This window comes from Asaia siamensis (genome assembly GCF_014635085.1).
GTDB lineage: Bacteria > Pseudomonadota > Alphaproteobacteria > Acetobacterales > Acetobacteraceae > Asaia > Asaia siamensis.
The window spans coordinates 401,717-459,387 of record NZ_BMCH01000003.1; the positions used below are offsets into that span (position 1 = coordinate 401,717).

Consider the following 57,671-nt stretch of genomic DNA (forward strand, 5'->3'; position numbering starts at 1 on the left):
GTCTGCTGTAAATCATAAGCGGGAATACGGCTCATGCGCACCAGCCAATGCCGGGCATCGGCCTCGCTGCGCAGAGGCGTGTTATCGGCTGCATAACCGATTTCCTGATAGAAACCCTCATCGCTCGTGAAGGGTATGCGCGACGGATCGAATTTCTGACCTTCAATTGCCAGATCATTTTCCCACATCATCAGACGCGCATTGAGCAGAGCCTCGCCTTTGAGTGTGGCAAGGTCGAGATGGGCCAAGCGGTCCCTGAAGGCCAGTCTCTGCTTCAGGCGCGCAGCTTCTGCGGCGGGGCTGTCGTCAGGCCAGCGTTCCGCCGCATCCTGATCTCCACGCGACGCTGCCGAAACCGGATCGAGCGTCGCCGTAAAGCGATCATAGTCGCTGACGAGTGAGCCGACATCATCGGCATGCGCCGAAAGCGGCGCCAGAACCAGACCAACCCCCATGAGCAGGGCACCCCTGCGACCGGATAAGGATTTCTTCCTGAACAATGCGCGCATCCTGCCTCCTGACAAAACAATTCGCAGGCATAACGACCTGTCAGGCGCAGGGCGTCAACGGGTGACGTCGCATCATTGAACCTGCAATAACGCACTTAACAAGGAAATCGCCCAACCTCTCTGCGCCTGGACACAGACAGCGTTGTTTCATGATCACCAGATCAGTGTATCATGAAGAAGAGGTCAGTCATATAGGGCGTGCATGACGATGGCACTTTACCTCCCCTCAACAAAGCATCTAGCCATAAGAATACATCGCGCGGCACTTCGTTTTCTATCCTGATATAAAACTCAGACGAGAACTCATTTTTACATTTCACAAGCTCCCGACCAATTTTCTCATAGTATTTCTCCACTTCTTTTCTCCACTCAGGAGACGCTCCCCTATAATATTCTTCTATTTCATATTTTGACATTTTGGAGGCACCTTTGTATTTTTATATTTATTCGCGAGGGAATGATAACAGACAACCGCCAGGATTCATATCAGCCAGCTTGACAAAACCCAGTCACGGACTCCAGTTTCGCACATACACCTCAAACATGTGGGGAACATCTCACCAACTAACTTTTGGAAAACACTCAGATACCCAGAAAACTCAAAAGCCGGTTTCCTCAAAATCAGACTTCGATCAGGCGCATAAATAAGAAAGCACTAAAGTAAGAGAGCATAAATATTTAGACAACAGCACTTAAAAATATTTAAAACTACTCGATAAATAAAAATACTCCTTCTCATTATTGTAAGTAATATTTAATAATTTATCTAGATCATGCATTAATTATACCACAAGGCACTTGAAAAATGTGGATACCATCTAAACAGACCAGAAGGCATGTCGAGCAGTTTCTTGATCTTCCCGCCACGGGTCGGGAGCAAGATTGGGAGATAGAATTATCCGACCATCGTCGTATTGGCGATTTCCTGGAAAAATACACTGAAGAATTTCTTGATGAAGAAACAAAAATTGCCATATGCGCGATACTAATTGCGTCATTTAATGACTCTTTGGTCAATCGATGCTTTTCTAAAAACGACTGGCTATTTTTCGTAGAACTTACAATCGATAAGTTATCTGTCATTGAAGAATCCGGCCTGCTGGATATCTGGAATTGCAGAAACACTGAGGACAATTATGAAATATGCAAATACTTGAATATATACTTACCAATTTAAGCATAAAACCAATCGGCAAAAAATATCATTCGCTAAATTCAAGTGAAAATAATTAAATTATTATTTGTAATATTATTTCCGTAAACTGATCGCACATGGATGCGTTGCTGTATTTCTATCCCCTCCTGCGCCATTGAACGAAAGAAATTACAGATGCGTGCTCAGGCCCACAGGGCTCTCAACCTCTCTTGTGCCTGGTCGCCATCCTTATCTTCCGACTGTGACGCCCTAGATTTTGTGGACAAAGGGTATCCGCTGGAGTGTCGACACGAGACTGACAAAGCCAAGATATGATCCCTTGGTTTTGTCATATCGGGTGGCGATGCGTCGCCAGTTCTTGAGTTTATTGAACAGGCGCTCGACGAGATTGCGCCAGCAGTATTTGGTTCTATCGTGAGGGATAGGAGTGCGGCGGTTGCTTTTGGCCAAGATGCCGGCCTCGATTTCGGCCTTGGCAAGCTCCTCACGCATGACGTCGGCATCGTAACCCTTGTCTGCCAGTAACGCCTCGATCTTGTTAGCGATCATGCAGAATAGCGGGCCGAAGCCTTGGATATCGTGGGTCTGTCCCGGCGTCAGGACAAAACCAAGCGGCCATCCTCTGGCGTCTCATCGGGCGTGGATTTTGCTCGTAAAGCCGCCGCGTAACTGACCAGAAGCTTCCGCATGAGCCCCCTTTTTACGGCTGTGGCTCGCGAATGGGCACGAACCACGGTGCTGTCGAGCATATGCTGCCAGTTATCGGTCAGCCCCGGACTGGATCTGCCAGCGTTTGCAGCAGGGCATCCCAGATACCCTGTGCAGCCCAACTCCGAAACCGGACACAAACGGAGCTCCACCTACCGTAGCATTCATGCATGTCCCGCAGGGACAGCCTGTGTGCAGAACATGCAGCACACCATTGAGAAACCGGCAGTTATCGCCAGCTGGACGGGCCCAACGTCCACGCTCAGGCGGCAGAAGCGGGCCAATCATCGCTCATTCATGATCCGTCAAATCGCCTCGTGCCATACCCGTTCTCCCTGCTCCTTATCCCACAGGCAGCAAGTGACTCAGATCTCAGACAGATCGTATAGATCTTTTGTCAATATGACCTGATAGGCAAAATTAGCGGAATATAATTTTACTCATAAAGTAAAATATATTTATAACAAATTGATTATATACATAAATAATTTATTTGACAATACTATATATGCATTAATATCTTCGTAAAATATTTTCAATATAATTGCACCGTGAGGTCTTCGTCATCAAACGCTCCGCGAACCCTCCACACTTTCAAGCCTCGCGATAAAAGCATTTCCATAGTGTCTTCAGAATCAATATTTAGCCATGTTTCCAAAGAGTCTTCACATATTTTGTCTATTGCATAAATCCAATTATCGCAATCATTACTGTCGAATATGATTAGACTCCTTTGATCTCTACAAATATCGATAGCTGCCCCTAGCAGATCGTCTGATGTAGAAATCACGGCCCAATAATATAATTTTCCTTCCTTAGAAAATATCTTTCTATGTAGGGTTACACACCCCTCCCTTAATTCGGGTGGCAAAAATCTTTTCTGCTTCTCTATGAAAAATCTATTTAATTTTGTATCTTTAACTCCACAAATATGCGGAATAAATAGTTTTATATTAGATATATCTAAATAATTCTTATCATAAAATTCCCTGATCCAATCGGCAGCTTGATCTGATACCCCTTTCCAGCGGTCCTTACGGATAAAGGATATTTCATTGGTTGCCTTAGACGAGTCAACGTATCTAATTCTCGTAGTCATAGTGATCCTTATTAGGCGTATCAAAGTGCCCACCTCGCTTTTGAGACGGATTGTCTATGACGTGCTCCCTTCTTGTAGCCCCTCAAAAGGACAGTTCTGTATTCATATGATGTGTTCCAGATGGGATGACAACGGTTTGTCCAGACGTCCTGCCTCCCAGCTGTGAGTATGGGCGAACGGTGTTGTAATCCGCTTCCCAGGCAGTGAAGATCTCTCTGGTCTGCGCCAGGAAGCTGAAAAGGGTCTCGTTGAGGCATTCATCGCGCAATCGCCTAAAGTGAACTCCGTTCCGTCGTCGCTGACGATCATGAAGGGCTTGCCGTGCTTCCTGACCAGCGCGGTCAATTCCCGCACGACCCGTCCACCGGACAAGGACGTATCGGCCACCAGACAGAGGCATTCCCGACTGAAATCGTCAATGACAGCCAGGATGCGGAACCGACGATCGCAGAGGAGCGCGTCAATGATCTCGGCTCTGAGCACTTGCTTGTACGCAAGCTCTCTTCAGGTGACAGATCCCGTCAAGTCAGCGCCTCGCAGATTACTTCCAAACCAGCGTGCCATGGCGTCATCCAGCCCAGACACGTCGTTCCCCTCTCCTGCCCAGGCAATGCAGCCATCGGGGCGGATCAGACAGGATATTTTGCCTTCGCTTTCGCCCTGCACGATGGAGGAGGGAAAGCGGTTTTTTCTGCCAGAAGCGACGCCCCGCGCCTGCAGGAATACGCCCCGTCCGGTCACCATCAGATCGTAGAGTTGTCGCCCGTCACAAAGTGGCTGATCGGCCACAAGCCGCCCGACAGCATCGTGACTGCCTCCCAGAGAATAGCGCAGCGTAAACCCCTTTATTCTACTGCTGAGCGTAGCACTTTCTCCTTCGTCAGAGAGACGCTGGGCCATGAGCGCACGCAGCGCCCGGGATTGCGGGTCGGGGCGCATGAGAGCGGTCTGGGCCAGCGTGTTGTCGAGAACCTCGCGCGCCACAGGGCGTCGTTCGGCTTCGTAGCTGTCGAGCTGGGTCTCGGGCATTCTGCCATGGACTACCGCCGCAAGCTTCCAGCCCAGATTGGCCGCATCAATGAGGCCCAGTCCGAGACCCTGCCCCCCGAAAGGGGGATGAATATGGGCAGCATCCCCCGCCAGAATGAGCCGTCCCTTTCGATAGGTATCAACGAGGCGCGTGTGATCCGTCCAGCAGCGCCCACCACGAAACGCCTTGAGCGGAACAGGGTACCCACAGACGCGGGCAAGCGCCTCCTCCACCTGGCTTTGTGCAGGCTCGCGCAACTCCTTGGGCGGAGGTCCTGAGAAATCGACCATGAACAACCTGCCCGGCACCGGGCCATAGGCCAGCACGCCTCCGGGCTGCATCAGCCACCCCGGAGGTGGCGTCTGATCCGGGTCGGCAAACTCGGCAAAGACCTGATAGAAGGCCAGGCTGGGCGCCGTACCGGGAAAGGCAAATTGCCCATGGCGGCGCATAAAGCTGCGCCCTCCGTCGCATCCAATGGCATAGTGACAGGCAAGAGCCTCTTTGCGACCATGAGCGTCCTGGAGGCTGAGTGTCACGCTCTCCTCATTCGACTGTACGTCCGTCACGGTGCAGGGGCGCCTGAGTGGAATGCCACGCTCCTTCACTTCGCTGAGCAGAAACTCCTGCAAAAAGCGCTGGTCGATCAGCCTGGTCGGGCGGGAGCGATCAATAGGTTGGGTCAGAAGCGGAATACCGCCAAAATGCCCGGAGAAACGCGGCTTGCTTTCCTCATTGGCGCCCCAGCCGCCACGCTGCATGAACGGCGCCATGACGGCCCGTGTGCGCGCCTCCAGCGCGTCGAGTTGACTGGAAAACCCGCGACGCATCAGAACCTCGGCGCCTAGCGGCCCAAGAGACAATGCCTTTTGCACCGTGTCAGGCTCGGCCAGCGTTTCGAGCACCACACAGTCAACACCCGCGATCGCCATTTCGATTGCCAGAAGCAGCCCCACAGGCCCTGCCCCGATAATGGCGACATCAACATGCTTCATAGACCGAATCCATATTTGTACTGAGTATATTTTTCTGATAGGGTCAGTTCATGTCAATTGGAAAAGACCGCCACAGCCGCCGACGCATGGCGACACGTCAGAAAATCTCGGACATCGCCACAGCACTTTTTGCCGAGCACGGCTTCGACAGGGTCACGATCGACACCATCGCCGAGGCTGCCGATGTCGGGCGCATGACCGTCTTCAACCATTTTGCCCGCAAGGAAGACCTGTTTTTCGATCGCGAGCCGGAGATACGCGCGCTTCTGCGCGAGACGCTCGCCCAATCGGCCCCTAAGCATCCGTTCGAGGCATTGAGGCTATGCGCGCATCGTCTCATTGCCGAGGACGCGCCGTTTCTGCGCTTTACACCCCAAAGTCAGAGTTTCATCGTCACATTGAGCCAGAGCGAGACGCTCAAATCGCGGGCACGCGCCCTGCGCGATGAAATCACGTCCGACGTGGGGCAGGGCACAGCCTCCGCCCTCGGCCTTCATTCGGGAACGCCACGCCTTCGCCTCGCAGCCACGCTGCTCGTTGCCGGATGGAGCCGCGCCTATAGCGAAGCCCAGAGCTGTTTTGCTGCAGAAGGCACAAGCGACAAGGCACAGAACCTGTTTCTGGATCTGATCGACATCACCACAAAAGCTGCCTTCATGGTTCTGGAAGCAGACTGAAGCAGCGACCGCACAAACCTCTGCATATCGTCCGTTGATGTCACTGAAGCTTCACCCAATTCGTTCAGGGACGCGTCTATTGCGAGGGGTCACACAACCTCTTCAGCAGACCAGGTGTCATCATGCTTCTCCCACGGCGCCGTTTTATTCGTTCAGCCGCGCTTGCCGGCCTCGCAACTGGCACGCTCGGCTTCAACAAAAGCGCCCTGGCTCTGGTGCCCCAGCGCCCCGCCCTGCTGCCTCATGACGACTTCACCTTCCTGTTTCTGACCGACACCCACATCCAGCCGGAACTCAACGCGTCAAAAGGCTGCCTCGACTGCTTCAACCAGGCGCGCACCCATAAGGCAGATTTTACCCTGCAGGGTGGCGATCATGTTTTCGATGCGCTCGGCGTGCCGAAATCACGCGCGATGAGCCTGATGGATCTGTACAAGCAGACAGCCGATACGCTGGGTCATCAGGTCTATAACACCATGGGCAATCATGATTGCCTTGGCATCTATACGAAGAGCGGTATCGAGCCCTCAGATCCGCTTTATGGCAAGAAATACTATATCGATAATTTCGGCTCGCCCTATTATTCCTTCGACCATAAAGGCGTGCATTTCATCGTGCTCGACTCAATCGGCATCACGCCCGATCGCGCCTATGAGGGCTATATCGACCCGACCCAGCTTGCCTGGCTGAGCCATGATCTGGCGTCCATACCTGTGGGCACGCCGGTCATCGTCTCGACCCATATTCCGCTCGTCACCGCAGTCGAGGAATACGCACCCCCGCCGAACAAGCCACCCGCTCATCTCGGTACACGCATAAAGAACGCCTATCAGGTGCTGGATCTTTTCGACCATTACAATGTGATCGGTGTCTTCCAGGGTCATACCCATGTGTACGAGACCGTCACCTGGCATGGTGTGCCCTATATCACTGGCGGCGCCGTATCGGGCAACTGGTGGCACGGCACGCGGCTTGGCACGCCAGAGGGCTATCTGAGCGTACGTGTCGAAAAAGGCCGCGTCCTGCCTGAATATATCCCCTATGGCTTCAGGACGATCGACCCGAAAAACACCTGATCCGGGGAGCAGGCGCGCCGGATCTCTGGACGACAGGGTAGCTGCGCGTTAAGGCCGATCCATGCGGCTTTTGCTCTCCCCCTCCCCGGTGACCATCGCAGCGCCACGCGCGTATTTCCACCATGACGGGCGCATCCGCTGATGCGCATCGAGGAATTGCCCTGGCGCTCGCCCGATGCCTTTATCGCGCATTATGGCGACGAGCCCTGGTCGGTGCTGCTCGATAGTGGCGGCCCGATCAATGAGCGCGCGAGATGGACGTTTTTCTGCTCTCGCCCCTCGGCAACCCTGACCGGTGATACGGTCAGCGACTGGGCGCGCCTGCCTGAGCTTCTGCCCCCGAAAAGCGCCGAGCATACGCTGCCATTCAGCGGAGGCCTGATCGGTCTGGCCAGCTATGAAGCCGGTCTTGCGTTCGAGGGGATTGCCTCGCGCCATGCACCGTTTATCCCCGGTCTGAGCGTGGCCCGCTATGATGGCGCCTATGTCTTCGACCGGCAGGAGAAGCGGCTTTTCTGGAGCAGCTATTGCGACGCCCCTCAGCCGCTTGCCTTGCCGCAATGCTCTGCCCCTTCTGCCATACTCCCCACTCTGGATTTCATTCCCGATTTCGACCGCCGGGATTTCTGCGCAGCTTTGCGCGCCATCGTCTCGCGTATCAATAACGGTGAGCTGTTTCAGGCCAATCTGACGACGCAGTTTCGTGCCAGCATCGCACCGGCTCTCGCAGCCAGTGCTGTCTATCGCCGTATGCGCCACGCCTCACCTTCTCCCTTTGGGGCCTTTTTCAATACGCCGGCTTTCGCCCTGCTCAGCGCCTCGGTCGAGCGATTTATCAGCATGGATGCTCAGGGGCGTATCGAGACGCGCCCGATCAAGGGCACAGCCCCCCTCGGCGCCACGCCTGCCGAAAATGCGCTGATCGCCAAAGCTCTGCGAGCGGATGAAAAGGAATATGCCGAAAACCTGATGATCACCGATCTCATGCGCAACGATATCGGTCGCGTCGCGCAGCTCGGATCGGTGAACGTACCGGCGCTTTGCACAGTCGAGCGCTTCACCCATGTGCATCATCTTGTCTCTGCCGTAACCGGATTGCTCGAAAACGGGCTCACAGCGCTCGATCTGCTGCGCGCCACTCTGCCGCCCGGCTCGGTGACCGGGGCGCCCAAACATCAGGCATTGAAAGTGATCGATGCGACCGAGCGAAGCGCCCGTGGCGCCTATTGCGGATCGCTGTTTCGCATTGGCGCCGATGGCGCCCTCGATAGCAGCGTGATCATCCGCAGCCTCGTGCTCAAACCCGGCAGCCTGACATTGGGGGCCGGGTGCGGCATCACTACGCTTTCGGACCCTGAGCGCGAATATGACGAGCTGTGCCTCAAGGCCGCTCCCCTGCTGGGCCTCTTTAAGCCATGAGATCTGTGTGGCTCAATGACCGATTGGCCCCATCGAAAAATGCCCCTCTCGATTATACCGATCGAGGATTTCTGCTGGGCGATGGCGTATTCGAAACCATGCGGCTGCATGACGGCGTTCTTGTCCGGCTGGACGCGCATCTCAGACGCCTGGCCGAGGGCGCCGCGCTGCTTCAGATCCCGCTCCCGGAGGGAGACCGGCTGCATCATGCGCTTAAGAGCCTTATCAAGGCCAACGGACATGCGTCCGGCTCGCTGAGGCTGACACTTACCCGCGGCGTGGGGCCGCGCGGCCTTCTGCCGCCACCCTCACCTCATCCGACTGTGCTCATCACCCAGGCCCTGCCCATGGCGGCCCCTGGCCCCTGCCGCCTGCATGTCAGCCGCTACCGGCGCGATGGCGCGTCGCCCCTGAGCCGGATAAAACATCTGAATTATCTGCCGCAAATCCTGTCGCGTCTCGAAGCCGACCAGGCAGGCTTTGACGATGCCCTGCTTCTCTCCGCTGACGGCGTGCATATTGCAGAGGCCAGCGCCTCTACCCTGATCGTGCTGAGTGGCGGAAACCTGCAGACGCCGCGGCTGGAAGATGGCGCTCTGGCTGGCACGGCGCGTGCGACACTTATCGCGGCAGGGATTTGCTCAGAGGCGCGCCTCAATCTGGATACATTGCGCCAGGCAGACGCCGCCTGGCTGATCAACAGCCTTTCCCTGAGAGAGGTTAGCGCCATCGGAGCAGATCAACTCAGGCAGGAGGCACGCTGGACAGCGCGTCTGAGAGACGCCCTGTTTCCCCGGACAACCGACAAAGCCCCCAACGGAATGTCATCTTGAAACACGTCTCGCCTGCCCGACGACGCACGAAGAGAACCGCGCTGGTCGGCTGAAGAAGCGTATGGATTTTATCAGAGCCCCGACGGGACTGCCTCGCGCAACAACCGCACCGGCTTTTGGCCTCTACCGAGGACAGTCCATCGCAAGCCTTACGTGGCGTCAGGGGAATCCGAAGCGCTCATAAGTGACTCCCCCCGTGAGACAGCTTGCGTGCCCCCCCCCCTTGACCAGACTGAACCACGCTATCCTTTGACTGTCAGGACAGGCTTCATCTCGGCCACACCTTACGCCATCCCGGAATTCTGCACAGTGTGAAAAGCTGGCAAAACGGGTTTGTAGGAAGCAGGAGCCTCCTCCATGAGATCCTTCTCCAGTTCACGCCTGATATCCTCCCGCAATCCCACCGGATTGACCCTTGAGACCACTCTCAGACGGTTTGCTGGATCGGCGCCTCTCATCCTGCCCCGGGACAAGAGCCGCCCGGCGCCATGGGGTGCGGAATTCAGGGCCTGTGCGAGACTGCCCCCTTTCATGATGAACGAACTGGTGCCCATGCTTCCTGGCACAATCACCGGATGACCTCCCCAGAAGCTGTTGGTTTCTCCTGCAGGCGAGGCCCCTTTTCTATGCAGATAGTCACCTGCGTTCTCAAAAAGCATATTATGGGAGAGATCATAGACCAGATGGCTTTCGAATTCCCGGCCCATCACCTCCCTGACTGCCTTCAAGGCCATGTGCTGCATGCACAGGCGGTTGATGACACCGAAATTGCTCGCGAGACCCAGAACATTGAGATAGGCGCGGGAGTGTTCGGCATGCCTGCCCCGAAGCGGAAGTGGGTAGAAATTATGAATGGGCCTTGCCAGACTGGATGGATAGATCCGGCGCGCAAGATCCATGTAGTGATCTCCGACCATCCCACCCGCAAAAAGCGATCCTGAATGGATCATGATGCCGATCGTTCCGGGCTTTATGCCCCATTGATAAGCGGTTCGCGCATCCATAATCGTCGAAACCTCCTGAAATTCGACGAAATGATTTCCACCACCGATAGAGCCCAGCGCACTGTCTCTCGTCTCGCCTCCGGCACCCCGGATGAAATCGTCAAACATCCAAGTGTCATACGTGTCCCAGGAACCCCCATTATGAGTCCGCTCGACTTCCTGCTCGAGGATATCGGGAGTGAGCCCTGCCAGCAGGCCTTTGAGCGGGCGCTTCGTATCAAGACCCAGAAGGCCATGACGCATGACGGCCTCTCGCTGATGCTCGTCAAAGACGATATCTCTGCCACCTTCGAAAAAGACATGCCGCAGCGTGTCGTCAAGTTCCCGGCCAAGTGCCCGGAAGCTTTCGGCAGGGATATCGGTCGCCACAAAACGCATTGCGCAATTGATGTCGCGACCAATGGCTTTGGGGATGATAAAGCCGCGCGCATCAATTACCGTTCCGACGGGTATGCCTGAGCCCTTATGGAAGTCTGGCGTCAGCACGACACGCTCTACCGAGCTCTCATGCTGAAGGAAACCGTCCTGCTTCAGAAGCTCGACAGTGTCATGAATGAGGCTGATACCAGCCGTTTCGCGCAGAGATGCCCTGTCTACAGGGACATCCCGATTGGCGAACAGGGTAATATCGAGACCGCTAGTGGTGGATACACGTATCCTGTTCTCATCGAGACGATGAGTTTCAACGTATTTGTTCATTTTTATCTCTTCACAAAACCGGGTAGCAGCCGCGGTAATGCGAGATAAGTGGCGCCGCTTTAGGACCTCGTCCGGATACTGTCAACGCCCGGCTGTACGTGCGACGCTCTAGAAAACCGTTGAGACGCCAGGACAGCGGCGCTTGTTTGACGGGGCAACTGTCAGGCAGGAACCCCAGTCAGAGCACGGGTCCAATCATCGCCAGGGTGTTGTGCCAGAGGCGACGAGACCACGGCCAGGCGCGAACCGCCTCGAGCGTGATTTCGTCGGAGACATCAGTGTAACTATGCTGCCGCGCCCGGATTTCGGCAGTGAAATCGCGGTCGCTGAACAGGATATTGTTTTCGAAGTTGAGGTCGAAGCTGCGCCGGTCGAGATTGGCAGAGCCGATCATGCCCATGCGCCCATCGAGCGTAAGTGCTTTCGTGTGAAGGAGGCCAAGCGGGTATTCGAAGATACGCACGCCAGCTTCCAGCAATTCCTCATAATAGCTGCGGCTCGCGCCCGCTACGATCCATGAATCATTGCGCGTGGGTACGGTCATCGTCACACGCACGCCGCGTCGGGCTGCCGCACAAAGCGCTGCCTGAATAGGCTCATCCGGCACATAATAGGGCGTGGTGATTGTCAGCTCTTCTGCCGAGGCATTCATGAGCGAAGTAAATACCTCAGGCATCGCAGCATAACGCAAGGCCGCGCTGGTCCCGATGACCTGCGCCACGAAGCCCTCGCGATCTTCAATGACCGGAGCGGATGCGAGAAGCGCACCGAGATCCTCATCGGTGTGTGCCATCCAGTCAGTCGCGAAAAGATGCTGGTTCTGCAGCACCACAGGCCCTTCGAAACGCGTCATGAGATCAACCCAGGGCGCAAAGCGCGCCTTGACGCGAAATTCCGGGTCGGCGCAGTTCTGACTGCCGCAATAGGTCAGGCGATTATCGATCACCACGATCTTGCGGTGATTACGCATATCCATGCGCCCATGAAGAGGCCAGGTGAGAATATTGCCCATAGGCATGGCCCGTACCAGATGGGCACCCGCCTCCTGCATTTTCTTCCATGACGGGTGAGCGATCAGGCGGCGCGAGCCAAGATCGTCAGCCATTACGCGGCAGGTCACGCCACGCGAGGCTGCCCGGCAGATGGCATCGATTATTTTTGTGCCGTTATGATCCGTCAGCCAGATGTAGAAGCAGATATGCACATGGTCCTGCGCCGCATCGATATCGCGCACCATGGAATCGATGGCTGTATTGGAATCGGGCAGAAGACGCGCCCGGTTGCCTGCCTCAGGCGGATAGCCGCTGGCAGACTGGCCGACACGAAACAAGGGCGCCAGACGCGGCGGCAGATGGTATTTACCCTCGGCATCAATCAGGTCTTCGCTGCTCTTGCCCGGCACATGCAGGGTTTTACGGGCTTCCGTGATGCGCGACACAAGGCGACGGCCCATATTGGTCTCGCCCAGCATGAGGTAGGCGAGCGTTCCCAGCACAGGCAAGGCTGCGATGATGGCCACCCAGGCCACACGGGAAGCCGGTTGCCGATGGGGGCGCAACAAAGCGCGCCCGATGAACACCACCTGAACGGCGAAGCTCAGCAAGGCGCCAGTCAGACGCCAGCCGGTCATTTCCATGAAAGCAGACCCTTATCCCAGCGTCTTGCGTCGCAGGACGGTTTATTGCGCTACGAGCTTTTCGGTTTTTTCGGGCAGAAGCCTGAAGCGCAGGCGCATTACCGAGGCCCCTACATGGGCACCGGAGATGTTCATCTTGAGATCAAGCTTCACGCCATACTGGTTTTCAAGCACAGCTGCACCGACACCCGAGCCGATGGCGGCATCTGCCTTGACGGTCCAGTAGGTGCCATCGAACTGATCGAGACGTGCCAGATCCTTGACGGTGCCCGTGCCCTTGACCGTGATGTAGCCAAGAGAAGCGATACCGCCCCCACCGATCTCGAAGGGAATATCCCTGCCGTTATGATGCAGGACGCCCTTGCCCCATTCATACCCCAGCCCGCCACCGACTTCCTTAAGCGTGAAGCTGATCGTCGATTGCGTGGCAGGTGTCGCCGCAGGGGCAGCAGAAGACGCTGACGTGCCCGGTACAGGCGGCTTGGCGGCCATGCCAGAGGCCGGGTTTGTCGCAGCCGAAGCCGTCAGGGGGACGAGGCAAAGGGACAGGGACGCGGCAAAAGCCGCAAAAGAACGTGGGAACATGACCTTCGCCTCCTTCTTGTTCGATCAGGCTTGCTGTTCAGACGTCACAGCGCTGCATGAGTTGCCTGTGCCTCACCTTACGCCTGAAACAGCCCCCTGCAAATCGGCCACTTCATCGCATCTCGCTGATCACACGGGCATGCTGCGGGCAAATGAAAAGACATTTTATGAAACAGAAGGGGAAACGCTGATCACGGTTTCGAGTTGTTAAACCCGACCCTTGCTCATGGAACAGACCGAACGTGACGAGAACCCGACCGATCGCTTCGGCCCTGCGCCATGGCCGATTTACGCTGCTTCTTCCTGCCTTGCTTCTTGGCGGGTGTCAGGCAGACCACATCTCCTTTCTCGATCCGGCCGGGCCGGTCGCGGCACTTCAGAAACACTGGTTCCTTCTGCTGTCAGGCGGGTTGCTTCTGGTGATCCTGCCCGTGCTGATCGGTGTTCCGCTTTGCCTCTGGCATTACCGCGCCTCCAATCGCAGGGCACGGTTTCTGCCGGACTGGGATTTCGCCCTGCCGCTCGAATTTCTGGTCTGGGGCTTTCCGGCAGTCGTCGTCATTGCCTTCTCGCTCCTGGTCTGGGGGCCCGAGCGACGCTTCAGCCCCGAGCGCGCCATTGGTGATGCTCCGCCGCTACAAGTCGAGGTTGTGGCCCTGAACTGGAAATGGCTTTTCATCTACCCCGAAGCGCATGTGGCAAGCCTCGATCACCTCGTGCTGCCGCAAGGGCGGGAGGTCGAATTCCATCTAACCTCGGACGGCACGATGCAGTCCTTCCTGATCCCCTCACTCGGCAGCCAGATCTACGCCATGGCGGGCATGGTGACGCATCTCCATCTTCAGGCGGACCGGACAGGTCGCCTGCTCGGCGAGAACACGCAGTTCAACGGCATGGGATTTCAGGATCAGAAATTCCCCGTCGATATCGTTTCGCCCGATCAGTTTGCGCAGTGGCTGGCAAAGGCCGGCTCGAGCCCCCTGCAGCTCGACACACAAAGCTATGACATCCTGCGAAGACAGGAAACCGGTCGCAAATCGGCTCAGACGCTTCTGCACGACGCCAAGGCCTCGGATGCGATTTTCTCTTCGGTTCCAGAGCGTTTCTTCCAGGGCATCGTGATGCATTACGACGCCTCGATGCTCCCTCATTCCGGCTGATCGAGCCTAACCCTGCTGTCGCCATTGCGACACCCAAAAGACCGGAGATCAGCCTTTGCGTCACTTCCTGCTCGGCTCGCTTGGCTATGATGCCCTGCCCTTCTACAGCCTCATCGCCACCTTTGCTGCCTCGATCGTGGTTCTGGGCGCCCTGGCCGTGCTGGTATTCGTCACCTGGCTGAAAGGATGGCGCGCGCTCTGGTCGGACTGGCTGACAAGCGTGGACCACAAGAAAATCGGCATCATGTATGTTGTGGTGTCTTTCGTGATGCTGGCCCGCGCTGTGGTCGAGGCGGTTGTCATGCGGTCGCAGCAGGCCGTGGCGTATCAGAACCCCGGCTTCATTCCGCCCGAACATTTTGCCCAGCTCTTCACGACCCACGGCACGATCATGATTTTCTTCATGGCCATGCCGTTCCTGATCGGCATCTATAATTTCGTTCTGCCGCTCCAGATTGGTGCCCGTGACGTCTCCTTTCCGGTCATGAACTCGATCAGCCTCGGTCTGACCAGCGCGGGTGCCGTGCTGCTGATGATCTCGCTTTGCATCGGCAAGTTCTCGACAGGGGGCTGGACCGGATATCCGCCCTATACGGAGTTGTCATTCAGCCCCGGCGTGGGGGTGGATTACTGGATATGGGCGCTGACATTGAGCTCGGTCGGCAACACCATGACCGGCATCAATTTTGCCGTGACAATCTACAAGAAGCGCGCGCCGGGCATGACGCTTTTCCGTATGCCCCTTTTCGCCTGGACCGCCCTGTGCATCTCGATCCTGATGATTTTTGCCATGCCGCCTCTGACCGTGGCGACGCTGATGCTGGCCATGGATCGCTATCTGGATATGCATTTCTTCACCAACGAACTTGGTGGGAACATGATGAATTACATCAACATGTTCTGGCTCTTCGGACATCCTGAAGTCTACATCCTTATATTGCCTGCTTTTGGCGTCTATTCAGAAACCATCGCCACTTTTTCGAATAAACGACTTTATGGCTACACCTCGCTCGTCTGGGCGACTGTTTCGATCGCAGTCCTGTCCTTTACGGTCTGGCTGCACCATTTCTTCACCATGGGGCAGGACGGCAATGTGAATGCCGTCTTCGGCATTGCCACCATGCTGATTGCCATCCCTACCGGCGTGAAAGTCTATGACTGGCTGCTGACCATGGCGCGCGGGCGTATCAGGGTCAGCGTGCCCATGCTCTATGCCTGCGCGTTCATGATGCTGTTTGTCGTGGGGGGGGCCACCGGGGTCATGCTGGCCAATCCCGGCTTCGATTATCAGGTGCATAATACGCTTTTCCTGGTTGCGCATTTTCACAACATGCTCATCCCCGGCCTGCTTTTCGGCATGCTCAGCGCCTATCACTACTGGTTTCCCAAGGCTTTCGGGTTTCGCCTGCATGAAGGCTGGGGGCGTATCGTTTTCGGTTGCTGGGTGGGCGGCTTCATTCTGGCTTTCATGCCGCTCTATATCGTTGGCGCGCTGGGCATGCCGCGACGCAGCCAGGAGTTTTTCGAAGCCGTTTATCGCCCCTATCTCTGGGTCGCCCTCTGCGGCGCGTTTCTGGTGCTCGGCGCTCTGGTCAGCATGGTCATTCAGCTCTGGACCAGCATCAAAAACCGCAAGGCCCTTGCCGTGCCCGTGGGCGACCCCTGGAACGGACGCACTCTGGAGTGGTCGATTGCAGCCCCGCCGCCAGAGTATAATTTTGCCCTGATCCCAAAAATCGACTGTGTCGATGCTTTTCATGAAGCGAAAAAACATCGCGATGCCTGGCGGGCTCCGGAACATTATTTCGATATCGAGCTGCCCTCGAACACACCGGTTGGCTTTGTCTGCTGCGTGGCAGGTGGTGTGTTCGGCTTTGCCCTGACCTGGCATATCTGGTGGGCGGTCATTCTGGGTGCCGCCGTGTTTTTCGGCGCGATCATCCTGCGCAGCTTCAATCGCAATACGACCTATATCGTCCCGGCCTCCGAGATCAGGGAGAATGAAGAGCGCTGGCTGCTCACGCTGCGCGAGACCGCTTTCATCGACAACGATGCCATGTTCACGACCGCCAATAACGGCCTGGTCAAGGAGCCGATCTGATGGCGCAAACCGTACAGGGCAAGGGGCCAAGTCATATCGGCATCCGTCTGAGCAATGCCGCTCCCGCCTCGCATCAGGAGGAAGCCCGCTCACAGGCCGAAGAGGCACTGTTCGGCTTCTGGGTCTTCCTGATGAGCGATCTCATCATTTTCTCAATGCTGTTCGTCACCTATGCGACGATGGGCCACTCCCTCGCGGGTGGTCCCGGCCCTCATGAACTATTCGATCTTTCTTCCGCCGCATGGGAGACGGTTGCCCTGCTCGCGAGCAGCTTCACCTGCGGGCTGGCTACTCTGGCGATGCGCTATGATCGCTCGGTCAAAAAGACGCTTTTCTGGTTTGCCATTACTTTGCTGCTTGGCCTCGCCTTCCTGTCGCTGGAGCTGCATGATTTCATGACCATGGCGGCGAAAGGGGGTGGTCCCTCCCGATCGGGCTGGCTTTCTGCCAGCTGGGCCCTGATCGGTACGCATGGGCTGCATGTCACGAGCGGCTGTCTCTGGATGCTCATCATGTTTGCGCAGACAGCCCGGTTCGGTCTCGACCCGCTGGTGCAGACACGCTTCATGCGCCTCGCCCTGTTCTGGCATTTTCTCGATATCGTCTGGATTGGGATCTTCTCGATTGTCTATCTGCTTGGAGTGCTGTCATGAGCGATCACCATGAAGCGGAGCGCCGACAGGAACTGCATGGCTACGTGATTGGCCTCATTCTGGCCGTCGTGCTTTCGGCCCTCCCTTTCGGAGGGGTTATGCTCGGGCTGTTGCCGAAGACGTCACTCCTCTGGCTGATCGCCATAGCCGCGTTATGTCAGGTCATCGTTCATTTCCGGTTTTTCCTGCATATCGATCTGTCACGCTCGCATCGCGACGATCTGCAGCTGATCCTGTTTTCGCTCCTGATCGTGGCCCTCATGGTGGGAGGAACGCTCTGGGTGCTGAGTAATCAGAGGCACATGATGGGGTAATGTTCCGGCCTCATTCTGCAGCCCTTTACAGGCAATCGCCGGAAGTACTGCCGTGATGGTTATCGTAGCGACAATGACCGTGGTCTACCGCTTGCCGTCATGGGGTTGAAAACGAGGCGAGATGCACAAGCCGCTCGAGGCCGCTGTACGGACCGCCTCTGTGCCGAGACCGGAAATTCGTCTGATTGTTCAGAGCTGAGCGATCTCCCACGCAGAAAATTGCCGCAATTCTGAACAAAAACGCATCGCCCTAGAATTTGAAACGCTGACCTTCCTTGCCTGTGTCAGGCAGATAAGGGCCGCCAGCGCGTATTGTGACGCTAAGTACGGCAGGCTCCTCATCCTTGCGGTCGCCAAGCGATATTGCGGCCTCACCTGTCGTCCAACGATGTTCCGACGTCTCCAGAGGCGCCCAGCCCTCGATATCGAGGGCGCGGAGATGATCTTCAAGGCGTCTGGTTTCTGTCGCGGAATATGGCGTGACATCCCCGACAAGAACCCCAAGCTTACGCCGATCGTCACGGCAGGGCCCCTCAATATCAACGGGTCTGGCCACACGGGACGCAATGCGTACCTCACGCACGTCGGGCGGGATCAGGAACATGGCATTTTTCCCCTGTTTCCGCGCACAGGGAATACGCAGCCCCCCCTCTGTCACAAGATGAAGGCCCGGATCATGCTCCAGCACCATATCGCGACGGATGATCGCTCCATCGCCAATTCTCGCAGCGATCGCCTCGTAGATCGGCGCGACGAACTCCCGATCCGTGCGCAAGGGAGCGGCGGCATCCTGCGCCCAGGCACGATAATAGACCTTGATATCGGCAAGTCCTGAAAGAGCCGGATTTTCACCATCAAGCAGCGTTTCAGACAACACGCCATTGGCACGGATGATCCCATGCTCTGCCGTGCCGATATGATAATACTCGTAAGAGTCGAAGCTGCGATCATAGGCAATGCTCACTCCGTTGACGAGCATGCGTATCGGTACAAAGGCTTCCTCGAAGAAGAAGCAATGCTCGGCAGTTACCAGCAGATCCTGATAGGGCTGCCCCGGTCCGAACGCGCCAGCGGCGATACGCACCGGATAGCCTGCCTCATCATCGGGCAGATGGCGGCGAACCGTAACCCGGTCTCTGACCAAGTGAATGACCGGCTCAGATCCGGGCATTCCGTGACGATAGACAGTCATCAGATCGCCTTTGATGAAATCCTCAATTGCCTTCTCGCCAGCCTCGGTCTCAATCAGTGAACCGGCGAGGAAACACGTGATAACCGTCCCGCCCGCTATTGTGAGACTGCCTCCGGATACAACCACCGGATCCTTAAGCGTCGAGCCGCTCGAGGCGTAAATCAGGACGCCACTGGCAACTTCGGCACCATACATTGTCGCCCCACTGGCAACGTAGATCGTATCGTTTGTGAAGCCAGAATTGTAATAGATGTCGTTGATTGACGTCGCCCCGGCGCTGATCGTCGCAACGAGCGAATTATAGGAATTTCCAACGCTCGCTCCGCCCGAAGACATATAGAGATACCCGTTGGTGATGACCGAACTCAGCAAGGTACCGCCAGACATGACAGAAACGACCGGATATCCTCCCTGGTTGGATCCGCTGCCCCCTGAGGCGGTTGCGCCGCTCATCACGATCAGGGTTCCCCCGCTCATACGTACCGGGCCCTGGCTGACAACATTACCGCTTACATAAACGGTCACCCCTCCGGAATTAATCGCTGACCAAGTGCCTCTGAGAACAGAGACATTACTCGTAGGTGTCGTCGTCAACGGTCTGGGCGTACCGTAATCAGCGAGGATAGTAGCAGAGCCACCTGCCGTAATAGACAAGCTGCTCAGCACGGCATCGGAGCTGACAAGCACAGATGCGCCCGATGTTACTTCGAGACCATTAACGGTCGCTCCCGAACTCACATACACATTCACGCCATTGGAGATATGCGCGTTACTCGCCACCGAGCCTGAAGAAAATCTGACCGGGCTGTGATCATAAGGCGTCACCCAGGAATAGGTCTCATCGAGGGAGGTAGAACCCGAATAGTAATTTGTCTCGGTCGATATCCCGCTGACATTACTCGTGACACCACCATTTGACACACGCAGGTAGCCGTTATCGACGGTTGAATCGATCAATGAGCCGCCAGACACGACGACGGTTGGGTAACCACCCGACGCTACGGCTGAAAGGCCTGATACCGTCGCACCGCTCGCGACCGTAAGCGTCCATCCCCCGGTGAACAAGACAGCGCCGCTGATAGTGACGCCGTTGCTGACATAAACGGTTTGACCACTGACGTTACTGGCCATCCAGTTACCGCTAATCTGCGTCGCCATTGCCCGTCTCTCCGTTATTTTGCCCTCTGTGCGTCCGCCTTCGCCGTACTCTTTGACAAAATCGGAGCCCCCCCATAACGGGCTACCCGGGTCAGATTATCTGTTATTAGCGTTTCAATGGCACATTATGTGGGCAAATTGGAAAGGCGTTGTTAGTAGCCGCAAATATAAATAACGTTTGACGAAGAAATTTTTATCTATTGACGGTTAATAACTATTTCTTTTGCCAGACTACGCACCAGAGCCTGGCATCCCCGTTGGATGAAACATCTCATGCCTCGATAAAGGCGCCACTGGCGCCCGGCCCATTCTGCTGGCCTGACGGCAGGATGGACAATCGGACACGCCTGCCGCATGGTGCGCTTGCTGGAGAGCGGCAGACATCCTGTCAATCAACGCATGAATTGAACCCGGCAGAATGCGGTCGCTCTCAGGCAGGACTGCCCGTGACAGCATGGATGACCCATTCCGCTGCGCGAATACCGTCTATCCCTGCCGAAAGAATGCCCCCGGCATAGCCTGCGCCCTCACCCGCCGGGAACAGTCCTGCAATGCCCGGGCTTTGACCATCTGCGCCACGCGGCATTCTGATCGGTGATGATGTACGGGTCTCGACGCCAGTCAGCACGGCATCCCCCATCGAGAACCCCTTGAGCTTGCGTTCGAAAGCCGGAAGCGCTTCCCGGATCGCCTCAACGGCGAAATCCGGCAGACAAAGGGACAGATCGGTCGGGGTCACGCCCGGCTTGTATGAGGGCACGACATCGCCAAGGGTGGTTGAAGGACGCCCGGCAAGGAAGTCTTCCACCCGCTGGGCTGGTGCCTTGTAGTCCCCGCCACCCGCAACGAAAGCCGCGCGCTCCCAGTGACGCTGGAAAGCGACACCTCCCAGCACATCGTCGGGATAATCGCGCTCTGGTGAAACATCGACCACGATACCGGCATTCGCATTGCGCTCGGCACGGGAATACTGGCTCATGCCGTTGGTCACGACCTGATTGGGCTCCGAGGTGGCCGCAACGACCGTGCCCCCGGGACACATGCAGAAGGAATAGACGGCCCGGCCATTCTTCGCGTGATGCACCAGCTTGTAATCGGCCGCCCCCAGAAGCGGGTGGCCACCCTGATCGCCAAAACGGGCGCAATCGATCAGGGATTGCGGATGCTCGATCCGCACCCCGATCGAGAAGGGTTTGGCCACCATCGGCACCTGAGCCTCTCGCAGCATTTCGAACGTATCGCGTGCGCTGTGCCCGACCGCAAGAATGGCGTGATCCGTCTCAAGCGTTGTGCCATCAGAGAGGCGCAGCCCCTTCAACCGACGGGGCGAACCCTCGGTGATCAGCCCGTCAACGCGCACCCCGAAGCGATAGCTGCCCCCCAGACGCTCGATTTCCCCACGGATATGCTCGACCATGGAAACGAGCCGGAACGTGCCGATATGGGGCTTTGAAACGTAGAGAATTTCCTCCGGTGCGCCTGCCTTGACGAACTCCTCCATGACCTTACGGCCCAGGTGGCGCGGGTCACTGACGCCGCTATAGAGCTTGCCGTCGGAAAACGTCCCGGCACCACCCTCGCCAAACTGCACATTGCTCTCAGGCGTCAATTCCGACCGGCGCCACAAGGCGAAGGTATCGACCGTACGCTCACGTACGATCTTGCCACGCTCGATCACGATCGGACGCAGTCCCGCCTGGGCCAGAATGAGTGCCGCCATTACACCGCAAGGGCCTGCACCGATCACGACGGGGCGAGGCCCGCCCGCCCCTTCCGGCGTGACGGTCGGGAGAACGTAAGACGTATCCGGGGTTGGCATGACCGACGGTGTGTTTTCATGAGCGGCAAGAACCGCCGCTTCATCGTCGATCGAGCAATCAACGCTATAGACAAGCACGATGCGCCCGCGCTTGCGCGCATCATAGCCGCGACGCGCGACCGTAAAGTCTCGCAGCGCTGCGCTATCGATGTTCAGCCGGGCGAGAATCGCCTCGCGCAACGCATCGGTCGAGTGGTCGAGGGGAAGCCTGAGTTCGGTAAGCCGGATCATGACGGCTGGAAGTCATGGAGAGAGGGGCTTTGTCAAGAAAAGAATAGGCCGCCTTAGCCAGCGACCAAAGCCCCTGCTGCCTCTCCCACCTGTCGGAAGAGGCAATCTCTCTCCTGTTTCTCAGAGTGCCGGGCGTTGTGCCTCTGTGCGGTCACGAATAGCCTTGAACTCCGACCCCTGCTTCCAGCTCGGCCACATACGCGAGAAGGCGAGGCTACGACCGACTTCATACAGGGCGGCCGCATCTTCTGCCGCACCGCTGAGATCCCAGCTCGCATTCCAGGCATCACAGGGCTGGTGATAGCAGGCCATGTAGCCCTCGAGCCATTTGCGCCCGGCAGGCACACCGCCTTTGAGCAGGTCGGGGTAACCCGCCAGATCCATGATCGGCAGAACCGGCACACCAGCCCGGGCGAAAGGGAGATGATCGGCGCGATAGAAAGCGCCGCGCTCAGGCAGAACCTCGTTCTGGGTCACGCGCCCCTGAGACGATGCAATGGTCGAAAAATCGTCCTGCAGGCTATTCTGTCCGGCGCCGACGATGAAGGCGTTGTGAGACAGCCCCCCCATCTGCAAGACGTCGATGGTGAAATTGGCCACCGTCTTTTCGAGGGAGACGAGGGGATGTTCGACATAATAAGTCGAGCCCAGAAGGCCACGCTCTTCCGCCGTCCAGGCCGCGAATACGATTGTTCTTTCAGGTGCCGGCCCTTCCTTGAAGGCGCGGGCAATTTCGAACACCGCAGCCACACCCGAGGCGTCATCGATCGCCCCACGGCGGATCATAGCCTCTCCATGAGGCCCCTTGCCCTTGCCAAACGCATCCCAATGGGCGCCATACATGATCGTCTCATCAGGATGAGTTGTGCCCGGCAATTTGGCGAGGACATTGCGACTCTGAAGGTGGGTGGTCGCCACATCAAAGCTCGTGGTCAGACTGGCAGAAGGAAGGATGACAGGGCGGAAATCGGGGCGACGTGCCGCTTCGCTCAACGCGTCCAGGTCCAGCCCGGCCCGCGCAAACAGCTCATGAGCGGCCTTGCCCTCGATCCAGCCCTGCAACAGCAGCGAGTCTGGCGCACCCTGCTTCTCGAGCGCAAAATTTTCTCCTCCAGGCGCAGTGACCGTGCTCCAGGGATAGCTGGCCGCTTCGGTATCATGAACAACCAGCGCACCGATCGCCCCCCGCCGGGCTGCCTCCTCGAATTTGTATGTCCATCGCCCGTAATACGTCATGGTCCGACCGCCGAAACGATCGAAAACGGCCTCGTCCGGCTTGGCGCGGAAATCGGGATCGTTGATCAGGATGACCGCAATCTTGCCCTTGAGATCGACACCCTTGAAATCATCCCAGTCACGCGCAGGCGCGTCCACGCCGTAACCGACGAAAACAAGAGGGGCATCGGTGATCTTGATCTGCGACGAGGGCATATTCGTCGTCAGGTAGATTTCCTGCAACTGCCTGTATATTACGGGTTCTGATTGCCCCACCCGGAACTGGACCACGCTCTCAGGCGCAATCTTCGTGTGAACCATCGGGACTTCCTGGGTCCAGCCGCCGTTCTCACCGGCGGGCTGCAGCCCGATCGCCTGAAACTGCGCCACCAGATAATTCACCGTCTTGATGGCTCCGATCGTTCCGGGAGCACGCCCCTCGAACGGATCAGACGCCAGGGTCTTGATCACCTCCGACATGCGGACAGGGTCCATCGGGGCATAGACAAGGGGATCAGCCGCCAGGGCAGAAGATCCGAGCAACCCGAGCATCGACAGGATGGCCGTGGCTGAGATACGGGCTGATCGCATTGTTATTTCCTTGTCTTTATTGTCGTGGCGACGAAGACGCCGTTTCTTTGTGTTGCTTTGCGCGCGGCCGAGAAATGCCACCAATCGAGCGCCTCACCCGTGCGGCACTGATGAATGGCGGCAGAAAAGATATCATGAACACAGGGATCGTGATGCTGGCCTGTCTGAACACACAGGCGCTGATAGAGAATATCGGGGTCACAGGATGCGAGTTGCTCGCGTGTCGTAATGCCGAGCAATGCGAGATCCTCGAGCGCCGCCGGACCGATATTGCGCAAACCGACAAGGGTCACAGCGGCGCACCGATATCGGGGCGAAGCGGCATCGCAAAAGCGGTAAGGCAAGGTTTCATGGTCGGTCCTTTCAAAAGGCGAACCCTGGAACACGCATACGGAACAGACTGAGAGATCAAACCGAAACCACCGATACGAGGCGAGTCACCGAAGCCTCTGAAATCGTTATAAAATAGTTAACATGCAACCCATTGCGCACGGACATCGCATACCACCTCACAAGAGACGATAATTCAACGACGAAATTGACGTTTTTGATTACAAACCCTTTCTATCGCCCTTATTTGCCCGATTGAAACAAAACTCACGACGACGTTGAAAGAATAAATCGAAAATAATCCAGTCGATTCACCAATATTTGGCAGCAACGTTGTAACAGGACAATTAACCCCAATGCTGCCACGTTATTTCCCGCCGATGGCACGCATACGATAATTCACGTGCTCAGCCACAACCCTGCATGGTTCATGTTGGCTTGAGCCATGCTGATGCCGTATAGGAGCGGTTTCGCGAGATTTACGGAAAGTGCCCCATGGCCGAAACGCCCTGCGACCATGCCCATCATGCGGGTCATGATCCTCACGCGCCCCATCAGGGCTGTTCTCATGATCACGACCACGCTCATGACCATGACGATCATGCCGGGCATCATCATGGCCATCACCACGGGTATGGGCACGGGCATGTTCACGAGCCTGCCAGCTATGGCGTGGCCTTTCTGATCGGCGTCACGCTGAACGTCGCCTATATCGTTGCCGAAACGGTCTGGGGGCTCCTGGCCCATTCGCTCTCGCTTCTTTCCGATGCCGGGCATAACCTGTCCGATGTGCTGGGGCTGGGCGCGGCATGGCTTGCCCACAGCCTCGCAAAGCGGGCGCCCACCGCGCGTTTCACCTACGGTCTCAAGCGTTCGACCATACTTTCTGCCCTGAGCAATGCCGTGCTTCTGCTGCTGGTGACGGGCGGTATCGTCTGGGAGGCCATCACCCGGCTCATCCATCCCGGTGAGGTCGCGGGCCGCGTCGTCATGCTGGTGGCCCTTGGTGGCATCGTGGTGAACGGTGCAACGGCGTTGCTCTTCATGAAGGGTGGCAAGGACGATCTCAATCTGCGCGGCGCCTTTCTGCATATGGCGGCAGATGCCGTCATGTCGCTTGCAGTCGTGATTACCGGTCTGATCATCATGCTGACGGGGTGGACGATCCTCGATCCCATCGTGAGCCTAGTTGTCTGTATATCGATCATCTTCGGCACCTGGTCGCTGCTGCGTGCCTCACTCGACATGGCACTGGACGGCGTGCCGGAGCGTATCGATCTCGAGCAGGTCGCCACGAGCCTGCGCGCCCTGCCGGGTGTTGAAGACCTGCATCATCTTCATGTCTGGTCGCTCAGCACGACCGATACGGCCCTGACTGTCCATCTGGTCAGTGCCGCGCCTGCCGGTGGCCAAGATGCGCTCCTGCGCGAGGCATCGACCATGCTCTCCAAGCGTTTCCGTATTGGCCACGCCACATTCCAGATCGAGGCCCCCGGCAGTGCCTATCCATGCGGCACGGCGCCTTGCGGCACTTCTCCCGGCGGCAGCGGCATCTCATGCTGAAGCAACCCGAAAAGATCGTTTTCGGCTGGGTCTCGCTCTTCGTCAGCCTGATCGCGCTCGGGCTGAAATACATTGCCTGGCGTGTGAGCGGCAGCGCGGCTTTGCTGTCGGATGCGCTCGAGACCATCATCAACGTCGCCGCTGCCATCGGCGCGCTCTGGGCGCTCAGCGTTGCCCAGCGACCGGCCGATGACAATCACACCTACGGGCACGACAAGGCCGAATATCTTTCCGCCGTGACCGAGGCTGTCCTTGTGGTGCTGACCGCAATCGGCATCGCCTGGGTTGCATGGAAGAGCTGGCTTCTTCCCAATACCGACATCGCCCCCTGGCGTGGCATCGTGTTCAATGCGCTGGGCGGGGTGATCAATCTCGTCTGGGGGCTCGTTCTCGTGCGTCAGGGGCGCCTCAAACGCTCGCCAGCCCTTACCGCCAATGGCCGCCACGTCATTTCCGATGTCTGGACCACTGTCGTGCTGGTGGTCGGTATCGCGCTCATTCCGCTCACCGGTTATGCCCGTCTCGACGCCCTGCTTTCCGGCCTCGTTGCGCTCAATGTCCTGCGCGTGGGCTTTGACATGATGAAGCACTCCATCGCCGGATTGATGGATGAAGCCCCCGATTCGGACACATTGCAGATGATCCGCGTCGTGATTTCGGAACACGCCACCGGCGCGATAGAAGCGCATGATATCCGTGTGCGTACGGCGGGCAGTGTCAGCTTCATCGAATTTCACCTCGTCGTACCCGGCGCCATGAGCGTGTCCGATGCCCATGACATCTGCGATCGGGTTGAACACGCGCTCAGACGCCATCTGGGGCGGGCCCTGATCCATATTCATGTCGAACCCGAGGAAAAGGCGAAGCAGACAGGCATCCCGGTGCTGGCATAAGATCGTTTTAGGACCGAACCGGACGCTCGCAGCGTCGTTAGGTTTTTGAGACGAGAGTTTCTTGACCTGTCGCCCGCGGTGCTGGCAGGAGCGTTCCACACCGGTCGGTGCCTCCCGATCTCCAGACAGGCGAGCATTCATGCGCCCAAGCACCGCTCTGCGGCAAAAGAACCGCATCCAGCATCTCCGCCGTTCCGCGCGTAGAACGACGTCGCAATGGCGTCGTACCCTCACCTACTGGCTTGGTGCCGTTCTGGTGGGCGTGGTGGCTGTCGGCTTTGCCGGCACGGCAGACTGGGCAGCGCGCGCACGCGGGCGCCTGCTGCACTGGGACCCTTACGTGATGCTGGTTGTCGTTCCCGCCGGGCTCGCCTTTTCGACCTGGGTAACACGACGCTTCTTTTCGGGCGCACAGGGAAGCGGCATTCCGCAAACCATCGCAACCTTGCACATCGAGAATTTCTCGATCGTCAATCGTGTGCTCTCGCTCAGAATCGCCTTCGCCAAGATCGTTCTGACCTGTTTTGGTCTCATGGTCGGCGCCTCGATCGGCCGTGAAGGCCCGACCGTACAGGTCGGTGCGGCCATCATGCATGGCTTCTCGCGCCTGCTGGGCACGGCGAGCGTTTCAGCCCGACGCGGGGCCATTCTGGCGGGTGGTGCGGCAGGCGTCTCGGCTGCCTTCAATACCCCGCTGGCCGGAATCGTCTTCGCCATCGAGGAACTCTCGCATTCCTTCGAACAGAAAACTTCCGGCACGATGCTGACAGGCGTCGTGCTTTCAGGTGTGACGGCCATCGCGCTGGTCGGCAACTACTCCTATTTCGGTCACACCGATGTCGACGTCCCGCTGGGTACAGCCTGGATTGCGGTACTGACCTGCGGCATCGTCGGTGGCATTGCAGGCGGCAGTTTCTCTGCGCTTCTTATCCGCTTCTCGAAGGGAATACCGGGGCGTATCGGGGCGCTCATCAAGGCGCGCCCCGTGGCCTTTGCCGCCCTTTGCGGTTTTGTTCTGGCGCTGCTGGGCCTTGTCTCGCATGGCGCGACCTATGGCACAGGCTATATGCAGGCACGTGCCATCATTGACGGATCGGAGCATTATCCTGCCTCGTTCTTCGTGCTGAAATTCATTGCCACTGTCGTGTCCTATTGCTCGGGAATTCCAGGGGGCCTGTTCGCCCCGTCGCTCTCGGTCGGCGCGGGTATCGGCGGCTGGATCGAGCAATATCTGCCCCATACGACACCGGGCGCCGTCGTTCTGCTTGGCACGGTGGCCTATTTTTCGGCCGTGGTGCAGGCGCCGCTGACCGCGACCGTCATCGTCATGGAAATGTGCGACAACCAGCAGGTAACCCTGGCGCTGATGGCGACCTCCTTCCTGGCTTTCGGTGTGTCGCGCATGATCTGCAAACACGCGCTTTACGGCGCTCTTGCCGACCGTTTCATGGAAGCCGCCCATAGCGCGGCCCCTGCCCCCATCTATACGCGCGGTTCGGCGGCTCCTGCGGTCGAGACCCTTGCAGAGCAGGTCGAGAAGAAGGACTGATCTTTCAAGCGGCGAAACCCCTCCCCATATCGGGAGAATGACACCGCTTTCCATTCTCGATCTGTCCCTCATCCGTGAAACCGGCAGTGCTGCCGATGCCCTCTCGGATTCACGCCTGCTGGCGCAGAAGGCCGAAACGCTAGGCTTTCAACGGTACTGGGTGGCAGAACATCATGGCATTCCCGGCATCGCTTCGGCGGCAACCAGCGTGGTAATCGGAGCCCTTGCCGCAGCGACATCCCGTATTCGTGTGGGTGCTGGCGGCATCATGCTGCCGAACCATGCGCCTCTGGTCATCGCCGAACAATTCGGCACTTTGGATGCGCTCTATCCGGGTCGCATCGATCTCGGGCTGGGCCGCGCCCCGGGGTCTGATCAGAGAACCCTGCGCGCGCTACGACGCAACCGCGAGGGGGCAGAACGCTTCCCGCAGGAAGTGCTTGAACTCATGGCCTATTTCGCCGGGGATGACAGCCAGACCGGCATTCTGGCGACACCGGGCGCAGGCGCCGATATTCCCATCTGGCTACTGGGCTCCTCGCTTTTCTCGGCCGAACTCGCCGCAGCCCTTGGCCTTCCCTTTGCCTTTGCGTCGCATTTTGCCCCACAGATGATGGAAGAGGCCATCGCGCTCTATCGGGAGCGATTCCGCCCCTCGTCGCGTCTTGCAGCGCCTCACGTCATGCTAGCGATGAATATCGTTGCGGCCGATACCCATGAAGAAGCCGATTATCTGGCGACGTCGCGGCGCCTCTACATGGCAGCACTGCGTCAGGGAACGCCGGGGCGCTTTCCTCATCCGGTCCCGGTTCAGGACCTGCCCTGGGGACCGGAGATCAGCCGTCAGTTCGACGAAGTCCTGTCGACAAGCTTCGTTGGCACGGTCGATGACGTTGCGGCGGGGCTGAGCCACTATGTGGAGCGCCACCGACCCGACGAAATCATGATGGCCCTGCCGATCTACGATCTCGTCCCTCGCCTTCACGCCCTTGATCTGGCGCGGGAAGCAGCCAGGCGTGCCGGTCTGGGCTGACCCTTCCTACCCGAGGCGTTCCTTCAGAACGTCGATGGGCAATGTCACGTTAAGTGCTGCATGGTAAATGCTGATGATGAGAGCGTCATCAGTGAGCTACAAGCGGCACCGATTTCCTCGTGAGCTGATCGCTCATACGGTATGGCTGTATTTCCGCTTCCCTTTAAGCTTTCGTCTTGTGGAAGAGCTGCTTCTCGAGCGGGGCGTTGTCGTCTCGTAAGGGACGATCCGTCGATGGAGCCTGAAGTTCGGCACGGCATACGCACGCGCCCTGCATCGCAAGACAGCAAGACCGAATGATATCTGGCACCTGGATGAGGTGCGGGTCGTGATCCGTGTCAAGCTTCACTGGTTGTGGCGCGCAGTCGATCAGGACGGGTATATTCTCGACGAAATCCTCCAGACGCGACGCAATACCGAAGCAGCCAGACGTTTGCTGACACGACTTTTGAAGCGGCAGGGGGTGCGCCCTGCTCGCATGATCACCGACAAGCTGAAATTCTACAGGGCTGCCAGACGCCAAATGTGTCTCTCAATACGGCATCTCTCGCATAAGGGTCTGAACAACCGGGCGGAGAACAGCCATCTCCCTCTACGAAAACGCGAGCATATTATGCAAAAATTCCGCTCACCGGGTGGGTGTCAGCGCTTCGTGTCCGTCTTCTCAGCCATCCGAAATCTCTCCGGCACATCCGCCTCTATCACCACCGCCTTTTCCCGGCACATCCATCGTATCAGGGCCTTCGCTCAATGGAGCAGCGCGACCGCCCTCAGCGTCTGAATGTCCCCTTCGCGGGCTTCAACTAACTCACTTCAGTTAACGTGACATCACTACGCGACCTAATGCACTATGAGAGTGCCACACCTCCACTGTACATCTAAATTTTCGATAAGTGGCCATACATCTGATAAAATTTGAGTTTCAATCAGAGATATTGCTTCAACGTCCCCGTCTGAGGGTTTTACATGAAAAATACACTCTACCCGGAAATTGTTTGAACTGTTTTCAAATACTACAACACCAGCTATGTTAGACACACCTTCCATTCTCAAAGCTTTTTCCACATAAAATGAAACTTTTTTATATCCATCTTCGATTTAGCTCCCTCATGGCATAGACGGAACATTCTGAGCCCCTGTATTGCTATCTCGAATTATTCGATTACTTTTTTCTACACAACTTTTCCACCATATATAACAATTTTCCCAAAATAGACCCAATATTTAGATCTGAGATTACGGATTATCTTATATTTTCCAATCAACACGCCATAAAGCAATTAATTCGGATCCTCTTCAAGTATACTTCTACCCTTTTCGGGGTCATAATTTTTATGGCCGATTTGATTTTTACCCTACTTTCCTTCATGAATTGAATTCGAAGGCTTATCATTCCCTTCTGGATCTTCGTCATTAGGCGGCAGTAAATCTGCTCCGACGGTCTCAGCTGACGTGGGTCGCTTGCTCGGCTGGGCCTGAGTTTCGTTTTTACCGGTATGATCGGCAGCTTGCGGCTCACCTGTCGTCGCGTCTGCATTCTGGTATGCCTGATAGGCTTTCAGAGCGTTATTGAATACATTTCTTGCCTCTTCCTGGGTGAGTGGCGATTTCAGCGCTTTTGCGATATCGCCGACGGTAACCGTCATCCCCCTGACAGTCGTGATTTTCCTGATCGGCGCCAGTGGCGGGCTTTCCACGGTCGTGCAGTCGCGCCTGCTGAGTGTCGCAACCGGATCTGAAGGTCTGGCTGCCGCGCTCAATCAAAGCGCCTTCAACACAGCCAATGCTATCGGGCCGTGGCTCGGAGGACTCGCCGTCGCCCATGATCTGGGCTGGACCTCTGTCGGCTGGGTCGGACTGGCCCTGTCGCTCAGTGGCTTCATAATTTTTCTGCTGAGTCTCGCCGAGGAGGCCTGGTCAAAACAGGCGCGCTCGCGAGGAGCCTGACCAGTCATGCGTTCTGGCCCCTTGGGGCGCCGCATGAGCTGCCTGCTTCTTGCGTCAGGCTTGGCTCGACACCGGTTATGCCGCATCTCGATCCTGTGGTTTTTGATCGAGATCAAGCATTAACAACTGATAATAAAGCTCACGCCATCGCGTCGCCCCTCAGGACAGATCGAAGGCTTTCATCCTGTTCCCTGCCAGGGCGCAGGCCGCATGCACGACTCCGAGATGGCTCAGCCCTTGAGGTGTGTTGCCCAGATACATGCCGGTCTGCGGGTCGATCATCTCGGCAATGACCCCGGTATTGCGTGGCAGCCGCGCCAAAAACTCTGCAAACAGCGCATCAGCTTCTTCTTTTTCACCTAGCAGGGCCAGAGCCTCGACCATCCAGCAGGAGCAGGCGAGAAACGCCCCCTCTTCAGACTGCATACCGCTGTAGCGATACAGAAATGGCCCGCTTCCCAGCTCCGCGCGGATTGCGTGCAGCGTCGCGCGCATGCGCTTGTCACGGTCAAAGCCGAACGGCACAGCCAGGGCGATGGACGCATCCAGCGCATCAGAGCCGGGATAGAACAGATAGGCCTGACGTTTTTCCGACCAGCATTCGCTGTCTATCCACGCCATGATCCGCTCTTTTTCACGCGCCCAGCGTGGGGCGCGATCTTTTGCCAGATGGCCACGTGCCGCCATCTGGCAGGCACGATCAAGCGCCTGCCAGCAGCTGATCTTCGACATGGTGTAATGCTGGTCTTCGGTCAGTTCCCAGATACCGGCATCTTTCTGTCGCCAGTGATCAGCACAGCGATCCGCAAGATCGGCCAGAAGCTGGGCCGTCTTCTGGTCGAGCAGATTGCCGCGTGAGACGAACAAGGCTGCGGTCTCGAAAATATCACCATAGATCCCATGCTGATGCTGACCCGACGCCCTATTGCCGCTGACGACCGGCTTGACCCCACGATAGCCCTCGACCTCGTCATAACGCGTTTCGTCCTCGACGCGCTGGCCAGAAAGGCCATACATGACGAGAGGCCCCTCTTCGCCCAGATGATGCACCAGCCAGGCCAGCGCCGCCTTGACCTCTGCCACAGCTCCCAGACGCAGAAAGGCATTCGCGACATAGGCAGCGTCGCGTATCCACGCGAAGCGATAATCCCAGTTCTTGCCATCGCGCAGACGCTCGGGCAGCGATGTGGTGGCTGCCGCCGCAATAGCGCCGCTCGATGAATAGAGCAGCAGCTTCAGGGCGAGCGCACTGCGACGCACCTGCTCGCGATAGGGGCCGTCATAATGCAGGTCATTGGCCCAGTTGCGCCACGCGGAATCGCTCGTCTCGATGCGGGCATCGATCTCTTCCACCGATGGCACGGCAAGAGGCTCGTTTTCTGTGGCGACCAGGGCAATGAGCGCGCGGGTCTTTTCCCCCACCACGATCTCGGCCTCTATGGCGTCATCTTCTTCGCGGGTCAGGCGCATGTTCTCTGTATGCACCAGATGCGCCAGAACCGAACCAACATGGAAGATCGACCCGTTTTCGGTCTCCTGTATCCAGGGCGCTACGGTGCCGCAGCGTGTCCCAAGGCGAAAACGCACGATGAAGGTCATACGACCCGAAACGCCTTCGATCCGTCGGGCGAATTCCGTCCAGGGCAGGCGCCCGGCAAGGGTGCTGTTCAGAGAATCCGTCAGCCGCGCCGTGCCGTGTTCCGTCTCGATCAGGGTCTCGAGAACATTGCTGTCCTCGCGATAGCGGCGTGTTGCGGTATAGGCCCCGACAGGGCGTATCTGGAAAAAACCACCCGGGCGATGCAGCAGGCGGTCGAACATGGGCGGAGAATCGATATTAGGCACGCAAAGCCAGTCGACACTGCCATCGGGCGCCAACAGAGCCACGCATCGGCCATCGCCGAGAGCCGCATAATCCTCAATGGGCCAGAACCCGTCGAGCGGCCCTTCAGGCGAGAGCGCCCGGGCAAGGGCGGGTATCGTATGCGTCATGGGCGCCTCTCTCGATCTGTCGGCTCGGCTTGTCGCCGGGGCAGATGCAACAATCGAGAGAGGGGACGGGTTTCTCCCGCCAGTTTTTCAGAAGATTTCTATATGGCTCTTGAAGCCGAGAAGTGCCTGATTGTTAAGCTGTTTCTGACCACCGGGGTTGAAATAATACTGGAAGTCAGGCGCGAAGGTGACCCCGCGCAGCACATGAATCTGATAGGTGGCTTCCACCACATAGGCGCTGGTCTGAGGAAAGAGCGACCCGTTCGGGATCGGCAGGCCCTGCATGGCGTAGAGGCGCTGCGAACGCGTCAGGTCGTCAGACACATGAGTCCATGAGAAATTGACGCCAACGCCATCGAGCGGGCGCGACTTCCAGAACCCGCGATCGAGCACACCGATCGAGAGCTGGTCTGCGCGCGTCGCAGTCTGTGCCTTGTTGAAATAGGCCGCACCGATCAGGGTGACGCCGGCATCGGGGGCCTGACCGGGGTGGTGATAGACCATCTGATCCACCAGCCCCCAGGCTGCCCAGGCGCCATGCACGTTGCGCGGCTTGAGGCCGCTCAGCGCAAAGGCGTCGCCATTGCCGTCATAGTAGTTGTCCTTGTGGTCTGCCGTATCATACGCAAAACCTGCCTTGTAATGGCCGGGCAGCGAGTGATCGTGACCAAAGCGCGGCTCCCAGATGAATTCGACCGGCATGGCCTCGCCATCGATCGTCGCGCCGTTGAACTTGAAGCCCGTACGCATCTGGGCATTGCCGTAGATGGCCTGGGTCTGGGTGAAATAGACACCGAATTGCAGAATGGTGTTCTCGCTCGGCCTGATCCGGAACCGCGCTGCCCAGTTGGCATCGGGGTAGGAGGCGTGAGCCGTATTGTCACTCGAGGCCTTCGGGTTACCGCAGAAGGCATTGTTCATGAAGTTACAGTAGAGCGGATTGGCCGAGAAATCGGACAGGAAGGACATGCGCCCCGCCGCCACATTGAAACGGTCATTGAACAGCGTTTCCTCGCCATAGGCATAGACAAGATGGACGACCACGTTGCCGCCACTGCCATAAATTTCCTGGCTGGGGTTGAGGTTGTCGCCAAACATGCGGCTCACGGGAATGCCGTAACGGCCAACCATCACATCATGGGTCGAAAACCCGGTCCAGCCCGCCAGACGCTCCCAGTCAATGTCGTTTTCCATCGAATACTGACCGGTATTGCTCGCCCCCTGGCGCAGACCGAGCCCCTTGGTCGGGGCCGTGATCATGCCTGACATCTCGTTGGTGTTATCGAGCAATATGGCAATGCCATGCTCACGCAGCCAGGCATTCACCCCGAACGGATTGACGAACAAGGCCTCCGGCTTCGGCAGCGGGGCAACGGACGTATCCTTCTGCACCTCCGACAGAGAGGCTTGGGTCAGGGCCGAGGGCTGCTGGCCGGCATTGACGGCGCCATAGGTGGCATTGGCGACCACGGGGGACGGAGACCCCTGCGCATAGGCAGTGGCGGCCATGAACGGCATGGCAAGACAGGCGGAAAAGAGGCGCAAGACGGAAGGGGTCAATGTCTGGCTCAAGCTCCCTGTGAGTGGATGACCGTCTTTTAAGAAAACCGACAGGTTTTTTGGACCCTGCCGGTCGTGTTTTTATGCCGTATCCGTGATCAGCTACCCATGGAAGCGGAAAAAACACCGTTAAATCTGACGTCAAGCGATCATGACAAATCATTGCTGGATCGGCAGAACCGATCACAGCCTGGAAGGAGCCTCGTTAATTTTCCGCTTAGAGATCGTAGTTCACGCGGAAATAGTAGTAGCCACCGTTAATGCCGAGCTGCGAGGTGCTCATGTAATATTGCGGCGCGCCGAGATAGCGGTTTCCATCAGGCACGCGGCTGGGATAGGCCGAGAAGATGTTGTTGCCGCCGATCGTGGCTGTCCAGCGGGGGGTGATCCGGTAGCTCACGTCCAGATTGGTCGTCCATTTCGGCTTGTTCTGGTATTCCAGAAAATGCGTCGTGCTGAACTGGTAGGGGCCGGGTGCATAGTAGGTGAGCTGGTTGGTCGTCTGGCCCCAGCGGATCTCATGCAGGCCGATGATCCACTTCGCATGGGTCCAGTTGCCACCGAAGATGATCTTGCTGCGCGGATAGGCCGTGGTCAGATAGGCAATCGAGGCCGCATTGAGCAGTGGCCCGCCGGTAAGCGGGTTGGTGGCCTGATGCGACAGGCGGGTACGGTTGAGGTTGATCGCTGCATCCCAGTCGATACGCCCGAAAGCGCCGAGCTTGGTCAGATAGGTGACAGTGATATCAAGTCCCTGCGTACGGGTGCTGGCCACATTGCCGAACCAGTTGGCGGTGATAGCGCTCTGATTCCATGTGCCGATATCGGATGGCAGCGCAAAACCATTGAGCTGCATGGCCTTGATTGCCGTCGCACCCGAGATATTGCCGCCCGGCATGATCCGGTCACGCATGTTGATCTGATAGATATCGGTCGTGACATGCAGGTTGCGGATCGGCTCGACAATGAACCCGCCTTCCGCATTGGTCGAGCGCTCGGGCTTGAGGCCAGACGACCCGTTGGCAAGTGCACCGGGCGAGCCTGCGCCGATCAACCCACGGGCTGCAGTCGGCGAGATATTGAGTGCCGAGTAGTATTTCTGGGCAAGCGTCGGTGCATGAAACCCGTTGCTGATCGTTCCACGCAGCGCGATTCGACGCGTAATGTCATAGCGCAACGAGACCTTGCCGTTCTGGGTGTTGCCTACATCGGTGTAATGCTCGTAGCGACCTGCCAGATCCAGCTGCAGCCCCTTGGCCAGATAGGTCGAGATATCAAGATAGCCTGCCGCCACGTCACGGCTGTAATTCCCTGCATTGCCGGGGTTCGTGCCCGCAAGCGCGTCCGATCCGTTGCCATAGAGTGAATCCGGCGAGCCCGTGCCGACCGAATAGCCCTCATACCGATAGGACGCGCCACCGGCGAAATTCACGCTGTGCGGCCAGCCACTGAACTCGAATTTGCGGCTGAAATCGAAATCATTCGTCCATTGCTGGTTATTGAAGCCCTGCACGTCAAACGAGGTGGGTGTGCGGCCCGTCGCCTTGTTGATCGAGAGGTTCACCGAGTTGATCAGACCGATATCGTCGTAATCGCGGCCATAGACGCTCGAAACGTCCCAGTGCCAGCCCTGGAAATCGCCCTTCACACCGGCCTTGAGCTCGAAATCATTCTCGTTCAGCGTCTCGACCGGCGAATACCCCCAAGGGTAGATCGCCTGATAACCGGGATAGGCGTTCAGCGACGAGGCCAGACGATAGTTCTGATAGGATTCGGCATGGCGATGGGCATAGGTGCCCAGAGCATAAAGCTGGATGTTGTCTGTCAGATCATATCCGGCATTGACCGCAACACTCTCGCGCGTCTGCTCGGGCTGGCTCAGGATGTTGTTCTGATAGGTACCCGTGCGGTTGTCGGCGGCGCTGCGATAGGTGTGATCCTGATGCACGAAATCGCCGCTGACATGCACAAAGCCCCGCGACCCAAGGCTTGCCCCGCCATCAAGATAGACACCCTGCTGAAAGCCATCGCCTTCGGAAGTGATGCCGGTGATGTTCTGGGCGTGAAAGCCGCGCGCCTGTTTCTTGAGAATAATATTGACCACACCGGCCACGGCGTCCGAGCCGTACTGGGCCGATGCGCCGTCGCGCAGCACCTCGACATGATCAATGGCCGACATCGGAATCATGTCGATATCGGATGCCGTCGACCCCTGCTGCGGGCCGGGGTTGGAATAGATATTGGCCGTGTTGTGGCGGCGCTTGCCATCGACCAGAACGAGCGTCTCGTTCGGGTTGAGGCCACGAAGGCTGATCGTGTCCGTCATCGCACCGGCATCGAAACCGGCTGTCGGTGTGGTGAGCGAGGGCAGCAGCAGCGCAAGCGCATCGCGCAGCGTGCCCTGACCTGTTGCCGCAATCTGCTTGTGCGAAATGATATCGAGCGGCGCGATCGCATCGCGCGCCTTCTTGCCAATCTCACGTGTACCGGTCACGACGATGGCTTCACTGCCACCATCGGCGTCGCCCGCCGTAACCGGCGCAGACTGGCGCGTGCGCAGCGCCTTGCTCTTGGCAGCAGGCTTTGCCGACCTGGCAGGCTGGGTCTTGTTTGCGGCGGGATGACTGACGCTGTCAGTCGCGGTTCCTGCTGTTGTCTGCGCCAATGCCTCGGCCCCGCAGGACATCAGGCACGTCGTGGCAATAAGGGACAGGATCCCCTTGCGTGCAACTGATGGCAGGAGAGACCGGGAGCGTACCAACATGATAAACCTTACCAATGATTCAGGATTAGCCTACTCCTCATTGGTCTGTTGCATATTGTCAACGGAGTGGGGGGTTTTGCGCAACAAATGCGCCGTTCTTGTTGAAAAAATGCAACAGAATTGTTTCGCCCTGCGGGGGCGCCGGGTCTTCCATCTGAAACGCCCGGTTTTCTGCAAGTGCCTTCATGATGCGCAACGGCCCGCCATGGGTCACCACGCGGCAGTTCTCCGCCCTGGACAGGAGATCGCGCCAGAAAGCCGTGACACGCGCGATGAGCGCCTCGACATTTTCTCCTCCGCCCGGTTGGTAACCGAACGGATCAGCGGCCCAGTCATCGAGCGCTTCTCGCGGGATGGCAGACCAGTTCTGACCCTCCCATGCGCCAAAATCCATTTCGAGCAACCGCGCATCGGTCTGAACAGGTGCCCCACCCGCCAGAAAGACGGCGGCGCGCTGACAGCGCTGCGCGGGTGAGGCATAAACCGCCCCCTGCCCGCCCCATCTTGTGACAAAGCGCTCCCAGCCTGGTGCGAGCGGCACGTCCCGCCTCCCGTAGCACTGCCCTTCAGTCCCCAGAACGGGCGGATGACGCGCCAGCAGAACTGAAAAAGATGCCTCTAGTCCCATCGAGACAGCACATGAAAAAACGTGCCTGACACCTGACCGCGCTGCGCGCCCGCCACGCCGAGATCGTTGCCTTCGCCATCCTGTAACCGGGCAAAAGCGGCATCGCTGCCGGGATCGGTCACTCGGGCATAATGAAACTCATGCCCGCGCAGCCTCGTCCCTTCCGCCCCCAGAACAGAAGACTGCAAAAGCTGCGCCTGACGATAACCGAGCGCCATCTTGCGCCTGGAGAAGGATGTCTCGTGAGACAGAAGCCCGAGCATGGCATGAGTCGTGCCTTCACTGTCTTCCAGCCCGGCCCCCAGCACCATGAACCCACCGCACTCTCCATGGATGGGTCGCGTCAGCGCGAAGCGGCGCATGCTCTCATGAAATGAAGTGGCCGCGGCCAGGGCTGCGGCATGCAGTTCGGGATAGCCTCCCGGCAGCCAGCAGCAATCGGCGCTTTCATCCGGCCCCTCATTACGCAGCGGCGAGAACGGGAGGATCTCGGCCCCTGCTTCACGCCATTCTTCCGCCAGATGCGCATAGAGAAAGGAGAAGGCGGCGTCGTCAGCCAGCGCTATGCGCTGCCCCGGCGGATTCACGAGTGAGGCCCCTTTGACGCCGGTTGCAGCGATCGGACGCGACAGGGCGAAAATGGCATCCAGATCGAGTTCAGCTTCCGCCTTGCTGGCAAGGGAGTCGAAAAACCCCGCCAGATCGCCCCGTTCACGGGCCTGAACCAGACCCAGATGGCGCTCTGGCAGCACGATTGATCGATCACGCCTGAACACGCCGCATAAAGGCTCTTTCAGCGCGGCGCGACAGAGTTTTTCGTGACGGTCAGAGGCGATGTTGTTCAGAATGACGCCCGCGACAGTAACTGTCTCGTCCCATTGCGACAGCCCCTGCGCGACGGCCCCCACGCTCTGCCCCTGCCCGCTCGTATCCAGCACGAGCAGAACCGGCATGGCAAAATGCGCGGCAATATCGGAGGCTGCACCGCGCTGCCCATCCGGCAACGCAAGCCCGTCGAACAGCCCCATCGAGGATTCCACGATCACCAGATCGACACCCTCCCCGGCACGGGCAAGACGGGATTCCAGCGCCGGCCCTGACATGGCCCAGCTATCGAGATTGGCGCAGGGCACGCCGGAAGCCTCCTGATGAAAGGCTGGGTCGATATAGTCCGGCCCTGTCTTCAACGCCCGCACCGACAGACCGCGACGCCGGAAGGCGCTCAGAAGCGCCAGCGTCACGGTTGTCTTGCCTGAACCCGAGCGGGGCGCTGCCACCATCAACACACGGCTCATGACGTGTCTCTCCTCTTGCGGGGCCTCATGACTCCAGTACCTGCGCAACGATATTGCGGCGCGACTGCCAGAGGCCGCGATCACGCAACGAGGCGAAACGCCTTTTCATATCCGACAGTGCTTGCGGGTTATGCGCCTCGAAGAATGCCAGCAGATCGTCATTTTCAAGCAGGGCGGCAAAAGCCAGATCGATCTGTCGGTCAAAGCGCGTGGGCAGGGTAGAAGCATAGCCCTCAAGCGCCATAACGCCACGGGCCATTTCTGCCGCGCCGCGATAACCATGGCGCATCATGCCCGCAATCCAGCGCTGGTTAGCGAGCCTGCCTCGGGTGATGCGGGCTACTTCCTGCGACACGTCGCGCAGTTTCGGCGTTTCCGGCTGGCTGGTGTCGCCATGGAGCAGCTTTGGCGTGTTGCCCAGCATCGCGGCGGCGGCAGCAAGGCCTCCCTCATGCGCGGCAGTATCGACACCATCGAGCAGATCGGTTTCTGCATGGTCCTGGATATGCAGCACCATCTCGGCGCGCCCCAGACGCGCGCGCAACCCCTCGGCATCAACCACTGCCTCGCGGTCGCCGCCATAACTCCATTGCGACCCGTCGAGATAAAGCTGACCAAGTTCATCGCGGGTCTGCCAGTTGCCCTCGGCCAGCGCGGCCTCGACCCCGGTACCATAAGCGCCGGGCGCCGCACCAAAAATGCGAGAAGCATCGGGATCACGTGTGAGCGGGTTCCATGCCTCGTCTTCCGCACGGGCCGCAACGGCGCGGGCGGCCTGATCGAAAAGCGCGATCAATCCCGGAAAGGCATCGCGAAACAGGCCTGAAATACGCAGGGTCACATCCACGCGGGGGCGGTCAAGTGTCGTGAGCGGCACGATCTCGAAGCCGGAAATCCGCCCGCTCGTCGCATCCCAGAGCGGCTGCACGCCCATAAGCAGAAAGGCGAGCGCCATATCCTCGCCCCCTGTGCGCAATGTGGCGCTGCCCCAGAGATCGAGCACGAGATGACGCAGATTCTCGCCTTCTTCCTGAAGATGGCGCGTCAGCAGCAGATCGGCGGTCTTGTGCGCCAGAATCAGCGCAGCGCGGCTTGGCAGCAGGCGCGGGTCGATGGTGGTGAGATTACGCCCTGTCGGCAGCACATCCAGACGCCCGCGTGTGGGGGCACCCGCAGGACCGGGCGGCACGAAACGCCCGTCCAGTGCGGCAAGCAGCGCCTGTCGCTCGGCCTGAGGGCAGGCATTGAGGCGGGAGGTGACGATATCAGAGGCTACTTGAGCGGATTCTGCCAGCATCTCGACCAGCGCGCCGTGACGGGGCGGCTGACAGCCGAACACGTGCAACCCGTCACGTATCTGGAGATCCTTCACATCGCAGAGATAGGCGTCGAGACGGGCCAGAGCTTCGGCCTCATCCGTCTCGCCGCCTGCCACGCCGCTTTCTGCCAGTACGCCGAGATCTGCGGCCCGATCGAGGATCTGGCGCCGCAGCAATGCCCCGCGCCGACGATCCAGCCCGTCGGCTTCGGCATATTCGTCGATCAGCCTTTCGAGATCGACCATGGCGCTATCGAGCCCGGCGCGCTGAACGGGTGGCGTCATATGGCCGATCATGACCGCGCCAAGACGTCTTTTGGCCGCAGAAGCCTCGCCTGGATTATTAACGATGAACGGATAGATGACAGGCACATCCCCAAGCAGCACAGGGGGCGCGCAGCTTTCGGACAACGCGACAGATTTGCCCGGCAGCCATTCCAGCGTGCCATGCGTGCCAAGATGGATCATGGCCGAAATTGCGCGTGTTGCGCGCAGCCAGAGATAGAAACCGATATAGGCATGGCAGGGGGGCACATCAGGATCGTGATACTGCGCCTTGCGCTCGCTTGCCCTGCCCCGCCCCGGTTGCAGCGCCACCACCATAGTGCCCAGTTCGACGAACCGGGCCTCGATGGGCTGAACCGGCGCGCCCCAGGCCGCGATGACCTTCTCACGAAACCCCTCGGGCAGAGCCTCGAATAAAAGGCGGTACGCTCCTGCTTCGAGAATACGCTGCATCGGCGCCTGACACAGCGCCTCGGGCAGGGCGGACGCCTCGACAGAGGTAATGGCATAACCAGCGTCCCGCAGCAGTGTCGTGATAGTCTCGACACTTGCAAACCCGTCGAGACCGACCGCATGGGCCGCCTGGCCTTCTGCACCGGGATAATCGGACAGAACGAGCGCTAGACGCCTTTCCGCCGGGCTTTGACGCGCCAGACGAAGCCAGCCCTGCACCTGCTGCACCATGAGCGCAATGCCCGGTGCATGGGCAACGCGTCTTGCAGGCAGGCCGGGCGCTGCCTCGTCGCGAAACGAAATCGGAGTGCCGGTCAGTCGGCCATCGAGTTCAGGCAACACACATTGCATCGCCAGATCCGATTGCGACAGGCCACGACCCGATTTCTGCCAGGCGACCAGGGTCGTGCTCGGCTGCAGGATCTGCACCACCGGCACCTGCGCCGCCTCAAGCACGGATGGGGTGCCGTCATCGCCACGCGCAGCGAAAAAGGTCGCATTGAGAATGATCTCCGGCGGCTCTTCCATCATCCAGCGATCAACAAAAGGCAGGACGCTCGGCGCACGGAGCGAGGCCACATAGATCAGGTCAACGCCAAGACCGGATTCATATAGCGCCTCGGCAAGGGCATCGACCCCGTCGAGATCGGCCGCGAGCAGGTGAGCGCGATAGAATACCAGCAGAACTCGGCTTGTCCGCTCTGTGCCAAGCCGACGATAGACACCGGCGGGCGGCAGGGCCTCGGCAATAGCGCCATCATCCGGCGCCAGCCCGGCAAGGCTGGCCATAAGGGTCAGGGCGCATCGCAGATTGCGGGCGCCCCCCTCACGAAACAGTCCGTCGAGACGCTCCCATTGCGCAATATCGACGTTCGACAGGGCTTTCAGCGCGGGGTTGGGCGTGGCCTCTCCCGTTATGAATGCCAGAGGAATGGACCGTGCACGACAAAGGGCGCGCAGTTCATCCACACCATAGCGCCAGTATTCGGTGCCCCCCAGAAGACGCACCACCACGCAACGCGCCCGGGCAATGGTCTGCTCGAGATAGAGATCGACCGACATCGGGTGGCGCAGGCGAGACAATGTGGCCACGCGCAGGCTGGGGTCCTGCGTGCCATGCACGGCACTCAGCCCGAGCAGATCGCTTTCGGAAAAAGACAGCAGAACGAGATCGGCGGGCTCATGACCGAGATCCTCGGCCATGGCCTGCCCGTCCAGATCATGCGTTTCCCGAAAGAGAAGATGCATGGCTCAGCCAGCGTCGAAGCTGTTTTGCACGGCAATTGGATCGAGCCCATGCAACCCGATCACGACCAGCCTGCCCTCGCCCTGCGCGGCATTGCCCCATGGTTCGAAGGCATGGCGGATGCGACTACCGACTGCCTGCACACCCAGCCGCAGCGATTTCCCGGCGATAGGCGCATAGCCCTTCATCCGCAGCACATCATGCGTCAGCGCCACATGCTCGAGGCGGGCGGTGAAACGCTCCACAGTTTCCTGCTCCCTGATGGGCAGAACAAAGCTCGTGAAATCGTCATGCTCGTGTTCGTCAGCGCCATCATGATGGGACGGGCGAGCAGCCAGATCATCTTCGGCAGCAGCAGAAAGGCCGAGCAGCACGGCGGGATCAACCTGACCTTCACGGGCGCGGATAACGCGCACGCGGCGCTTGCGACCAGCGAGAGCCGCCTCCACGCTGGCAAGCGCCGCCTCATCGAGAAGATCGGTCTTGTTCAGCACGACCAGATCGGCGGAATCGAGCTGATCCTCATAGACCTCCTCAAGCGGATTGTCGTGATCGAGTGACTCGTCTTCTTCACGCTGCTTCGCTACGGCCTCAGGGTCATCGGCAAAACGTCCTGCGGCCACCGCCGGACCATCGACAACGGTAATCACACCATCAACCGTCATGCGCGTGCGCACGCTCGGCCAGCCGAACGCCTTGAGCAAAGGCTTGGGCAAGGCAAGGCCCGATGTCTCGATCACGATATGCTCTGGCGGCTGCGGCCGATCGAGCAGCGCCTCCATGGTCGGGATGAAATCATCCGCCACGGTACAGCAAAGGCAGCCATTGGTGAGTTCGACGATATCTTCTTCCGGGCAGTTCGGAATGCTGCATCCACGCAGCGTCTCGCCATCAATGCCCAGCGAGCCGAATTCGTTGACGACGATGGCGATGCGACGACCATTGGACTGCGCGATCAGATGGCGCAGCAGCGTGGTCTTTCCGGCGCCAAGAAAGCCGGTGATGATGGTGACAGGAATCTTGCTCATGAGACGCTTTCCGGAACGGCATGTTGTGGGGCAGGAGCAGCAGGATTCTGGGCAGGAAAACGCCCCAGAATGATATCGCGCAGCGAGTCAGGCCGTCTGGATGGCATGACCGTGCCTGATGCCGAGCGACCATAGGCCTGCGCATAGACAAGCAGGTCTGGCGCCAGTTCAGGACTCAGCTGACCAAGCAGCCATGACCATTTTCCCGGCATGGAGAGAGTCGCGGTGCAGCCCTGCCGGCAGGCAGCGAGACAGCGCACGCTCTCGACTGCGACCAGATCAGGATCTGCCAGTTCGATCAGGGCATCATGCAGGGCCTGCCCGCCTGAGGCGCAGGTCTGGCAGACATGAAAAACGGGTTTGGGCTGCGCGTTCATGACAATCCGGGCTTTTTGCTCATCCCCGCAACAGGGGCCGAAAACAAGGCGCAGTGATGATTGCCGGCGCATGCACCGACCTGTCGCATTCGACAAAATGCAATCCGTCACGATCCGGGCACCCCGCCGGTCCATGAAATCAGCGAACTGACGGCAGGTCTCCTGGCTTGTGATGCCGGTCTCCCGAAATTCCTGCCCCCTTCCCGGAAGAGTTCCAGTGGGATCGTGGCAGGGGTTTGACATCACCTACAGTTGCGGGGGCAGCGCGGGACTGGGGCATCTCTGCCCGGACCCGCTTCCCTTTTCACCCCTTGCGAGGCACCGTCACGCCTGTCCTAGCAGGTTTCGAACACGCCATGCAAAGCGCGAGGCCCTGCCGGTCGATGCATTATTTCCATCTTGAAACATCATGTCTGCCCCCGACATCATGGCGGTCTGGCTCCATGATACGAACGAGGGATGACCCCCATGCCGCATCTTCTCGTTGTCGATGACGATCAGGATATCCTGACGCTGTTGACCAGCTTTCTGCGTAAGCACCAGTACCGCGTCTCGACGGCGGAAGATGGTGAGGCCATGTTCGCCCTGCTTGAGGCCCAGCCGGTCGATCTCGTGATTCTCGATATCATGCTGCGCAATGAAGACGGGTTCAGCCTCTGCCAGCGCCTGCGAACAACATCGCGCCTGCCGGTCATCATGCTTTCGGCAATGGCTGACCATACCGATCGCGTGGTGGGGCTCGAAATCGGCGCTGATGACTATCTGACCAAGCCTTTCGACCAGCGCGAGCTGCTGGCCCGCGTCAAGGCCGTGCTGCGGCGCACCGTCGACCCGGTTACTCCCAGTTCGCCATCGACGCGACCGGTCCTGTGCTTCGGGGGCTGGCAGCTTGACGTGGCCCGCCGTGAGTTGCGGTCGAGTGAAAACGCACTCGTCATGCTGTCAGGCGGCGAGTTCGACCTGTTGCTTTCCTTTGCCGAGCATCCCCAGCGTGTGCTGACACGCGACCAGTTGATGGACATGGCACGCGGCCCCGATCATGCCGCCTTTGACCGCAGTATCGATGTTCAGGTCAGCCGGTTGCGCCACAAGCTCGAGACCGATCCGAAAAATCCCAGCCTCATTCGCACCGTGCGCAATGGCGGCTACATGTTTGCCACGACGGTCAGACGCGCATGAGCCGAAACCTGTTTCTGGACGACACGATCACGCGTCGTCTGATCGTGACCGTGGCGCTAGCTGCCGGGGTCACCCTGCTGTTGCTTGAACTCTTCTTCCTGTTTGGCGGCCGCTGGACCAAACCGGATATTCAGGAGACCGGACTCCCCGCCCAGGTAGCCACCGTCATCCGCATGACCCAGGCTGCCCCTGCCGCGTCACGACAGGCCCTGACACAAGCTGCGGCGACCGACCAGCTTCGTTTTGGCTGGTATCCCTCCGGCTCGGCCATTGCCACGGCTTTGCTGCATGGACAGTACCGCCCCGCCGAGATCGAACAGGGCTGGGAGTTCCTCAAACCCTATCTGGCGCATCGGCCCGAGAGGCTTGCCGTCTTTCAGGTAGACAATCCGGTCTCGCAACTGCCCGGCCTGCCTTATGACCCCTCGGTTTTTCACGATTCCTATTTTGCGGCGCTGCAATGCGACGACGGAAGCTGGATCCTATGTGTCGCGCTGCAGCGTTTCTGGGGTCTCTATGCCTTTGAACGTCTCTGTCTCGAAGCCGTGCTGCTGTCGCTGTGGATCATCGCTGTTTCCGCCATCGCCTCGCGCCAACTCTCACGCCCGATCGAACATCTGGCCTATGGCGTGCGTAATCTGGGTGCACAGCCCCGCCTGATGCCGCTCAGTGAAGAAGGCCCACGTGAGATCCGGCTGGTGGTGGAAACGATCAACGCAATGCAGGCGCAGATACGCAAATTCGTTACCGACCGCACCACCATGCTCGCAGCCATTTCCCATGATCTGCGAACCCCGCTCACCCGTATCCGGCTGCGCGGTGAATTCATCGACGATACGGACCAGCAGAAGCTGCTGTTTCGCGATGTCGATGAAATGCAGGCCATGATCGACGGCGCGTTGTCCTTCTTTCGTGACGATGCTTCACGCGAGGAAAACACGATGTTCGATCTGTCGAACCTGCTTCAGACAATCGCCTATGACTATACCGATCAGGGTCATGACGTGCGCTTCGTCGGACCAGACAGAACGGGATATAACGGGCCTCCTTATGCGCTGCGTCGTGTGTTTTCCAATCTTGTCGAAAATGCCATCAAATATGCCACCGCGCCGCAGATCGTGCTTTCACCGGCGCCGGATGGCAGCGCGACCATCATCGTGAGGGATAATGGGCCGGGCTTGCCGGAAGCGGCTCTGCAGACTGTCTTCGAACCCTATTTCCGCCTCGATAAATCGCGCAATCGCCAGACGGGGGGCGTTGGGCTCGGTCTAACCTCTGCCCGCACGATCATACGCGCGCTGGGGGGCGATATTGCCATGAATAATCGGGAGCAAGGCGGGCTCGATGTCTGCGTTTCCCTGCCGGGGCCCCGTTAATTCGCCCTTTGTTTCAGCTTTCATATAGTCGGGACATCACCCTGAAAAATCACGCGGGCATCAGAGACTGATCAGACGCAGCCTTCATGCGGGGCTTCGTTTTCCCTCTCACAGGTAAAGCCCGCCATGCCCCCTCAGCTTTCTTGCCGCCTTCCGGCGCAACGCCTTGTGTCCCTGCTCTTCTCCTGCACCGGCGTCCTGCTTCTGGCGGGCTGTGCCGGGCAGAAAACAACCCGGACCGGTTTTATCGCACCGGAAACCTACGGGCAGATGACTCACCCCAAGGGCCATACGGACGATCTTGTCTATATTGCGCCCGGCCTGCATCCGGGGGGCTATCGTTATGCGGTGATTGATCCGGTTCTGTGGCACCCCGTGCGCAATGCTCCGGTGCTCAAGCCCGACATACAGGCCCGTATGACCGGAGCCTTCGAAGCCGAACTACGCAAGACTTTGGGCGAAGATTTCCAGATCCTGCCTGCAGGTCCAGTGGCCATGATGCCCCATGGCACTCTGAGGATCAGCGCGGCCATCACCAATCTGCGCCGCAGCAAATGGTACTATAATGCCCTGCCGATCGTGGCCGGATTTGCTGCCGGTGCAGCGGGTGGCGGCCTGCCACCCATTCCACCGCCAGCCCCCGGCGGAGCAAGCGAGGAACTGATCGCCACCGATGCCGCAACCGGTGCGCCGGTTCTGGCCATCGCGACCTATAATAACGGGATGCCGTGGAACATGGTCGGCCAGTGGCTGCCCTATGCCCATGCACGACGCGCTTTTCATCTGGCGGCCTTGCTGATGAAAGAAGAGGTGCTCAAGACGGGTCTGGCCTCTGCCTCTCCTGCCTATGTCGGAGGAAAAAGCCCCTCATGAGCCCTTTTCGCCTCACTTTGCGCCGCCACTGGCCCCTGCTCGGCCTGTTTGTCGATCGCCATGCGCTGATGGCCATCGAAACCTGCCTTGCGCTGGTTTTCACCCCTCGCCCGCCTGAGGGCGGTGAATGAATGCATAATAATCCGGGGTCTCTCTTCGCAAGGAAAGAGACCCCGTTTCCCGATCAGGCGCTCAGGCTCATTTCCTGATCCCGGGCATCTGCGTCGACCAGATAGGGGCCGCCCTCCACAATCTGGATCGCGAGCATGGAGACCGTGTCTCTTGCCCCAAGATCGAGCTCGAGCAAGGCATTGCCGTTGGTCCAGCGGCAGGGGCAGGCGTCGCTTCCGAGCCAGCCATCCAGCGCCTCGCCGGAGAGATGTCGAGTCAGTTCCACCGTCTCCGTGGCATCGAACAGCGTGATGCTGCCGACCAGAACGCCCAGCAGACGACGATCATCCACATAGGGACCAATCGCGTCACAGGGGCGGCTTGCCCGCGAGCACAGCCGCACGCTTTGCGTACCGGGCGGGATCATGAACGTCACTTGGTCCTTGTTCTCGCGCAGCTTGCGGATGATCTTGCCTTTCTCGGTCATGAGATGGAGATCGGCATCCATCGTCATTTCCGGTGTGGTCAGGCGGCTTTCCGTCCCGAGATGGATGGCACGTGCAAGCAGGTCGTTGAACAGGGGCTCAACCGCATCACGCGCAACAAGCAGCGGAGCGGCGGCGTCCTGCTCCCATGTCTTTGCCTGGCCCGGGAGACGTTTGACAGCACCCGGCTGGGCGAAGGTCCGGGCATTGCCGGTATCGAGATAGCTCTCCGTCAGGGCACCGTCGGCCCAGATGACAGCATGATGCTCGGTTTCGATATGATAGTAATGATAGGTCGTGATGCTGGTATCGCTGAAGATGGTGCGCCCATTGACCAGCATACGCACCGGCACAAAACCGCCACCGAGATACAGGCAATGCTCTGCCGTCACGAGAAGGTCCTTGTGCGGCATGTTTTCAGCCAGAGCATTCCTAAGAATGCGGACAGGATAATCGGCAAGATTGGCTGACAGGCTGTGGCTGACCGTCTTCTCCTTTTCACCCACCCAGGTAACGCGGCGCAGAACAGCCTCCTGTGTCTGCGGATCGAAAGTCAGGATCTCATCACCGATCCTGATATCCTCAACTGCCGTTTCACCCTCTGCCGTACGGATCATCGTGCCAGCAAGGAAGCAGACATCTGCCGCGCCGTAGATCGTAACCGTTGCACCGCTGCCCAGATTGAGGGGCGGCACCAGGGTCGCACCGCTGGAAACGGTGAGGGTCGTGTTCGAAAGATTGACCCCCGAGATCGATCCCCCGCCCAGAACTGTAACGGAGTCATTGCCGTTATAGGTCGTATAGAACGTGTCATTGACGGATTTGCCGCCCGAAGAAATAGTCGTTGCTTCGGAGTTGCCATAATTATTGGACGTGACCCCCCCGGACGCCACGTTCAGATAGCCGTTGTTCAGGGTGGAGTTCTGGAGCACGCCTCCGGCCATGACGTTGACCACAGGCCAGCCACTACGCCCGGCCAAAAGACCATCGACCACAGCCCCCGACATGACATTGAGCGTAGCATTTTCGAGATAGACCGGCCCTGAGATCGAGACACTGCCGCTCTGGTAATAGGTAACGCCACCACTATTGACTGCAGACCATACGCCCCCAGTCAGATAGGCCCCCGTCGCCAGTGAATGCGATGTCACAACGCCTGAGTCGATCGTCACATTACTGGTGGTGAAATTGACCTGCTTGTTGCCTGAGATCACCACACCCATCTGATCGGCCTTGATGCTGGTGAGCAGCGACCCCGTAAGGGCACTCAAGGTCATGCCTGACGTGACCATACTGCCTGTCAGACTTGCACCGGCAGCAGCAGAAATAACCGCGGTGTGGCCATTGGTCGCATAGAAATCGTCATCGATAGACTGGGCGCCCGAGGCATAGGTCGCCTTATCGGCATTGAACGCATTGCCGGAAGTATATCCCCCCGCAGCAACCGTCAGATTCCCCCAATTTACCGTCGAATTGATCAGCTTGCCGCCATTCATGACGGTGATGGTCGGGGTACCGCCGGCAGCACCAGCAAGCAGACCCGAAACTGTTGCCCCTGAGGTGATGACGAGGGTGGATGTCTCACCCATGACGATGGGGCCGCTGACCGTGACCGTACCGCTTTGATAGACTGTCTGGCCGCCGACATTGACGGCGCTCCAGACTTCTCCGCCGAGCGTTACCTGCTTGTAGCGCTGATCGGCTGTGGCCGGATTGGAGGTGATGGTCGTTGCAGAACCGACATTGGCCCCGGGCTGTATCTGGATCGTGCCACCTGAAAGGTTGTGGAATGACCCCAATGTCGCACCGCTCGATACCGTCAGGGTCGTGTTGGAGACATTTACCCCTGTAATACTGCCACCGCTCAGAACCGTTACCGAGTCATTTCCACCATAGTTGGTATAGAAATTATCGTTTACGGAGCTGCCGCCCGCCGAAATCGTTGTCTGTTCCGAGTTGCCGTTATTGCCGGAGGTATAACCACCGGACTGAACGATGAGATAACCATTGTTCAGCGTGGAGTTGATCAGCTTTCCACCGGCCAGCACATTGACCGTCGGAATGCCATTCTGGCCCTGAAGAAGTCCGTCAACGACCGCGCCGGACGTGATATTCAACGTTCCATTATCAAAGAAGACCGGACCGGAAATCGATACGCTGCCGCTCTGATAATACGTAACACCGCCACTATTGACGGCATTCCAGACACCGCCTGTGATCAGTGCACCTGTCGCCACACCATGGCTGGTCACCACCGTGTCACTGATGGTGATGTTGCTGGTCGTGAAATTGACCGCCTTGCCACCCGAATACACGGCAGCAGACGCATCAGCCTTGATGTCTGACAAGCTCGCACCGGAAATCGCGCTCAGCGTCATGCCCGAAGTGAACGTGACGTTGGCCATCTGCGCGCCGGCAAGGGCGGAAACCACGCCGGTCGATCCCCCTGTGGCGTAATAATCATCAGCGACCGAACTACCACCGGCAGCAAGCGTCACACTATCGCCGCTGAATGCATTGCCGCTGGTCACGCCTCCACTACTTACGGTGACACTGCCTTTGTTAATGGTTGAGTGTGCGAGCGTCCCACCACTCATCACAACCACATTGGGGCTTCCTCCCGTGCCTGCGCCGAGAATACCGGAGGCTGTCGCACCAGCTGTAACGATAAGCGTCGTCGCGCCACCCAGAACAATCGGCCCATCAACGACAATGGCCCCGCTCTGGTAGCGCGTGACCCCACTGACATTGACGGCGCTCCATACCTCGCCGTTGAGAGCCACCTGAGTGTAGCGCTGTGCCGCTGTATGAGGATCTGCAGCCATTTCTCGATATCCGCTCCAAAGGACATTGCACCCCCGGAATACAGATCGATCTGATCAAGTATACAACGAGAGTTTGCAAAAGGAAAAATTCGTTAGAACAACATCTTGCTGACACCATTCGTTAACTATTTCAAGAGATATCCATTCCGTTAAAATTTCCCCAAAATACGTCCCATAAATTTAATGGCCATCAAATTTTGTTAATAAATAATAAAAACTATATTTCCGCATTAGATAATTCATATTGTGGGTTTTGCGATATTTTCCTAGAAACAGAAATCACGACAAGGTGTTTGCCAAATACAAGCTGAGAAGGGTTGTTTTTCGTGGAAACACGATTCTCGTGATTCGCGAGCAGGAATTTCCCCGATGAGAAGCATTCGGGTCTGCCCCATTTTTACCAGATGGCGCTCAGCGCTTCATCCACGCCAGTTTTCCCCTCCTGCGACGCTCGACGAGCCTCCCGCTGCAAGCAAGCGGCTCAATTTCAGCCATACGAAACGTTAATCACGTTTCCGACAACGTTTCATTTCGTTATTTATCACACAACAATGAGATGATTATATCATGATGTGTGACGATTCGGGCGAAGCCCTTGCGCCCCTGCGTGACGAGACGTTCTGGAGGAACATTCGACGCCTATCTGCCGATGATGGCTGTCATCCGGCTGTTCTCCCCCGCCGAAGTGTCTGCACAAACCGACACTCGCGGCACAAACCCTCAATCGGCTCCTGCGGCGTCATGACCACGCGGCAGACCGTTACCTGGACATTTCGCGCCATGACCAAAATCCGTACTGGCCTTGTCTGCTTATCTCTGGCCACGACCTGTCTTTTCGGTATCGTAACACCTGCTACGGTATCGGCTGAAGAGAAGCCGGTTGTCGGCATTGCCATGCCCACCAAATCTTCCGCCCGCTGGATTGCCGATGGCAACAACATCGTGAAAACCCTGCAATCGCGCGGCTATCGTACCGATCTGCAATATGCTGATGACGATATTCCCAATCAGGTCTCCCAGGTCGAGAACATGGTCGCCAAAGGCGACAAGGTGCTCGTGATTGCCGCCATCGATGGCACGACCCTCTCAGACACATTGCACAAGGCAGCGCAGCGCGGCGTCAGGGTAGTGGCCTATGACCGTCTCATCCGTAATTCACCCGATGTAAGCAATTACGCCACATTCGATAATTTTCAGGTCGGCGTGCTGCAGGCCAGCTCACTCACCAAGGCTCTTGGCCTGCCAGAGGCAAAGGGGCCATTCAATATCGAGCTTTTTGGCGGATCACCCGATGATAACAACGCCTATTTCTTCTTCAACGGCGCAATGTCGGTGCTCAAACCCTATCTGGACAGCGGTAAGCTCGTCATTCCCTCCGGTCAGAAAACCATGGAGAAAGTCTCTACCCTGCGCTGGGATGGCTCAACTGCTCAGGCGCGTATGGATAATCTGCTGAGCGCCTATTACACCGACCGTCATCTTGACGCCGTTCTGTCGCCTTATGATGGCATTTCAATCGGCATCATCTCGTCGCTCAAAGGGGTAGGCTATGGCAGCGGCGACACGAAGATGGCCTATGTCAGCGGCCAGGACTGCGAAATTCCGTCAGTCAAATCGATCATGGCAGGCGACCAGTATTCCTCGATATTCAAGGATACGCGCAAACTCGCTGCCGTAACCGCTGACATGGTCGATGCCATGCTTGCAGGCAAGACCGTGCCGGTGAACGATACGAAATCCTATAATAACGGCGTCAAGATCGTACCAGCCTATCTGCTCACCCCGGTTGTGGTGACCAAGACCAATATCCGCCCCACCCTGATCGATAGCGGTTACTATACCGCCAGCCAGATCGAGTAGCGCCATGAACCCGATCCTTGAAATGCAGGCCATCGCGAAACGGTTCGGCCCCGTTACAGCTTTGAGTGATGTCAGCTTTTCCGTCGAACCGGGCGAAATTCATGCGCTATGCGGTGAAAACGGCGCCGGCAAATCGACACTCATGAAAATCCTGAGCGGGGTCTACCCCGCCGGGAGTTATGACGGCCAAATTGTCTTTGACGGCGAAGCACGCCGCTTTGCCGATATCAACAGTTCCGAAGCACTCGGCATCATCATCATCCATCAGGAACTGGCGCTGATCCCGCTTCTTTCGGTGCAGGAAAACATTTTCATCACCCATCCGCCGGGCCGTTACGGCGTAATTGATCGCGATACAGCAAGAACCCGTGCCCGGGATCTGATGCGTCAGGTCGGCCTTACCGAAGACCCCGAAACCCTTGTCACCCATCTCGGGGTAGCCAAACAGCAGCTTGTCGAAATCGCCAAGGCGCTCTCGAAAAAGGTGCGCTTGCTTATCCTCGACGAGCCGACCGCCAGCCTCAATGAACGCGACAGTGCGGCTCTGCTCGACCTGCTTCTGGCCTTCAAGGCAGAAGGGCTCTCCTCCATCCTGATCTCGCACAAGCTCAACGAGATTTCCCGCGTTGCAGACCGCATCACGGTGCTGCGCGACGGACGCAGTGTGGGGACGATCGACTGCCGCAATGGCCCTGCCGATGAGGATCAGATCATCCGGCTGATGGTCAATCGCGATCTAGAGCATCGCTATCCTGCCCATACACCGCAGATCGGTGAGAAGCTGATGACGGTTGAAGACTGGTCGGTATGGCACCCGCTCCATCCTGACAGGCAGGTCATTCGCCATGTCGATTTCCATGTCAGCGCCGGAGAAATCGTCGGCATTGCGGGGCTGATGGGCGCGGGGCGTACGGAATTCGCCATGAGTCTGTTCGGCCGATCATACGGCACCCGCATCAGCGGCAGGGTGACGATGCACGACAAGCCTGTCGATGTTTCGACAGTCAGCCGGGCCATCAGGGCGGGTCTCGCTTACGTCACCGAAGATCGCAAGGAGCTGGGTCTGCATCTGAACAATGAGATCCGCCACAACATCTCGCTTGCCGAATTGCGTGGTATCGCAAAAAACGGGGTGATCGACGAAATTGCCGAACTGCGCATCGCCCAGGATTATCGCGACAGGATGCGTATCCGTTCGCCCGACGTGCAGCAGGCGGCTGGCAGACTTTCGGGCGGCAATCAGCAGAAAGTCGTCCTCTCGAAATGGCTCTTTACCAATCCTGATGTGCTTATTCTCGACGAGCCAACACGCGGGATCGACGTCGGGGCCAAATACGAAATCTATGCCCTGATCCAGCAGATGGCCGATAGCGGTCGTGGCTGCGTGGTGATCTCTTCGGAAATGCCTGAACTGCTCGGTATCTGCGACCGTATCTGCGTCATGAATGAAGGGCGCTTTGTCGGTGAATTCACCCGTGAAGACGCCACACAGGAAAAGATCATGCGCGCCATTATCCGCAGCACCAGCGCGCCCCTCCCCATTTCCTCCATACCCAGCGAGGCGACCAACCTCGCCTTGGGAGTGTGACCCAGATGAGCGAACACGTTCTGACTCCGGGCGGGTATACCGCCCCCGGTAAAGACAAACCCTCCGGCAATGCACCCAGCGGCCAGACACCGGGCAGCAGCCATGGCGCCATGAGGCGCTTCATACGCAATAATCTGCGCGATTATGGCATGTTCATCTCGCTGGTCGCGATCGGCCTGTTTTTCGAGATCATGACCAACGGGACGTTGCTGCGCCCGCTCAACCTCACCAATCTGGTGCTTCAGAACAGCTATATTGTGGTCATGGCGCTCGGCATGTTGCTGGTGATCGTGGCAGGCCATATCGATCTGTCTGTCGGCTCCGTGGCCGGATTTACCGGCGCGGTCGCCGCAGTGCTGATGGTGCAACTGCACTGCAATTTTCTGGTGACCACCCTGACCTGCCTTGCGACAGGTGCGCTGATCGGCGCAGCGCAGGGCTACTGGATTGCCTATTTCAAGATCCCTTCCTTCATCGTTACCCTGGCGGGCATGCTCGTCTTCAAGGGGCTGGCTCTGGCGCTGCTGGGCGGTCAGTCTCTTGGCCCCTTCTCGACAGTCTTCCAGAAGCTCTCATCGGGCTTCATTCCCGAATTCCTGCCAAAACTGGGTCATTACAACCTGACCTCCCTCCTTCTCGGCATCGCTGTAGGAGGCGCGATGGTCATGGCATCGCTGCGCAGCCGCACGCGCTATCAGCGCAATGACATCGAAGTCGAGCCAATGCCCCTTTTCATCGGCAAGAATATCGCCGTCTTCGGTATCATCGTTTATCTTGCGACACTCATCGCCAGCTATCGCGGCCTGCCGAATGTGCTGATCATCATGGCGCTCTTGATTGGCATCTACAGCTTCGTGACCAGCAGAACGACGATCGGGCGGCAGATCTACGCTGTGGGTGGCAATGTGCGCGCAGCCAAACTCTCAGGAATTCGTACCGAACGCCTCACCTTCCTGACCTTCGTCAATATGGGTGTGCTGGCGGCTCTGGGTGGCCTGATTTTTGCGGCCCGTCTGAACACCGCCACCCCCAAGGCAGGGCTCGGCTTCGAACTTGATGTCATTGCGGCCTGCTTCATCGGTGGCGCGTCAGCCTATGGCGGCGTCGGACGCGTGGGCGGTGCCGTGATCGGTGCCCTGATCATGGGGCTCATGAATAACGGCATGTCCATTCTGGGCATTGGCATCGATTATCAGCAGGTTCTGAAAGGGCTCGTTCTGCTCGGTGCCGTCTGTGTGGATGTCTATAACCAGCGCAGGGCGTAAGGCAGCGGATCAACCCAGCAGGGTCCGCCCCGGAGCGGATCCTGCGACCCGATTTTTCCATATTTCATATAAATGACCCATTCCTGTTACATAAATGAGACCGAATTGGTCTTTTTTAACAATCACAAGTCTGTGATCTCATACCCGTTTGAGGCAGTCTGGGGCTCTTCGCAAAATCATCGTTCCGAACCCCATGACGCAATCGATCGCTTCAGACACGACCCCACCCCCCTGCCGCGCGGCAGATATCCGTTCTATCAAGACATTCCAGTCGCCTGATCACAGGATCAGCGCTTTTCAATCCGTATCGACGATCGGTGGGTTGATCGCGTGCTATGCGGCTTTGTATCTCGGCGTGGCGCATGGCTTCTATCTGGTATTGCTGCTTTTGCCTCTGGCGAGTGGGCTGGCGATACGCAGCTTTGCCCTGCAGCATTATTGTGGACACGGCTCCCTGTTTAGATCCGGCCGGGCCAATCGGGCCGTAGGGAGATTATGCTTCCTTCTGACCTTTACCCCATTCGATCACTGGCGCCGCCACCATGCCGCCCATCACGGCGACTGGAACAATATCGAAAGCCGTGGGCGCCTTTCCGACATCTATTCGGACTGCACGACCGTGCGGGAATATTACGCGATGTCAGCCGGTAAGCGGCTCGCCTATCGCCTGTCAAAACACCCGGTTTTCACGCTTCTTGTCATGCCGCCTGTCATTTTCTTTCTTGTCTATCGCATTCCGTTCGACACGCCTCGATCATGGCGGATCGAACGATTGGGGGTGCATACAACCAATCTCTGTATTCTCTTTCTCTACGGTGGGCTGGCCTGGCATTTCGGTGTCATCCTGACAGCCCTCCTGACGCTTGGTGTCATTTATCCGGCAGCAATCATCGGCGTCGCGCTTTTTCTGGTCCAACATAAATTCGAAGGGGTTCACTGGGAGCGGGATGAACAGTGGAGTGCATTCGAAGCCGCGCTGACGGGATGCTCTTTCCTTCGGCTGCCGGGCTGGCTGAACTGGTTTTCCGGCAATATCGGGCTGCACCACATCCATCACGCTGCCCCCGGCATTCCCAATTATCGTCTTGCCGCATGCCATGACGCCCATGGAGTCTTTCACGACGTCAAGATTCTGGGTCTGCGCGAAGCCTTCAGAGAGCTGTTTCGCCATACATTATGGGATGAGACCGCATGCCGCATGATACCGTTCTCGGCAGCCCACCGCGCGCGTCCTTCCGTTCCGGTTTTCAGCGGAGACTGACGTAAAGGCGACAACTGCTCCGACCATTGCGTAATTGGCTTACCACTTTGATCGGTGCCTGGATCATCGACAAAGATTTCGGAGGGTTGACCAGGCGTGAGAGCACGGACTGCGCCATTCGGCGCAGTTCACCCGTCGTCCCGTATATCGTTCTCCAGCAAGGAAGAGTAGAGTTTGCGGCCACGCAATAATCGGGTATTGCATGGGATTTCTTCTTCACAGGAGATATCTGTATTGACATTCCCGCTCGACAATACCTTCAAAGATTCCGAAATCAAAAAGGATACGGCAAATATCACTCATTCTGTACCTATTACAGGCACAGACATGTCGCTTGTCCACGAAATATGGCTCGAACCTGATGAGAATGGACAGATGCTTCCAGGCCTCTGTCTTTGTGGCCCCATGGGCGATGCTTTCAGAGCCCTTCTTGATGAAAGCGCTATAAAGATTTCCGAGATAAAAGGCCGCAGTCATTTTGAAGCCATGGTGAGATACCACGAATTCCTGGGCCGTGAAGCCTATACCTCTCATCACCCCGAGGATTTTGAACCCTACCCTGAAGAGTGGCTTCATATCCAGTATAACTTCTTGCGTGAATCACGTGCTGCGAGGCCAGCTTGCAAAGTTCTGCCCCCAAAAGGAAAAACTGACCCAGATTTTTCGAAGTATTTGGAAAAAGGGGCCATGTTTTACATGCCGGGCCAATAATGCCTCACAACAAGCC

The 57,671-nt window shown here is 58.0% G+C and carries 43 protein-coding genes, 3 pseudogenes and 1 riboswitch (1 of these 47 cut by a window edge); of the genes and pseudogenes, 24 read left to right on the forward strand and 22 right to left on the reverse strand.

The features are described from left to right. Positions 1-509: the beginning of a DUF885 domain-containing protein gene (locus IEV53_RS07665; RefSeq protein WP_229719754.1), read on the reverse strand. 1,276 nt of this gene lie to the left of the window's left edge; only the first 509 of its 1,785 coding nucleotides appear in the window; its start codon is at positions 507-509; its stop codon lies beyond the left edge, outside the window. 161 nt (positions 510-670) lie between these two features. Beyond that, entirely contained in the window at positions 671-925 is a 255-nt protein-coding gene (locus IEV53_RS07670; RefSeq protein WP_188426176.1) for a hypothetical protein, read from the reverse strand. A 389-nt stretch (positions 926-1,314) separates the two neighbouring features. Between IEV53_RS07670 and IEV53_RS07675 the strand changes: the two genes are divergently transcribed. After that, positions 1,315-1,686: a hypothetical protein gene (locus IEV53_RS07675; protein ID WP_188426177.1), complete on the forward strand. Its 372-nt coding sequence runs from the start codon at positions 1,315-1,317 to the stop codon at positions 1,684-1,686. Positions 1,687-1,914: 228 nt separating this feature from the next. Here the strand turns inward: IEV53_RS07675 and IEV53_RS14755 are convergent. The 4 genes and pseudogenes from IEV53_RS14755 to IEV53_RS07695 all read right to left on the reverse strand — a co-directional run. Next, positions 1,915-2,277: pseudogene (locus IEV53_RS14755) on the reverse strand (transposase); the annotation flags it as partial. Positions 2,278-2,908: 631 nt separating this feature from the next. Continuing rightward, a complete protein-coding gene (locus tag IEV53_RS07685) occupies positions 2,909-3,472 on the reverse strand; it encodes a hypothetical protein (RefSeq protein WP_188426178.1) in 564 nt (187 codons plus the stop codon). Positions 3,473-3,554: 82 nt separating this feature from the next. Continuing rightward, a pseudogene (locus IEV53_RS14760) lies at positions 3,555-3,934 on the reverse strand (integrase core domain-containing protein); the annotation flags it as partial. 42 nt (positions 3,935-3,976) lie between these two features. Continuing rightward, positions 3,977-5,497: an FAD-dependent monooxygenase gene (locus IEV53_RS07695; protein WP_188426180.1), complete on the reverse strand. Its 1,521-nt coding sequence runs from the start codon at positions 5,495-5,497 to the stop codon at positions 3,977-3,979. A gap of 50 nt (positions 5,498-5,547) precedes the next feature. Between IEV53_RS07695 and IEV53_RS07700 the strand changes: the two genes are divergently transcribed. The 4 genes from IEV53_RS07700 to IEV53_RS07715 all read left to right on the forward strand — a co-directional run bounded on the left by IEV53_RS07700 (position 5,548) and on the right by IEV53_RS07715 (position 9,502). After that, positions 5,548-6,174 (forward strand): TetR/AcrR family transcriptional regulator, encoded by a 627-nt coding sequence (locus IEV53_RS07700; RefSeq protein ID WP_188426181.1) that lies wholly within the window; start codon positions 5,548-5,550, stop codon positions 6,172-6,174. Positions 6,175-6,296: 122 nt separating this feature from the next. Continuing rightward, on the forward strand, positions 6,297-7,250 hold the full coding sequence (locus IEV53_RS07705) for a metallophosphoesterase family protein (RefSeq protein WP_188426182.1): 954 nt from the start codon (positions 6,297-6,299) through the stop codon (positions 7,248-7,250). Positions 7,251-7,391: 141 nt separating this feature from the next. Continuing rightward, positions 7,392-8,669 carry an anthranilate synthase component I family protein gene (locus IEV53_RS07710; RefSeq protein ID WP_188426183.1) on the forward strand — a complete coding sequence of 426 codons (1,278 nt, stop codon included), beginning with the start codon at positions 7,392-7,394 and terminating at the stop codon, positions 8,667-8,669. Then, positions 8,666-9,502 carry an aminotransferase class IV gene (locus IEV53_RS07715; RefSeq protein ID WP_188426184.1) on the forward strand — a complete coding sequence of 279 codons (837 nt, stop codon included), beginning with the start codon at positions 8,666-8,668 and terminating at the stop codon, positions 9,500-9,502. The genes IEV53_RS07710 and IEV53_RS07715 overlap by 4 nt, the downstream gene beginning before the upstream one ends. Positions 9,503-9,786: 284 nt before the next feature. On the opposite strand, the gene IEV53_RS07720 is transcribed toward IEV53_RS07715, so the two are convergent. From IEV53_RS07720 to IEV53_RS07730, 3 genes are all read right to left on the reverse strand, one after another. Then, entirely contained in the window at positions 9,787-11,205 is a 1,419-nt protein-coding gene (locus tag IEV53_RS07720; RefSeq protein WP_188426185.1) for an RtcB family protein, read from the reverse strand. A gap of 178 nt (positions 11,206-11,383) precedes the next feature. Continuing rightward, positions 11,384-12,841, reverse strand: coding sequence for a cardiolipin synthase (gene cls, locus IEV53_RS07725; RefSeq protein ID WP_229719755.1), 1,458 nt, complete (start codon positions 12,839-12,841; stop codon positions 11,384-11,386). Between the two features lie 42 nt (positions 12,842-12,883). Continuing rightward, positions 12,884-13,426 (reverse strand): hypothetical protein, encoded by a 543-nt coding sequence (locus IEV53_RS07730; RefSeq protein WP_188426186.1) that lies wholly within the window; start codon positions 13,424-13,426, stop codon positions 12,884-12,886. 242 nt (positions 13,427-13,668) lie between these two features. Here IEV53_RS07730 and IEV53_RS07735 point away from each other — a divergent pair, with 242 nt between their 5' ends. From IEV53_RS07735 to cyoD, 4 genes are all read left to right on the forward strand, one after another. Beyond that, the gene (locus tag IEV53_RS07735; RefSeq protein WP_188426187.1) at positions 13,669-14,586 is read left to right on the forward strand and encodes a ubiquinol oxidase subunit II; all 918 of its coding nucleotides are present in this window, start codon (positions 13,669-13,671) and stop codon (positions 14,584-14,586) included. A gap of 67 nt (positions 14,587-14,653) precedes the next feature. After that, positions 14,654-16,687, forward strand: a complete 2,034-nt coding sequence (locus tag IEV53_RS07740) for a cbb3-type cytochrome c oxidase subunit I (RefSeq protein ID WP_456304108.1) — start codon at positions 14,654-14,656, stop codon at positions 16,685-16,687. Beyond that, on the forward strand, positions 16,687-17,340 hold the full coding sequence (locus IEV53_RS07745; RefSeq protein WP_188426189.1) for a cytochrome c oxidase subunit 3: 654 nt from the start codon (positions 16,687-16,689) through the stop codon (positions 17,338-17,340). The genes IEV53_RS07740 and IEV53_RS07745 overlap by 1 nt, the downstream gene beginning before the upstream one ends. Next, entirely contained in the window at positions 17,337-17,654 is a 318-nt protein-coding gene (cyoD, locus tag IEV53_RS07750; protein WP_188426190.1) for a cytochrome o ubiquinol oxidase subunit IV, read from the forward strand. The genes IEV53_RS07745 and cyoD overlap by 4 nt, the downstream gene beginning before the upstream one ends. A 250-nt stretch (positions 17,655-17,904) precedes the next feature. Here the strand turns inward: cyoD and IEV53_RS07755 are convergent, their stop codons facing one another. The 4 genes from IEV53_RS07755 to IEV53_RS07770 form a co-directional block, all read right to left on the reverse strand. Next, positions 17,905-20,004 carry a Hint domain-containing protein gene (locus tag IEV53_RS07755; protein ID WP_188426191.1) on the reverse strand — a complete coding sequence of 700 codons (2,100 nt, stop codon included), beginning with the start codon at positions 20,002-20,004 and terminating at the stop codon, positions 17,905-17,907. Positions 20,005-20,434: 430 nt separating this feature from the next. Further along, positions 20,435-22,054 carry an NAD(P)/FAD-dependent oxidoreductase gene (locus IEV53_RS07760; RefSeq protein WP_188426192.1) on the reverse strand — a complete coding sequence of 540 codons (1,620 nt, stop codon included), beginning with the start codon at positions 22,052-22,054 and terminating at the stop codon, positions 20,435-20,437. 120 nt (positions 22,055-22,174) lie between these two features. Next, positions 22,175-23,860 (reverse strand): M28 family metallopeptidase, encoded by a 1,686-nt coding sequence (locus tag IEV53_RS07765; protein WP_306414285.1) that lies wholly within the window; start codon positions 23,858-23,860, stop codon positions 22,175-22,177. A 2-nt stretch (positions 23,861-23,862) separates the two neighbouring features. Next, the gene (locus tag IEV53_RS07770) at positions 23,863-24,153 is read right to left on the reverse strand and encodes a helix-hairpin-helix domain-containing protein (RefSeq protein ID WP_188426193.1); all 291 of its coding nucleotides are present in this window, start codon (positions 24,151-24,153) and stop codon (positions 23,863-23,865) included. Between the two features lie 532 nt (positions 24,154-24,685). On the opposite strand from IEV53_RS07770, the gene IEV53_RS07775 reads away from it, so the two are divergent. The 6 genes and pseudogenes from IEV53_RS07775 to IEV53_RS07800 all read left to right on the forward strand — a co-directional run bounded on the left by IEV53_RS07775 (position 24,686) and on the right by IEV53_RS07800 (position 31,175). Next, positions 24,686-25,753 carry a cation diffusion facilitator family transporter gene (locus IEV53_RS07775; protein WP_188426194.1) on the forward strand — a complete coding sequence of 356 codons (1,068 nt, stop codon included), beginning with the start codon at positions 24,686-24,688 and terminating at the stop codon, positions 25,751-25,753. Beyond that, on the forward strand, positions 25,747-26,646 hold the full coding sequence (locus IEV53_RS07780; RefSeq protein ID WP_188426195.1) for a cation diffusion facilitator family transporter: 900 nt from the start codon (positions 25,747-25,749) through the stop codon (positions 26,644-26,646). Before IEV53_RS07775 ends, IEV53_RS07780 begins: the two co-directional genes overlap by 7 nt. 139 nt (positions 26,647-26,785) lie before the next feature. Then, positions 26,786-28,195 (forward strand): chloride channel protein, encoded by a 1,410-nt coding sequence (locus IEV53_RS07785; protein ID WP_188426196.1) that lies wholly within the window; start codon positions 26,786-26,788, stop codon positions 28,193-28,195. A 37-nt stretch (positions 28,196-28,232) separates the two neighbouring features. Continuing rightward, positions 28,233-29,228, forward strand: coding sequence for an LLM class flavin-dependent oxidoreductase (locus IEV53_RS07790; RefSeq protein ID WP_188426197.1), 996 nt, complete (start codon positions 28,233-28,235; stop codon positions 29,226-29,228). A gap of 73 nt (positions 29,229-29,301) precedes the next feature. Next, positions 29,302-30,009: pseudogene (locus IEV53_RS07795) on the forward strand (IS6 family transposase). A gap of 788 nt (positions 30,010-30,797) precedes the next feature. Then, positions 30,798-31,175, forward strand: coding sequence for an MFS transporter (locus IEV53_RS07800; RefSeq protein ID WP_188426198.1), 378 nt, complete (start codon positions 30,798-30,800; stop codon positions 31,173-31,175). A gap of 159 nt (positions 31,176-31,334) precedes the next feature. Here IEV53_RS07800 and IEV53_RS07805 read toward each other — a convergent pair whose 3' ends face one another. From IEV53_RS07805 to IEV53_RS07840, 8 genes are all read right to left on the reverse strand, one after another. Then, positions 31,335-33,167 carry a glycoside hydrolase family 15 protein gene (locus tag IEV53_RS07805; RefSeq protein ID WP_188426199.1) on the reverse strand — a complete coding sequence of 611 codons (1,833 nt, stop codon included), beginning with the start codon at positions 33,165-33,167 and terminating at the stop codon, positions 31,335-31,337. 87 nt (positions 33,168-33,254) lie between these two features. Continuing rightward, positions 33,255-34,739: a carbohydrate porin gene (locus IEV53_RS07810; RefSeq protein ID WP_229719756.1), complete on the reverse strand. Its 1,485-nt coding sequence runs from the start codon at positions 34,737-34,739 to the stop codon at positions 33,255-33,257. Between the two features lie 205 nt (positions 34,740-34,944). Further along, positions 34,945-37,413: a TonB-dependent receptor plug domain-containing protein gene (locus tag IEV53_RS07815; protein ID WP_188426200.1), complete on the reverse strand. Its 2,469-nt coding sequence runs from the start codon at positions 37,411-37,413 to the stop codon at positions 34,945-34,947. Positions 37,414-37,549: 136 nt separating this feature from the next. After that, positions 37,550-38,119, reverse strand: a complete 570-nt coding sequence (locus IEV53_RS07820) for a histidine phosphatase family protein (protein ID WP_188426201.1) — start codon at positions 38,117-38,119, stop codon at positions 37,550-37,552. Next, the gene (locus tag IEV53_RS07825; RefSeq protein ID WP_229719758.1) at positions 38,110-39,414 is read right to left on the reverse strand and encodes a cobyrinate a,c-diamide synthase; all 1,305 of its coding nucleotides are present in this window, start codon (positions 39,412-39,414) and stop codon (positions 38,110-38,112) included. The genes IEV53_RS07820 and IEV53_RS07825 overlap by 10 nt, the downstream gene beginning before the upstream one ends. A gap of 25 nt (positions 39,415-39,439) precedes the next feature. Then, positions 39,440-42,718, reverse strand: a complete 3,279-nt coding sequence (gene cobN / locus IEV53_RS07830; protein WP_188426202.1) for a cobaltochelatase subunit CobN — start codon at positions 42,716-42,718, stop codon at positions 39,440-39,442. Positions 42,719-42,721: 3 nt separating this feature from the next. Then, complete coding sequence (gene cobW / locus IEV53_RS07835; protein WP_188426203.1) at positions 42,722-43,744, reverse strand: cobalamin biosynthesis protein CobW; 1,023 nt, start codon at positions 43,742-43,744, stop codon at positions 42,722-42,724. Next, positions 43,741-44,121 carry a DUF1636 family protein gene (locus IEV53_RS07840; protein WP_188426204.1) on the reverse strand — a complete coding sequence of 127 codons (381 nt, stop codon included), beginning with the start codon at positions 44,119-44,121 and terminating at the stop codon, positions 43,741-43,743. Before IEV53_RS07840 ends, cobW begins: the two co-directional genes overlap by 4 nt. A 135-nt stretch (positions 44,122-44,256) precedes the next feature. After that, positions 44,257-44,462, reverse strand: a riboswitch (cobalamin riboswitch). A 118-nt stretch (positions 44,463-44,580) separates the two neighbouring features. On the opposite strand from IEV53_RS07840, the gene IEV53_RS07845 reads away from it, so the two are divergent. The 4 genes from IEV53_RS07845 (at position 44,581) to IEV53_RS14910 (ending at position 47,680) form a co-directional block, all read left to right on the forward strand. Next, positions 44,581-45,300, forward strand: a complete 720-nt coding sequence (locus tag IEV53_RS07845; RefSeq protein ID WP_194408583.1) for a response regulator — start codon at positions 44,581-44,583, stop codon at positions 45,298-45,300. Next, positions 45,297-46,676: an ATP-binding protein gene (locus IEV53_RS07850; protein WP_188426206.1), complete on the forward strand. Its 1,380-nt coding sequence runs from the start codon at positions 45,297-45,299 to the stop codon at positions 46,674-46,676. The genes IEV53_RS07845 and IEV53_RS07850 overlap by 4 nt, the downstream gene beginning before the upstream one ends. Before the next feature lie 126 nt (positions 46,677-46,802). Continuing rightward, a complete protein-coding gene (locus IEV53_RS07855; protein WP_188426207.1) occupies positions 46,803-47,549 on the forward strand; it encodes a DUF3313 family protein in 747 nt (248 codons plus the stop codon). Then, positions 47,546-47,680 carry a hypothetical protein gene (locus IEV53_RS14910; RefSeq protein ID WP_264784125.1) on the forward strand — a complete coding sequence of 45 codons (135 nt, stop codon included), beginning with the start codon at positions 47,546-47,548 and terminating at the stop codon, positions 47,678-47,680. The genes IEV53_RS07855 and IEV53_RS14910 overlap by 4 nt, the downstream gene beginning before the upstream one ends. A 53-nt stretch (positions 47,681-47,733) precedes the next feature. Here the strand turns inward: IEV53_RS14910 and IEV53_RS07860 are convergent, their stop codons facing one another. Beyond that, positions 47,734-50,970, reverse strand: a complete 3,237-nt coding sequence (locus IEV53_RS07860) for a Hint domain-containing protein (protein WP_188426208.1) — start codon at positions 50,968-50,970, stop codon at positions 47,734-47,736. A gap of 780 nt (positions 50,971-51,750) precedes the next feature. Between IEV53_RS07860 and chvE the strand changes: the two genes are divergently transcribed. The 5 genes from chvE (at position 51,751) to IEV53_RS07885 (ending at position 57,655) form a co-directional block, all read left to right on the forward strand. Continuing rightward, positions 51,751-52,830 (forward strand): multiple monosaccharide ABC transporter substrate-binding protein, encoded by a 1,080-nt coding sequence (gene chvE / locus IEV53_RS07865; protein ID WP_188426209.1) that lies wholly within the window; start codon positions 51,751-51,753, stop codon positions 52,828-52,830. A 4-nt stretch (positions 52,831-52,834) separates the two neighbouring features. Beyond that, positions 52,835-54,418 (forward strand): multiple monosaccharide ABC transporter ATP-binding protein, encoded by a 1,584-nt coding sequence (gene mmsA / locus IEV53_RS07870; RefSeq protein ID WP_188426210.1) that lies wholly within the window; start codon positions 52,835-52,837, stop codon positions 54,416-54,418. Between the two features lie 5 nt (positions 54,419-54,423). Continuing rightward, on the forward strand, positions 54,424-55,683 hold the full coding sequence (mmsB, locus tag IEV53_RS07875; protein WP_306414284.1) for a multiple monosaccharide ABC transporter permease: 1,260 nt from the start codon (positions 54,424-54,426) through the stop codon (positions 55,681-55,683). Between the two features lie 193 nt (positions 55,684-55,876). Further along, entirely contained in the window at positions 55,877-56,944 is a 1,068-nt protein-coding gene (locus tag IEV53_RS07880) for a fatty acid desaturase (RefSeq protein WP_188426211.1), read from the forward strand. A 234-nt stretch (positions 56,945-57,178) separates the two neighbouring features. Then, the gene (locus tag IEV53_RS07885) at positions 57,179-57,655 is read left to right on the forward strand and encodes a hypothetical protein (protein ID WP_188426212.1); all 477 of its coding nucleotides are present in this window, start codon (positions 57,179-57,181) and stop codon (positions 57,653-57,655) included. The last annotated feature ends 16 nt before the right edge of the window (positions 57,656-57,671 follow it).

What these genes read in the sequence shown, in the direction of transcription:
- IEV53_RS07850 (WP_188426206.1), top strand. Translation starts at nt 45,297, where the DNA reads ATGAGCCGAAACCTGTTTCTGGACGACACGATCACGCGTCGTCTGATC.
- IEV53_RS07675 (WP_188426177.1), top strand. Translation starts at nt 1,315, where the DNA reads ATGTGGATACCATCTAAACAGACCAGAAGGCATGTCGAGCAGTTTCTT.
- IEV53_RS07815 (WP_188426200.1), bottom strand. Translation starts at nt 37,413, where the DNA reads ATGTCCTGCGGGGCCGAGGCATTGGCGCAGACAACAGCAGGAACCGCG.
- cls (WP_229719755.1), bottom strand. Translation starts at nt 12,841, where the DNA reads ATGGAAATGACCGGCTGGCGTCTGACTGGCGCCTTGCTGAGCTTCGCC.
- IEV53_RS07670 (WP_188426176.1), bottom strand. Translation starts at nt 925, where the DNA reads ATGTCAAAATATGAAATAGAAGAATATTATAGGGGAGCGTCTCCTGAG.
- IEV53_RS07825 (WP_229719758.1), bottom strand. Translation starts at nt 39,414, where the DNA reads ATGAGCCGTGTGTTGATGGTGGCAGCGCCCCGCTCGGGTTCAGGCAAG.
- chvE (WP_188426209.1), top strand. Translation starts at nt 51,751, where the DNA reads ATGACCAAAATCCGTACTGGCCTTGTCTGCTTATCTCTGGCCACGACC.
- IEV53_RS07685 (WP_188426178.1), bottom strand. Translation starts at nt 3,472, where the DNA reads ATGACTACGAGAATTAGATACGTTGACTCGTCTAAGGCAACCAATGAA.
- IEV53_RS14910 (WP_264784125.1), top strand. Translation starts at nt 47,546, where the DNA reads ATGAGCCCTTTTCGCCTCACTTTGCGCCGCCACTGGCCCCTGCTCGGC.
- IEV53_RS07760 (WP_188426192.1), bottom strand. Translation starts at nt 22,054, where the DNA reads ATGATCCGGCTTACCGAACTCAGGCTTCCCCTCGACCACTCGACCGAT.
- IEV53_RS07765 (WP_306414285.1), bottom strand. Translation starts at nt 23,860, where the DNA reads ATGCGATCAGCCCGTATCTCAGCCACGGCCATCCTGTCGATGCTCGGG.
- IEV53_RS07780 (WP_188426195.1), top strand. Translation starts at nt 25,747, where the DNA reads ATGCTGAAGCAACCCGAAAAGATCGTTTTCGGCTGGGTCTCGCTCTTC.
- IEV53_RS07730 (WP_188426186.1), bottom strand. Translation starts at nt 13,426, where the DNA reads ATGTTCCCACGTTCTTTTGCGGCTTTTGCCGCGTCCCTGTCCCTTTGC.
- cobN (WP_188426202.1), bottom strand. Translation starts at nt 42,718, where the DNA reads ATGCATCTTCTCTTTCGGGAAACGCATGATCTGGACGGGCAGGCCATG.
- cobW (WP_188426203.1), bottom strand. Translation starts at nt 43,744, where the DNA reads ATGAGCAAGATTCCTGTCACCATCATCACCGGCTTTCTTGGCGCCGGA.
- IEV53_RS07820 (WP_188426201.1), bottom strand. Translation starts at nt 38,119, where the DNA reads ATGGGACTAGAGGCATCTTTTTCAGTTCTGCTGGCGCGTCATCCGCCC.
- IEV53_RS07695 (WP_188426180.1), bottom strand. Translation starts at nt 5,497, where the DNA reads ATGAAGCATGTTGATGTCGCCATTATCGGGGCAGGGCCTGTGGGGCTG.
- IEV53_RS07845 (WP_194408583.1), top strand. Translation starts at nt 44,581, where the DNA reads ATGACCCCCATGCCGCATCTTCTCGTTGTCGATGACGATCAGGATATC.
- IEV53_RS07720 (WP_188426185.1), bottom strand. Translation starts at nt 11,205, where the DNA reads ATGAACAAATACGTTGAAACTCATCGTCTCGATGAGAACAGGATACGT.
- IEV53_RS07745 (WP_188426189.1), top strand. Translation starts at nt 16,687, where the DNA reads ATGGCGCAAACCGTACAGGGCAAGGGGCCAAGTCATATCGGCATCCGT.
- cyoD (WP_188426190.1), top strand. Translation starts at nt 17,337, where the DNA reads ATGAGCGATCACCATGAAGCGGAGCGCCGACAGGAACTGCATGGCTAC.
- IEV53_RS07715 (WP_188426184.1), top strand. Translation starts at nt 8,666, where the DNA reads ATGAGATCTGTGTGGCTCAATGACCGATTGGCCCCATCGAAAAATGCC.
- mmsA (WP_188426210.1), top strand. Translation starts at nt 52,835, where the DNA reads ATGAACCCGATCCTTGAAATGCAGGCCATCGCGAAACGGTTCGGCCCC.
- mmsB (WP_306414284.1), top strand. Translation starts at nt 54,424, where the DNA reads ATGAGCGAACACGTTCTGACTCCGGGCGGGTATACCGCCCCCGGTAAA.
- IEV53_RS07700 (WP_188426181.1), top strand. Translation starts at nt 5,548, where the DNA reads ATGTCAATTGGAAAAGACCGCCACAGCCGCCGACGCATGGCGACACGT.
- IEV53_RS07840 (WP_188426204.1), bottom strand. Translation starts at nt 44,121, where the DNA reads ATGAACGCGCAGCCCAAACCCGTTTTTCATGTCTGCCAGACCTGCGCC.
- IEV53_RS07805 (WP_188426199.1), bottom strand. Translation starts at nt 33,167, where the DNA reads ATGACGCATACGATACCCGCCCTTGCCCGGGCGCTCTCGCCTGAAGGG.
- IEV53_RS07705 (WP_188426182.1), top strand. Translation starts at nt 6,297, where the DNA reads ATGCTTCTCCCACGGCGCCGTTTTATTCGTTCAGCCGCGCTTGCCGGC.
- IEV53_RS07855 (WP_188426207.1), top strand. Translation starts at nt 46,803, where the DNA reads ATGCCCCCTCAGCTTTCTTGCCGCCTTCCGGCGCAACGCCTTGTGTCC.
- IEV53_RS07755 (WP_188426191.1), bottom strand. Translation starts at nt 20,004, where the DNA reads ATGGCGACGCAGATTAGCGGTAACTGGATGGCCAGTAACGTCAGTGGT.
- IEV53_RS07880 (WP_188426211.1), top strand. Translation starts at nt 55,877, where the DNA reads ATGACGCAATCGATCGCTTCAGACACGACCCCACCCCCCTGCCGCGCG.
- IEV53_RS07860 (WP_188426208.1), bottom strand. Translation starts at nt 50,970, where the DNA reads ATGGCTGCAGATCCTCATACAGCGGCACAGCGCTACACTCAGGTGGCT.
- IEV53_RS07790 (WP_188426197.1), top strand. Translation starts at nt 28,233, where the DNA reads ATGACACCGCTTTCCATTCTCGATCTGTCCCTCATCCGTGAAACCGGC.
- IEV53_RS07775 (WP_188426194.1), top strand. Translation starts at nt 24,686, where the DNA reads ATGGCCGAAACGCCCTGCGACCATGCCCATCATGCGGGTCATGATCCT.
- IEV53_RS07710 (WP_188426183.1), top strand. Translation starts at nt 7,392, where the DNA reads ATGCGCATCGAGGAATTGCCCTGGCGCTCGCCCGATGCCTTTATCGCG.
- IEV53_RS07785 (WP_188426196.1), top strand. Translation starts at nt 26,786, where the DNA reads ATGCGCCCAAGCACCGCTCTGCGGCAAAAGAACCGCATCCAGCATCTC.